Source organism: Ideonella sp. A 288 (assembly GCF_002198735.1).
In the GTDB taxonomy this organism is placed as follows: Bacteria; Pseudomonadota; Gammaproteobacteria; order Burkholderiales; family Burkholderiaceae_C; genus Pseudaquabacterium.
Window position 1 is genome coordinate 56952 of record NZ_MWLO01000145.1, and the last position, 54784, is coordinate 111735.

Sequence of the window (54784 nt, forward strand, 5' to 3'; positions counted from 1 at the left end):
CGTCTTCCACTACAACAAGGACGCCTTCAAGGCCGCGGGCCTGGACCCCAGCGCACCGCCCAAGACCTGGCCCGAGGTGGCGCTGGCCGCCGCCAAGCTGAAGGCCAGCGGCCACAAGTGCCCCTTCACCACCAGCTGGCAGAGCTGGACGCAGCTCGAGAGCTTCAGCGCCTGGCACAACGTCGAGTTCGCCACCAAGCGCAACGGCTTCAACGGCCTGGACACGCGCCTGGCCATCACCACGCCACTGCACGTGCGCCACATCGAGAACTTGGCCAACATGGCGCAGCAGGGCCTGTTCGTCTACAAGGGCCGCAACAACTCGGCCGACGCCACCTTCGTCTCGGGTGAATGCGCGATGACCACTGGCTCGTCGGCGCTGTACGGCGCGGTCAAGCGCAATGCCAAGTTCCAGGGCGGCATCGGCGCCCTACCCTTCTACCCCGACGTGGCCGGCGCGCCGCAAAACACCGTCATCGGCGGCGCCAGCCTGTGGGCCATGTCGGGCAAGAAGGCCGACGAGACCAAGGGCGTGGCGCTGTTCTTCAAGTACCTGTCCGACCCGCAGGTGCAGGCCAAGAGCCACCAGGACACCGGCTACCTGCCGATCACGACCGAGGCCTTCGGCATCACCGAGAAGGCCGGGTTCTACAAGGCCAACCCCGGCACCGACGTCAGCGTCACCCAGATGATCCGCAAGACCACCGACAAGTCGCGTGGCGTGCGGCTGGGCAACTTCCTGCAGATCCGCACCATCATCGACGAGGAGTTCGAGCAGATCTGGTCGGGCAAGAAGTCCGCCAAGCAGGGCCTGGAAGACGCCAAGCGCCGCGGCGACGCCGAACTCGAGAAGTTCCAGAAGGCCAACAAGTCCTGACGGACCCGGTGGCCACGGGCCACCGGAACGGAACCTCCCCCCGACCCCCTGCCGCCCTGCGGCACGGGGTCCTGCCAGAAGATCGAAGCGTTGACAGTCGAAAAGCGCGTCCTGTTCAAGAGCTGGTGGCTGCCCTGGGTGCTGATCGCACCGCAGATGGCCATCGTGCTGGTGTTCTTCTTCTGGCCAGCCGGCCAGGCGCTGTACCAGAGCGTGCTGCAGCAGGACGCCTTCGGCACCAGCACGCAGTTCGTCGGCCTCGAGAATTTCGAAGCCCTGTGGGCCGACGAGACCTACCTGGCGTCGTTCAAGACCACCGCGGTGTTCTCGGTGGCCGTGGCGGCACTGGGCCTGACGCTGTCGCTGCTGCTGGCCGTGATGGCCGACCGGGTGGTCAAGGGCTCGGCCTTCTACAAGACCCTGCTGATCTGGCCCTATGCGGTGGCGCCGGCCGTGGCCGGCGTGCTGTGGCTGTTCATGTTCGCGCCGTCGATCGGCGTGGTCAGCTATGCCCTGCGCTCGATGGGCCTGGACTGGAACCACCTGCTCAACGGCACGCACGCGATGATCCTGATCGTGATGGCCGCGGTGTGGAAGCAGATCTCCTACAACTTCCTGTTCTTCCTGGCCGGCCTGCAGAGCATCCCGAAGAGCCTGATCGAGGCCGCCGCCATCGACGGTGCCGGGCCCTGGCGCCGGTTCTGGACAGTGCAGTTCCCGCTGCTCACACCGACCACCTTCTTCCTGCTGGTGATCAACATCATCTACGTCTTCATCGACACCTTCGCCATCATCGATGCCGCCACCTCGGGCGGGCCGGGCAAGGACACCGCGATCCTGGTCTACAAGGTCTACTTCGACGCCTTCAAGGCCATGGACCTGGGCGGCTCGGCGGCGCAGTCGGTGGTGCTGATGGCCATCCTCGTGGCGCTGACGGTGGTGCAGTTCCGCTACGTCGAGAAGCGCGTCCACTACTGAGCCGGGTACCGCCACGATGATCGAGAACCGACCCGTTGCCACCGTGCTCGCGCACCTGACGCTGATCCTCGGCGTGCTGATCGTCGCGTTCCCGGTGTACATCACCTTCGTTGCCAGCACGCAGACGGCCGAGCAGATCGTGCAGAACGTGCCGATGTCGCTGCTGCCGGGCAACAACATGGTCGAGAGCTACCGGTTGGCGCTGTTCGGCGGCCAGACCCAGTACGGCAGCAAGCTGCCGCCGGCCGGGCCGATGCTGATGGTCAGCCTGGTCAGCGCGTTGGTCATCGCGATCGGCAAGATCGCCATCTCGCTGCTCTCGGCCTTCGCGGTGGTGTACTTCCGCTTCCCGGGGCGCGGCCTGGTGTTCTGGATGATCTTCATCACCCTGATGCTGCCGGTGGAGGTGCGCATCCTGCCCACCTACAAGGTGGTGTCCGACCTCGGCCTGCTCAACACCTATGCCGGGCTGACGGTGCCGTTGATCGCCAGCGCCACGGCCACCTTCCTGTTCCGCCAGTTCTTCCTCACCGTGCCCGACGAACTGGTCGAGGCCGCCCGCATCGACGGCGCCGGCCCGATGCGCTTCTTCAAGGACGTGCTGCTGCCGCTGTCGCGCACCTCGATCGCGGCGCTGTTCGTCATCCAGTTCATCTACGGCTGGAACCAGTACCTGTGGCCGCTGCTCGTCACCACCAACGAGGACATGTACCCGGTGGTGATGGGCATCAAGCGCATGATCTCCGGCGGCGACGCAGCCACCGAGTGGAACGCCGTGATGGCCACCGCGATGCTGGCGATGATCCCGCCCGCGCTGGTGGTGCTGCTGATGCAGAAGTGGTTCGTCAAGGGCCTGGTCGACACCGAAAAGTAGACGCACACCATGGGTTCCATTTCATTGCGCGGGGTCGAGAAGACCTACGGCCGCGGACCGAAGGCCAACAAGGTGATCCACGGCGTGGACGCCGAGATCGCCGACGGCGAGTTCGTCGTCATCGTCGGGCCCTCGGGCTGCGGCAAGAGCACGCTGCTGCGCATGGTGGCCGGGCTGGAGGACATCACCGGCGGCGAGATCGCCATCGGCGGGCGCGTGGTCAACCGGCTCGAGCCGTCCGAGCGCGACATCGCGATGGTGTTCCAGAACTACGCGCTGTACCCGCACATGAGCGTGTTCGACAACATGGCCTACGGGCTGAAGATCGCCAAGGTGCCCAAGGCCGAGATCGAGGTGCGGGTGCAGAAGGCCGCAAAGATCCTCGAACTGGGCGCGCTGCTCGACCGCACGCCGCGGCAGCTGTCGGGCGGGCAGCGGCAGCGCGTGGCGATGGGCCGTGCCATCGTGCGTCAGCCGCAGGTGTTCCTGTTCGACGAACCCTTGTCCAACCTCGACGCCAAGCTGCGCGCGCAGACGCGGCTCGAGATCCAGAAGCTGCATGCCGAGCTGGGCGTCACCTCGCTCTTCGTCACCCACGACCAGGTCGAGGCGATGACGCTGGCGCAGCGCATGATCGTGATGAACGGCGGCGTGATGGAGCAGATCGGCACGCCCGAGGCGGTGTACGCGCGGCCGGCCAGCACCTTCGTGGCCGGCTTCATCGGCTCGCCGCCGATGAACCTGCTGCCCGGCCGTGCCGAGGGCCTGCGCTTCGAGGCTGAAGGCCAGGTGCTGCAGTTGCCGGCCCCCAGCCCGCGCACCGGCGAGCTGGTGCTGGGGGTGCGGCCCGAGCACACCGCGCTGGGCCCCGATGGTGCCTGGAGCGCCACGGTCGAGATGGTCGAGATGCTCGGCGCCGAGCGCCTGGTGCACTGCCGCCTGGGCCCGGGGCTGTTCACCGTGCGCATCGAGGGCACGCGCACGCCGCCCCGCCTGGGCGACACCGTGCGGCTGCAGGCCTCGGCCGACCACCTGCACTGGTTCGACAAGGCCACCGGGCGCCGCGTGGAATGAGGCGGTCGCCCAAGCGGACGGCCCGACACGCATGGGTGCCGACATGGACACGATGACCCCCTGGCCCTACCCCCGCTGGATCGCCCACCGCGGCGCCGGCAAGCTGGCGCCTGAGAACACGCTGGCCGCCTTCCGGCTGGGTGCGTCGCTGGGCTGGCGCGCTTTCGAGTGCGACGTCAAGCTGTCCGCCGACGAGGTGCCCTTCCTGCTGCACGACAGCACGCTCGAACGCACCACCGACGGCCAGGGCAGTGCCGGCGACCTGCCCTGGGGCCAGCTGGCGCAGTACGACGCCGGCAGCTGGCACAGCCGCAGCTTTGCCGGCGAACCGCTGCCCACGCTGGCGGCGATCGCGGCCTTCGTGCGGCGCAACGGCCACGCGCTGAACATCGAGATCAAGCCCACCCCCGAGCTCGAGGAGACCACCGGGCAGGTGGTGGCCGAACACGCCGCCCGGCTGTGGGCCGGCGACCGGGTGCCGCCGCTGCTCAGCTCGTTCCGCCCCGAATCGCTGCTCGGCGCGCGCGACGCGGCGCCGGCGCTGCCGCGGGCCTTGCTGCTCGACACGCTGTGGACCGGCTGGTTCGAGATGGCGCGATCGCTCGGTTGCGTGGCCGTGGTGACGAAGCACGTGCTGATGGACGCCGCGCTGCTGGCCCAGGTGCACGGCGCCGGGATGCGCGGGCTGGTCTATACCGTGAACGACACGTCCGAGGCAGATCGACTGCTGGCGCTGGGCATCGACGGCCTCATCACCGACGCGGTGGACCGCTTCTCGCCGGCCGTGGGCTGAGAGTCTGAGAGTTTTTCGATCATGCCCGCTCACCACCCCCAAACGCACCCACTCGTCGTTGCAAATGCTCGCCATAGCCCGAGCTATGGCTGTGCTTTGCGCCTAGATCGGGCACGTCTGGGGGCGTCGCTCGGGCACGCTCGAATTCCTCTCAGCCTCTGAGGCTGCACCGGCTTGCCCCAACGGGGCGCCGAACCGTCAGGACACCTGCTGCGCCGCCTGCGGCAACTGGCGCACGCTGCGGATCACATCGCTGCGCCAGGCTGCCGCCGCGAGCAGCAAGCCGGCCACGCCCGAGAACATCAGCGTCGCTGGCAGCCCGGCCCGCTCGCCCAGCCAGCCGCCGAACAACGCGCCAGGCCCGGCAGGGATCAGGATCAGCCAGCGCATGGTGCTGGTCATGCGGCCCAGCAAGGGCTCGGGCGTGACCGCCTGGCGCAGCGACAGGAAGTTGATGAACACCAGCACCGCGCCCAGGCCGAACAGCAACAGCATGGCCGCGAAGGCAGCCACGCCCCAGGCGCCTGCCGGCAGCAGGCCCGGCGCCAGCCAACCGACGCCGCACACGGCGATGCCCAGCACCAGGGTCGGACCCGACCCGAGCCGCTGGCTGATGCGGTGGCCGAGCAGGCTGGCCGCGATCGAGCCCAGGCCGAGGCCGACGTAGCACAAGCCCACCACCTGCTCGGACAAGCCCAGCGTGCGCGTCGCGTGCAGGATCTGCACCACCAGCGCCGCGTTGTGGCAGAACTGCCAGCCGCCGACGGTGAGCGCCAGCGCCACCAGCAACCGCTGGCTGCGCACGAATTGCACGCCCTCGCGCAGGTCACGCCAGAAGTCGCGATCGGCCTGCGGCGGCCGCACCTCGTCGACGCGGATGCCACGCAGGATGGCCGCCGACAGCACCAGCATCAGGGCGTCGAGCAGCAGCGTCATCGGCGCCCCCATCAGCTTGACCAGCACGCCGGCCAGGCCGGGCCCGGCCACCTCGGACGACGAACTCGCCAGCGTGTTCTTGGCATGGGCCTCCACCAGGCGCGCCCGCGGCACCACCTGGGTCAGCACGATCTGCGCCGCGCTGCCCGAGGTGGTGTTGACCATGCCGATGCAGAAGCCCACCGCGTACAGCCAGGGCATGCTCAGCAGGTCCAGCGACCAGGCCACCGGCACGCTCATCACGGCGGCGGCCAGGCCGAGTTCGCCGGCCACGTACACCGGCAGCTTGCGCACGCGGTCGAGCCACACGCCGGACGGCAGCGAGAACAGCACGAAGGGCAGGATCTCCATCGCCGTGAGCAGGCCCATCTGCGTGGGCGAGGCCTGCAACAGCAGCGCGGCCGTCAGGGGCAGCGCCAGCATCGTGATCTGGCCGCCGAACGACGACATCAGGATCGACATGAACAGCCGCCGGTAGGCCAGATCGCGCAGCAGGTCGTCCGCAGGCAGCGCGAACCAGCCGCGCGCGGTGTCGATCCAGCCTTTGGGCGGCGCGGTCATGTGGGTCCCAGTGGTGGCAGGCGCCCCCGGCAGGCCGCTGTCGGCCGGTGCCGTCGCGCGCGAGCGGGCGTGCGCTCAGGAGGCACGCGTGCTCTGCAGGGCCGGGCGGTCAGCTGCGGTAGTCGGCGTTGATGCTGACATAGTCGTGCGACAGATCGCAGGTCCACACCGTGGCGGTGGCCGGCCCGCGGTGCAGGTCGACGCGCACGGTGATCTCGGACTGCTTCATCACGCGCTGGCCATCGGCCTCGCGGTAATCGGGGTGGCGGCCGCCCTGCCGCGCGACGTGCACGTCATCGAGGAACAGGTCGATCAGGCCCTGGTCGAGATCATCGATGCCGGCGTAGCCCACCGCCGCCAGGATGCGGCCCAGGTTGGGGTCGCTGGCGAAGAACGCGGTCTTGACCAGCGGTGAATGGGCGATGGCATAGGCCGCCAGCCGGCACTCGGCCTCGTCGCGGCCCCCGTCGATGCGCACGGTGATGAACTTGGTGGCGCCCTCGCCATCGCGCACGATGGCCTGCGCCAGTTGCTGCGCCACGGCACCGACGGCCTCGCGCAAGGCGCGGCCGTCGGCCGAGTCGAGCGAGGTGATCTCTGCATGGCCCGCCTGTCGCGTGGCGGCGAGCACGAAGGAATCGTTGGTCGAGGTGTCGCCGTCGATGGTGATGCGGTTGAAGCTGGCGTCGGCCGCCTCGCGCACCAGGGTGCCGAGCAGCGCGGGCGCGATCACCGCGTCGGTGGCCACGAAGCCCAGCATGGTCGCCATGTTCGGCCGGATCATGCCCGCGCCCTTCGCGATGCCGCTGACGGTGACCTGGCGCCCGCCGATCACCACGCGCCGCGACGCCGCCTTGGGCAAGGTGTCGGTGGTCATGATGCCCTCGGCCGCCAGCGCCCAGCCGTCGGGCCGCAGCGCAGCCAGCGCGGCGGGCAGGCCGGCCTCGATGCGCTCGACCGGCAGCGTCTCCATGATCACGCCGGTGGAAAACGGCAGCACCTGCGCCGGCTGCAGGCCCATCAGGGCGGCCAGCGCATCGCAGGTGCGGCGCGCACGGGCCAGGCCGTCGGCGCCGGTGCCGGCGTTGGCGTTGCCGGTGTTGATGACCATCGCGCGGATGCCCGCCCCAGCCTGCAGGTGCTCGCGGCAGACCTGCACCGGGGCGGCACAGAAGCGGTTCTTCGTGAAGACGCCGGCCACCGCGGTGCCTTCGGCCAGGCGGAACAGCACCAGGTCACGGCGGTTGGCCTTGCGCACGCCGGCCATCGCGACACCGATGTCGACACCCGGGACGGGCAGCAGGTCGGCGGGATCGGGGGCAACGAGGTTCACGGGCATGGCGGGCTTCCTGGAGAGGGATCGGGCGCGGGGCCGGGCACGGGGCCGGACCCCCACGCGGCGAGCGCGGGATTGTAGGCAGCGAACATCACCATGTCGCACACCCGCCCCTGCGGATCGCGCTCGTAGGCGCGCAGCAGGCCTTCGCGGGCCATGCCCAGCGCGCCGGCAAAGGCCAATGCGCGCTCGTTGCGGGCGTCGCTGAGGGCATGGATGCGGGCCAGGCCAATCGCGAAGCCCATCTCGATCACCGCCCGCACCGCCTCGCGCATCAGGCCCTGGCCGCGCAGCGTGATCTCGCCGACATAGCCCACCTCGCAGCGCGGCGCCTCGAAATCGAAGCTGTGCAGGTCGATGCGGCCCACATAGCGGCCGTCGTCGGCGCGAAAGGCGTTGAAGATCAGGCACTCGCCGGCCTCGACCATGGCCGCGCCGCCGGCGCAGAAGCGCTCGCTCCAGGCCAGGTCGCGCTCGATCTGGCCCCAGCCGATGAAGCGCAACGTGGGCAGGCTGCGCACCAGGCTGTCGACGAACGGCGCCGCGTGCGCCGGCCTGGGCGATTCGAGCCGCAAGCGCGGCGTGCCCAACTCGCGCGGCGCAGCGATCAGGTCGGAGGCGTCCATCGGGCCCCCTTTTCCTGGCGTGTCAGGCCAGCTTACCGTGGCAGTTCTTGTACTTCTTGCCGCTGCCGCAGGGGCAGGGGTCGTTGCGGCCGACGCGGGGCACTTCGGCCGCCACGGTGGTGGGGTCGGCCACCTGCGAGACGCTGCCGTCTTCGTTGGGGTGGGTGTAGGTGACGTTGCTCAGCTGGCTGGCCTGCTGCTCCAGCGCCTCTGCGGCCTGAGCGGCCTGCTCCTGGGTCTGGATGCGCACGGTCATCAACAGGCGCGTGACCTCGAGCTTGACCAGGTCGAGCAACTGCGCAAACAGCTCGAAGGCCTCGCGCTTGTACTCCTGCTTCGGGTTCTTCTGCGCATAACCGCGCAGGTGGATGCCCTGGCGCAGGTAATCCAGCGCCGCCAGGTGCTCGCGCCAGTGCGAGTCGATCGACTGCAGCAGCACCATGCGCATGAACGGGTTGAACTGCTCCATGCCCACCGCCTGCATCTTGACGTCGAAGGCGGCGTCCGCGGCCTTCACGGCCATGTCGACGATCTCGTCGTCGGTGACCGTGTCGCTCTTCTCGACCGTGTCCTTCAGCGGCACCTCGAGCTGCCATTCCTCGCGCAGCGCACTTTCCAGCGCGGGCAGGTCCCACTGCTCCTCGACGCTCTCGGCCGGCACCCAGGTGCGCACCACCTCGGTCATCGCGCTCTTGCGCAGGTTGGTGATCTGCTCCACCACCGAGTCGGCTTCGAGGATCTCGTTGCGCTGCTGGTAGATGACCTTGCGCTGGTCGTTGGAGACGTCGTCGTACTCGAGCAGCTGCTTGCGGATGTCGAAGTTGCGGGCCTCGACCTTGCGCTGCGCGCCCTCGATGCTGCGGCTGACGATGCCGGCCTCGATGGCCTCGCCCTCGGGCATCTTCAGCCGGTCCATGATGGCGCGCACGCGGTCGCCGGCGAAGATGCGCATCAGCGGATCTTCGAGCGACAGGTAGAAGCGGCTCTGGCCCGGATCGCCCTGGCGGCCGGCGCGGCCGCGCAGCTGGTTGTCGATGCGCCGGCTCTCATGGCGCTCGGTGGCGATGATGCGCAGGCCGCCGGCGGCCTTGACCTGGTCGTGCAGGCCCTGCCATTCGTCCTTCAGCTGCTGGATGCGGCGGGTCTTTTCGTCGGGCGGGATCGCATCGTCGGCCTCGATGAACTGCACCTGCTTCTCGACGTTGCCGCCTAGCACGATGTCGGTGCCGCGGCCGGCCATGTTGGTGGCGATGGTGATCACGCCCGGGCGGCCGGCCTGGGCGACGATCTCGGCCTCCTTGGCGTGCTGCTTGGCGTTGAGCACCGCGTGCGGCAGCTTGGCCTGGGTGAGCAGGCCCGAGATGAGCTCGGAGTTCTCGATCGAGGTGGTGCCCACCAGCGTGGGCTGGCCGCGCTGGTGGCAGTCGCGGATGTCCTCGATGACGGCGTTGTACTTCTCGCGCGCGGTCTTGTAGATGAGGTCGAGCTCGTCCTTGCGCACCGTGGGGCGATTCGGCGGGATCACCACGGTCTCGAGGCCGTAGATCTCCTGGAACTCGTAGGCCTCGGTGTCGGCCGTGCCGGTCATGCCGGCCAGCTTGCCGTACATGCGGAAGTAGTTCTGGAAGGTGATCGAGGCGAGCGTCTGGTTCTCGCTCTGGATCTGCACGCCTTCCTTGGCCTCGACCGCCTGGTGCAGGCCGTCGGACCAGCGGCGGCCCGTCATCAGGCGGCCGGTGAATTCGTCGACGATGATGATCTCGCCGGCCTGCACCACGTAGTGCTGGTCGCGGTGGTACAGGTGGTTGGCCCGCAGCGCCGCGTACACGTGGTGCATCAGCGTGATGTTGGCGGCGTCGTACAGGCTGGCGCCCTCGACCAGCAGACCGGCCTCGCGCAGCAGGGTTTCGGCACGCTCGTGGCCGTCTTCGGTGAGAAAGACCTGGTGCGCCTTCTCGTCCACCGTGAAGTCGCCGGGCTCGATCACGCCTTCGCCGGTGCGCGGGTCGGCCTCGCCGATCTGCTTCTTCAGTCCGGGCACGACCGAATTGATGCGCACGTACAGCTCGGTGTGGTCCTCGGCCTGGCCGCTGATGATCAGCGGTGTGCGGGCCTCGTCGATCAGGATCGAGTCGACCTCGTCGACGATGGCGTAGTTCTGGCCGCGGGCGACGCGGTCGCGCACCTCGTAGACCATGTTGTCGCGCAGGTAGTCGAAGCCGAACTCGTTGTTCGTGCCGTAGGTGACGTCGGCACCGTAGGCGATCTGCTTTTCCTCGCGGTCCATGCCGGGCACGTTGACGCCCACGGTGAGGCCCAGGAAGCCGTACAGGCGACCCATCCACTCGGCATCGCGGCGCGCCAGGTAGTCGTTGACCGTGACCACGTGCACGCCCTTGCCGGCCAGGGCATTCAGGTAGACCGGCAGCGTGGCCATCAACGTCTTGCCCTCGCCGGTGCGCATCTCGGCGATCTTGCCGTTGTGCAGCGTCATGCCGCCGATCAGCTGCACGTCGAAGTGGCGCATCTTCAGCGAGCGCTTGCCGCCCTCGCGCACCACGGCAAAGGCCTCGGGCAGCAGGTCGTCGAGCGTGCTGCCCGCGGCCAGGCGCTGGCGGAATTCGTCGGTCTTGGCGCGCAGGGCCGCGTCGTCCAGCGACTCGAACGAAGGCTCCAGGGCATTGATCTTCTCGACCACACGACGGTACTGCTTGAGCAGCCGGTCGTTGCGACTGCCAAAAATCGAGGTGAGGAGCTTGGGCAACATGCGGTGTCGTCGGTGGGGTCGACTGCCCGCAGCGGGCGGCGCGCGGTGCGCGTTGCCGGGCAATCGAAGGGATGCAAGGGAGGACGCGGCAAGGCCACCGCGCCGTCGGACCAGCACTTGGGGCCGGATCGGCCCGCCACAAGGGCGACCCGGGCCTGAGCGCCACAAAGCCGCCCAGTTTATCACCCGGGTTTTCGAGCCCCCACCGTCGCCGAGGCCCGTCCCGTGAGGAAGCGCGCAGGATCCTGCGGCACGCCATCGACCAGCACCTCGAAGTGCAGGTGTGGGCCGGTCGACCGGCCGGTGTTGCCCACGTCCGCCACGTGCTGCCCCCGTCGCACGACGTCGCCGCGCCGCACGTGCAATTTGGACACGTGGGCGTAGCGGGTCGCCAAGCCGCGGCCATGGTCGATCTCGAGCAACTGGCCGTACTGCGGATGCCATTCGTCGGCCATCACCACGCCCCCCGCGGCGGCCAGGATGGGCGTGCCCGGGTCGGCCGGGAAGTCCAGGCCGGCGTGCAACGCGGCCCGGCCGGTGATCGGGTCGGCGCGCACGCCGAAGCCCGAGCCCACGGCCACGTCGACCGGCGCGATGCTGGGCACCAGCAGTTGCTGCAGTCGGGATTCCATCAGGCGCGACTCCACCAGCGTGAACAGGTCGCCACCGCTGTCGGCGCGCTGCTCGAGCTGGGACAGCGCCGAATTCAGCTCGTCGAACCCGGCCCGACGCAGCGGCAGGTACGGCCCACCCTGGCCACCCGGGCGCCCCTGGGCCGCGCTGGGCGGCTGGGCCGGCGCGAGCAGTTCGCTCGCCTTGACCCCGGCCAGGCCGGACACCCGTTCGCCGACCACTTCGAGCTTCATCAGCCGGGCCTGCATCTCGCCCACCTTCTGGGCCATGGCGTCGAGGTTGTCGCGCATGAAACGCTCGCGCTGCGCCAGTTCGTCCTGCACGATGGGCCGCACCAATTGGCTCACCACCGGCCAGCCGTCGCGCACGGCCTTGAGGAAAACGAAGTGGTAGACGGTGCCCGACGCCAGCACCAGCAACGCGACGAGCGCGGCCCCGGCCGCCAGCAGGCGCCAGCGGCTGAACTGCAGCACGCGGGTGCGGGCCAGGGTGCCGTGGGTGATCATGATCTGCATCGCTAAACTCCTGCGCATGGCCGCGCCCGCTCCACCGTCACTGCCCATCCGCCAGGCGCTCGATCGCAGCGAGCCCCTTGCTCGGCTGGCACAGCGGCTGAAGGAATCGCGGCAGCGCTTCGAGGCGATCCTGCCGCTGCTGCCGCCGGCGCTGCAGACGATGGTGCAGCCCGGCCCGGTGGACACCGATGGCTGGGCGCTGCTGGCCCGCAATGGTGCCGTGGCCGCCAAGCTGCGGCACATGGTACCGGCGCTGGAGACCCGATTGGTTGACCTTGGTTGGCCCGCGTTGCCGATCCGGGTGCGCGTGCTGACGGCCGGATGACAATCCACCGGTCTGCCGGTTGGGTGATTTGGTGCCGACTATCCGACTCGAACGGATGACCTACCGCTTACAAGGCGGTTGCTCTACCAACTGAGCTAAGCCGGCGAACCGCAAATTGTAGGACTCGCGCCGATGCGGGCCTGCGCAAGACCCGGTCAGTCGGCCGGCGTGCTCGCGGCGGCCGGCCGGATCGACTTCATTTGACCCGCTTGAGCGTGGGCCTCGGCCCGGCGGGAGGGGTCGGCGGTGCGGGCGGCTCCGGCGGCTGCTCGTCGCGCCAGCCCGCTCGGGGCGCCGGTGCGGGCGCCGGCGCCTCGACCGTTTCATCCGCATGGGCCAGGCGCAGGACCCCTCGAGCCGCAGGCTCGGCGGTCGGGCCCGTGTCGTCGATCGCGGCCAACGTGGGCACGGGGAACGCCATGCCCTGGCCGTTCTCGCGGGCGTAGATCGCCACCACATGGTCGACCGGTACCACGATGTCGCGCGAGCTACCGCCGAAACGGGCCTTGAACTCGATGAAATCGTTGCCGAGCTTCAGGCCGCTGGTGGCCTCGAAACCGACGTTCAGCACGATCTCGTTGTTCTTCACGTACTCCATCGGCACCTGCACCGTCCGATCGACGAAGACCGCGATGTACGGGGTGAAGCCGTTGTCGGTGCACCAGTCGTGCAGTGCACGCAACAGGTACGGGCGCGTGGAACTGCCGTGCTCGTCCGGGGCGGCGGGGATCGTCATGCGCGCATCCTGCGTGTGGGTGGGATGCTTACTTGCGCATCACCTTTTCGGACGGTGTCAGCGCCTCGATGTAGGCGGGGCGCGAAAAGATGCGCTCGGCGTACTTCAGCAGCGGCGCCGCGTTCTTCGACAGGTCGATGCCGTAGTAGTCCAGGCGCCACAGCAGCGGGGCGATGGCCACGTCGAGCATCGAGAAATCGTCGCCGAGCATGTACTTGTTCTTCAGGAAGATCGGCGCCAGCTGCGTGAGGCGGTCACTGATCTGCAGGCGCGCCTTTTCGAGTTGCTTGTCGGTGGCCTTGGTGCCGCCGCGCGCCTCGAGCAGGTTGACGTGCGCGAACAGTTCCTTCTCGAAGTTGAACAGGAACAGCCGCACCCGCGCACGGGCCACGGGGTCGCCGGGCATCAACTGCGGATGGGGAAAGCGCTCGTCGATGTACTCGTTGATGATGTGCGACTCGTACAGGATGAGGTCGCGCTCGACGAGGATGGGCACCTCGTTGTACGGGTTCATCAACGCGATGTCCTCGGGCTTGGCGAAGAGGTCGACGTCGCGGATCTCGAAGTCCATGCCCTTTTCGAACAGCACGAAACGGCAACGGTGCGAATAGGGGCAGGTGGTTCCGGAGTAAAGCACCATCATGGCTGTGGGCTCCCAGTGCGGCCGATGCGGCCGATGCTCAAAACGACAAACGCAGTGGCGCCGCGAGGCGGCCACTGCGCGCTCGACCCGGCCGATCGGCCGGGCACGCGAAGGCTTACTTGACGCTCTTCCAGAACGTGGCGTTCATGCGCCAGGCGAGGACGGTGAAGAGTGCCAGGAACAACAGCACCCACACCCCCAGGCGCACGCGCTGGTTCTGGGCCGGTTCGCCCATCCACTGAAGGTAGGCCACCAGATCGGCCACGGCATTGTCGTAGTCGGCCTTGCTCATCGAGCCGGGCTTGGTCAGTTCGAAGCCCTTGAAGGTGTGGACCGTCTTCTTGGGATCGTGCGGATCCTTCTCTTCGACGTAGATGGCGCGCTGCTCGCCCTGCAGTTGCCACAACACATGGGGCATGCCCACTGCCGGGAAGACCAAGTTGTTCCAGCCGGTCGGGCGGGTCTCGTCGCGGTAGAAGCCGCGCATGTAGGTGTACAGGTAGTCGGCACCGCTGCCGTTGCCGCCGGCACGCGAACGGGCGATGACGGTGAGATCGGGCGGCACGGCACCGAACCAATCCTTCGCGTCCTTGGCCGCCAGGGCGACGGTCATCAGATCGCCCACCTTGTCGCCGGCGAAGACCAGATTCTTCTTGATCTGGTCGTTGGTCAGGCCAATGTCCTGCAGGCGGTTGTAGCGCATGAACGCGGCCGCATGGCAGTTGAGGCAGTAGTTGACGAAGAGCTTGGCCCCGTTTTGCAGCGCCGCCACGTCGGTGATGCGCTCCTTCGGGAATTTGTCCCAGGCCGGGCCGTCCGTGTTGGCCTGGACGGAGGACACCAGGGCCAGGGAAGCCAGCAGGGCAGCAAGGATTCTTTTCATGGTTGTTCTCGCTCCTGCCTCAATGCGGCTTGAAGGTGACGCGGTCGGGCACCGGCTTGAAGGTGCCGATCGTGCTCCACCAGGGCATCAGCAGGAAAAAGCCGAAGTAGAAGAGCGTGCCCACCTGGGCGACCAGCGTGCCGATGTCGGAAGGCGGTTGGATGCCCAGGTAGCCCAGCACGATGAAGAACACCACGAAGATGCCGTACATCACCTTGTGCCAGCCCGGACGGTAGCGGATGGACTTGGCCGGCGAGTTGTCGAGCCAGGGCAGGAAGAACAGGATCACGACCGCGCCGCCCATGACGACCACACCCCAGAACTTGGCGTCGAAGGTCTTGAGCAGGACGATGGTCACCAGCGCTGCGCCGACGGCGACGAACTTGATCTTGCCCTTCACGGCCATCAGTGACACCAACCCGGCCAGGCCGACGATCACGCACAGCACGTTGACCATCGGGTCGGTGGTGGCCCGCAACATCGAGTAGTAGGGCGTGAAGTACCACACCGGCGCAATGTGCGGCGGCGTCTTCAGCGGGTCGGCCGGGATGAAGTTGTTGTACTCGAGGAAATAGCCGCCCAGTTCGGGGCCGAAGAACAGGATGGCGCAGAACACCATCAGGAACAGGCCGACGCCAAAGATGTCGTGGACCGAGTAGTACGGGTGGAACGGGATGCCGTCCAGCGGGTGGCCATCGGGGCCCTTCTTGGCCTTGATCTCGACACCGTCGGGGTTGTTCGAGCCCACTTCGTGCAGCGCGATGATGTGCGCCACCACCAGGCCCAGCAGCACCAGCGGCACGGCGATGACGTGGAAGCTGAAGAAGCGGTTCAGCGTGGCGTCCCCCACCACGTAGTCACCGCGGATCAGCAGCGCCAGGTCGGGGCCGATGAAGGGCACGGCGGCAAACAGGTTGACGATCACCTGTGCGCCCCAGTAGCTCATCTGGCCCCAGGGCAGCAGGTAGCCCATGAAGGCTTCGGCCATCAAGGCCAGGAAGATCGCACAACCGAACACCCAGACCAGTTCGCGCGGCTTGCGGTAGCTGCCGTAGATGAGCCCGCGGTACATGTGCAGGTACACCACCACGAAGAACGCCGAGGCACCCGTGGAGTGCATGTAGCGGATCAGCCAGCCCCAAGGCACGTCGCGCATGATGTACTCGACCGAGGCAAAGGCCAGGGCCGCGTCCGGCTTGTAGTGCATCACCAGGAAGATGCCGGTGACGATCTGGATCACCAGCACCAGCAGCGCCAGCGAGCCGAAGATGTAGAACCAGTTGAAGTTCTTCGGAGCGTAGTACTCCGACATGTGCTCTTTGTACATCTTGGACGCCGGGAACCGGTTGTCCACCCATGTCATGAGCTTGGTGCCCAACGGCGCGTCGGCCGGTGCTACCTTGAAATCTGCCATGTCTGCCCTCTGTGCTTTCGTTGTGCGTGAGGCCTCAGGCCTTCTTGTCCTCGCCGATCAGCAGCAGCGTGTCGGACAGGAACATGTGCGGCGGAACTTCGAGGTTGTCGGGGGCAGGCTTGTTCTTGAACACGCGGCCGGCGAGATCGAAGGTGGAGCCGTGGCAGGGGCAGAGGAAGCCCCCCTGCCAGTCGTCGGGCAACGAAGGCTGCGCGCCAGGGGCCAGTTTGTCGGACGGCGAGCACCCCAGGTGCGAGCAGATGCCGACGGCCACCAGGAACTCGGGCTTGATCGAGCGGTATTCGTTGCGGGCGTAGGGCGGGGTCAGTTCGCCGGGGTTGCGCTCCGACTTGGGATCGGCCACCTGCGGCTCGGTCTTCTTGAGCGTGTCGAGCTGCTCTTTCGTGCGACGCACGATCCAGACCGGCTTGCCCCGCCATTCGACGGTCATCTTTTCACCAGGCTTCAAGGCGCTGATGTCGGCCTCGACGGCCGCGCCGGCGGCCTTGGCCCGTTCGGAAGGCGCGAAGGTGCTGACGAACGGCACCGCCGCCGCGACACCGCCGATGGCGCCGGCTCCGGCCGTGGCCGCCACCCAGGTGCGTCGACCTTGGTCGAAAGGACTGTCACTCATGGGGATCCTCGAAGATGCGTAAGGGGGACTCAGGGGCAACCCGAGATTCTAGCGGAGCGGCTGGCACCGACCTGACGTGCGGGCATCGGCCCGGCCAACGAACGAAGTGGACGATACTTCCGCCCGGCGCCACGGGGGTGCCGGATGTCCATGAGGAGCAGTAGAAATGAGTTTTGCCAGCGAGTTCAAAGAGTTTGCAATGAAGGGCAATGTCGTCGACCTGGCGGTCGGCGTCATCATCGGGGGAGCATTCGGAAAGATCGTCGACTCGGTCGTGAAGGACCTGATCATGCCGGTCGTCAACCTGATCATGGGCGGACAGGCCGACTTCACCAACAAGTACCTCGTGCTGGCCGGCAACGTGCCCGCCGGTGCGTCGTTGGCCGAAGCCCAGAAGGTGGGCAACGTCTTTGCCTATGGCAGTTTCATCACGATCACCTTCAACTTCGTCATCCTGGCCTTCGTGATCTTCATGATGATCAAGCAGATCAACCGCCTGAAGCGCGAACAACCCGCCGCCCCCCCGGNGCCCGCACCGCCGGCCGAGGATGTGCTGCTGTTGCGCGAGATCCGCGACGCCTTGAAACACAAGTAACGGGTTCTCGCCCCCTCGAACGGATGGCCCGACGCTCAAGTCGGGCCGCCATTCGGTCGATACTGAGGCAGTGACGAGGACTCCGCAGGCATCGGCGGCGGCATCGTGCCGCCCCCCTTGCCTCGCTGCGATGAACACGACCCTGCCCGCCCGCCTGCCCGCCAACCTCGAAAGCGCCGTCCAGCGCGTTCGGATGGCTGCGCGCACCGCGGCAGAGCGAACCGTCGACAGCCTCGGTCTGGCGGCACTGTCGTCCAACAACGTCTTCCACCGCGACGGCCTTCTCGGGGCGCAGTTCGAGCTCAACCGCAAGCTGGCGATCTTTGCCCTCACCTTCAACGAGACGCTGGACGGCAGGGTGGCGCGCGAGGTGGGCGCGCTCGACGGATCGTCCTCCCACGGCGGACTGACGAGCTGGGACGCGCTCAGCCTGGTCGACGACCACGAGGTCGAGATCCAGGTCTCGGCCGACCGCTTCGCGCTCGAGATCGCCCACAACTGCGAGTGGGAGATCCGGGAGCTGGATGCCTACATCGGCACGCTGCTGCGCCTGGGCCGCGCCGACCCGGAACACAATCCGCTGCGCGCCGAGGTGGTCGGGCAGGCGATGATCCGTGCCGTCGAATCGGTGTCCGATCGGCACGAGGTGCGCAAGGTGCTGAGCACCGAGATCGGCCGCTCGCTCGCCCAGGCGATGCGGGAGACCTATGTCGACATCGTCAACGACCTGCGCCAGTCCGGCATCAAGCCTGTGGGCCTGTCGGTTCGCCAACGGCCCAGCGACAGTGGCCGGGGCACCGGCGCAGGAAGCCTGCACGGCGGGCTCGACGACAGCAGCGGCCATGGCCTGACGGCCTCGGGCCGCCTGACCCAGCGCTTCGGCACGGGCGGTACGTCCGGCCGCGGCGGATTCCCGTCGTCGGGCCACGGTGGCATGGGCCACGGCCACGGCGGCGGCACTCCGATGGGCCATGTCGACGGCCAGATGATGTCGCTGATCAGGCGGCTGTCGCACTCGTCGGCGGCCATCCACGACATGGCAGGCGACGCCTACGGCGGCGACTGGAGCGACGGGGGCGAAGGCGTCGGCATGGGCGTGATGATGGCGCCCAACGTGATCATGGCGCACCGCGACGAGCTGCGCCAGGCAGCCACCGGCGCCATCGACCACATGGTGATCGACGTCATCGCCGGGCTGTTCGACCAGATCCTGTCCGACCCCAAGGTGCCGCCGCAGATGGCGCGGCAGATCGGCCGCTTGCAGTTGCCGGTGTTGCGCGCAGCACTGGGCGACACCAGCTTCTTCTCGTCGCGCCGGCACCCGGTGCGGCGCTTCGTCAACCGCATCGCCACGCTCGGGTCGGCGGTGGACGATTTCGACAGCGACGAGGGCCAGGCCCTGCTCACACGGGTGCGCGAGCTAGTGCAGGAGATCGTCGAGGGCGACTTCGAGCAGATCGAGGTCTACGAGCACAAGCTCAATGCCCTCGAGTCCTTCATCGCCGAGCAGGCCAAGGCCCAGGTGCAGGCCGACGGCGGCACCGACCAGTTGCTGGCCCGCAAGGAAGACCACCTTCGCGTGGCCCAGCGCTTCGCGCAGCAACTCGATGGCGCGCTGCAGCCGCTGCCGGTTCCTGAATTCTTGCGCCAGTTCCTGGGCCAGGTCTGGAGCCGCGCGATGGCCAGTGCCGAGCTCGAGACCGGCACCGACAGCGCCCTGACCCGCCGCATGCGCGAGATCGGCCGCGAACTCGTCATGAGCGTGCAGCCCAAGAGCCTGCCAGCCCAGCGTGCGGCCTTCCTGCGGCAGTTGCCGCAATTGATGAAGGACCTCAACGCCGGTCTCGACCGCATCCGCTGTGCCGAGACGGTGCGCCGCGACTTCTTCGCCCAGTTGCTGCCGGCCCATGCCGAGTCGCTGAAGGGCCAGTCGCTGTCCACGCTCGAACACAATCTGCTGGCCAAGCAGGTCGACGGCGTGCTGGCCACGCCGGTGCCCAAGCCGGCCGAACTGCCGCCGCTGTCCTCCACCGGGTTGCCGGTGCTGCGCGATGCGGTGCAGGCTTCCGACTTCACCGCCGAGGAAGCCAAGGCCGTCGGCCTGGTCGACGAGGCCTCGGTCGACTGGAACGGCAAGGTCGACATCGACCTGACCGCCGAGCCCGAGCTCACCTCGGCCGACATCGACATCGCCGGGCTGCCGCCGCCGGAGCCGGTGGAACCGATGCGCGGCAAGTCGCTGGCCGACCACGTGCAGATCGGCTTCGCCTACCAGATGCACGTCGAGGGCGCCTGGGAGAAGGTGCGGCTCGCGCATGTCAGCTCGGCGCGCACCTTCTTCGTCTTCAAGCACGGTGCCAAGCAGCGCAAGACCATCTCGATGACCTACCGCATGCTCGCCCGCATGTGCGAGACAGGCCGCATGCGCGCCTTCGAGAACGCCTACCTCATCGAGCGTGCCACGGCGCGGGCACGCCGCCAACTGGCGCAGGTCAGCCCGGGCGCACCGTCGGCATGAGCCGCCGCGCCATCGCGATCGCCGCCTGAAGGCTGGCCGGGTCGGCCCGGCCGGTGCCGGCGATGTCGAAGGCGGTGCCGTGGTCGGGGCTGGTGCGCACGAAGGGCAGGCCCAGCGTGACATTGACGCCCTGCTCCACCCCCAGGTACTTCACCGGGATCAGGCCGTGGTCGTGGGTCATCGCCACCACCAGGTCGAACTCGCCGGGGTGACCGGGGGCGTGGCGCGCCCGCATGAACACCGTGTCGGGCGCGAACGGCCCACGCGCATCGATGCCCTCGGCACGGGCCGCCTCGATGGCCGGGCCGATGATGCGAACTTCCTCGTCGCCAAACAGGCCGCCCTCCCCGGCGTGCGGGTTGAGCCCGGCCACGGCGATGCGGGGCGCTGCCTGGCCCCAGGCCGCCGCGGCCAGGTGGGCGATGCGCACCGTCTGCAGCACGCCGTCGACATCCAGCATCTCGATGGCCCGCCGCAGCGCCACGTGGATGGTCACCAGCACGACACGCAGCTGGTCGTTGGCCAGCATCATGCGCACCGGAGCGCCGCCGGCGGCGGCCTGCAGCATCTCGGTGTGGCCCGGGAAAGGCACGCCGGCGGCCGACAAGGCCTCCTTGTGGATCGGCGCCGTGACCAGGCCGGCCACGACGCCGTCCAGCGCCAGGCGGGCGCCAGCCTCGATGCAGCAGGCGGCCGCCGCCCCGGCCCGTGCGTCGATGCGCCCCATCGGCAGCTCGGCCAGGCCAAGGGCCAGGCCAGGCGGCTGCCAAACCGGCAGGCAGCCCGGCGGCACAGAGCTCGCCTGGGCCGGCGCGTCGATGCGCGCCATCGGCAGCGTCAGCCCGCATTGGGCCGCCGCACGGCGCAGCACCCGCACGTCGCCCAACACCAAGCAGGCGCCGCAGTCGCCTTGCGCAAACGCCCGCACCAGGATCTCGGGTCCGATGCCGGCGGGGTCGCCCATCGTCAGGGCCAGCAGGCGCGTGTCGGGGCGGTCGGTCATGCGGGGTTGTCCAGGTCGATGAAGTGGTGTTCGATGCCAAAGGCGGCGGCCAGGTGGGTGCCCAGGGCCTGTGCCCCGTAGCGCTCGGTGGCATGGTGGCCGCAGGCGAGGTAGGCCACGCCCGTCTCGCGCGCCAGGTGAGCCTGCGGCTCCGACACCTCGCCAGTGAGGAAGGCATCGGCGCCCGCGGCCATCGCCGCCTCGAAGAACCCCTGGGCGCCGCCGGTGCACCAGGCCACGCGCCGCAGCGGGCGGCCGTCGCCCGGCAGCAGCAGCGGCTGGCGCCCCAGGGCCACGGTGACGCGCGCGGCCAATGCCGTGGCTTCCAGGCCGGCCGGTGCCGGGCCGATGCAGCCGATGTCCTGGTCGCCGAAGCGACCATCGGCCGCCAGGCCCAGGCGCAGGCCGAGCTGGGCGTTGTTGCCGAGTTCGGCATGCGCGTCGAGCGGCAGGTGGTAGGCGAACAGGCTGATGTCGTGAGCAAGCAGGCGTGCCACGCGCTGGCGCAGCCAACCGGTCAGGCGACCGTCCTGTCCGCGCCAGAACAGGCCGTGGTGCACCACCAGCGCATCGGCGCCGTCGGCGATGGCCGCGTCGATCAGGGCCAGGCTGGCCGTCACGCCACTGACCAGCCGATGCACCGATGCGCGGCCCTCGACCTGCAGGCCGTTCGGCCCATAATCCTTGAAACGGTCCACCGACAGCAGCGCTGCAAGGTGCGATTCCATCTCCGAGCGCTGGGCCATGGCGGCCTCCCCTTCACTGTCCGATGCGCAGACTCTGGCTCATTTTCTCGCAGGCCGTCACCGTGGCGATGGCGATGCTGTTCGTCGTCGCCACGCTGAAGCCGCAATGGCTGTCGTTGGAAGGGCGTGGCCCGCCGATCCTGTCCGAATCGGTGTCGGTGCGCATGGCGCCGCTGCCGGCCTCGGCCGCCAGCAGTCCGCAAGCGACCACCGCCGCGGCCCCGGCCACCCTGCCGGTGGCGTTCACCGGGTACCACGCCGCCGCGCAGACCGCCTCGCCCGCCGTCGTCAGCGTCACGGCCCGCAAGTCCGGCGGCCGCCGGCCGTCGGCAGGCGATCCGGGCATGCGGCCCTTCTTCGACCGCGATCCGCACCAGCTGCAGATCGGCGTCGGCTCCGGCGTCATCGTCTCGCCCGAGGGCGTGCTGCTGACCAACAACCACGTGGTCGAAGGCGCCACCGAGATCGATGTGCGCCTGTCGGACGGGCGCGAGGCGCGCGCCACCGTGGTCGGCACCGACCCCGAGACCGACCTGGCGGTGCTGCGCATCACGCTCGACAAGCTGCCCTCGGTCACCCTGGGCCGCAGCGAGCTGTTGCGCGTGGGGGACGTGGTGCTGGCCATCGGCAATCCCTTCAACGTGGGGCAGACCGTCACCTCGGGCATCGTCAGCGCGCTCGGCCGCCAGGGCCTGGGCCTGTCGACCTTCGAGAGCTTCATCCAGACCGACGCGGCCATCAACCCCGGCAATTCGGGCGGTGCACTGGTCGACGTGAACGGCCACCTGGTGGGCATCAACACGGCCATCTTCTCGCGCTCGGGCGGCAGCCAGGGCATCGGCTTCGCGATCCCGGTGGACCTGGCGCAATCGGTGATGGAGGGCCTGCTGCGCGACGGCCAGGTGCGCCGCGGCTGGCTCGGCGTGGAGCCTCGGGAACTCACCCCCGATCTGGTCGAAAACCTCAAGCTGCCGATCCGCAGCGGCGTGCTGATCACCGCCGTGCTGCAGGACGGGCCGGCCAGCCGCGGTGGCCTGCGGCCCGGCGACGTGGTGGTCTCGGTGGCCGGCCAGTCGGTCGCGACCACGTCGGAGCTGCTCAACAGCGTGGCCGCGCTCACCCCGGGCGAGGTCGCCCGCATCGGCGTGCAACGCGGCGACCGGGCCCTCGAGCTGTCGCTCGAGGTGGTGCAGCGTCCGCGGCAACTGCGACGGCCGCGCTGAAGGGCGCGAAGCCGGTCAGGTCTTGCTGGAGTCGGCCGGCTCGGCGTCGGGCGCCTGGGTGTGCTTGACGAACACCTGGGCTGCCCAGATGCCGGCCTCGTAGAGGATGCACATGGGCACCGCCAGCGCCAATTGCGAAATCACGTCGGGCGGCGTCACCACCGCGGCGATGATGAAGGCGGCGACGATGAAGTAGCCGCGGAAGGTCTTGAGTTGCTCGACCGTGACGAAGCCGATGCGCACCAGCACGATCACCGCCACCGGCACCTCGAATGAGATGCCGAAGACCAGGAACAGCGTGAGCACGAAGCCGAAGTACTGCTCGATGTCTGGCGCCGCCGTGATGCTGGCGGGAGCGAAGGCCTGGATGAACTTCGACATGCCCGGGATGACCAGGAAGTAGCAGAACGCCACCCCGACGACGAACAGCACCGTGCTGGTGACCACCAGCGGCAGCACCATCTTCTTCTCGTGCGAATACAGGCCCGGCGCGACGAAGGCCCAGAGCTGGTACAGCACCACCGGCAGCGCCAGCATGAAGGCGGCCATCAGGGTGATCTTCAGCGGCACCAGGATGGGCGAGATGACGTTGGTGGCGATCAGAGTGGCGCCCTTGGGCAGGTGGGCCACCAGCGGCGCGGCCAACAGGTCGTACAGGCCCGACGGCCCGGGATAGACGGCCAGCGCGACAAAGGCCACCGCCACGGCGATGAGGGCGCGCACCAGGCGGTCGCGCAGTTCGACCAGGTGCGAAACGAACGGCTGCTCGGTGCCTTCGAGTTCGTCGCGCGGTTCGCCGCCAGTGCTCATTTCTTCAGCCCCGGCGGGCGAAAACGCGCGACGCGCGCGGCACCCGACTGGGTGTGCGTGCGCACGCCGGCTCGCTGCTTGTACCAGCGAGGCACGGCGCTGCGCTTGAGCCGCCAGTGCTTGTCGGGGCGCTTGTACTGCGGCGCGGTCGCGGCCAGCGGGTCGTATATCGGGCTGTCGAGCAGGTTGCCATGGAGTCCGGACGTCGCATCCTGGAAGGTCTGGTTGAAGGCCGCACTGGCCTCGTTGACTTCTCGGGTGACCGAGCTTTCGACGTCGCGCGCCGCGTCCTCGAACTGCGTCTTCATCTTCTGCAGTTCCTCGAGCTCGATCGAGCGATTGACCTCGGCCTTGACGTCGGCCACGTAGCGCCGCGCCTTGCCCAGCAGCGCACCCACCGTGCGGGCCACGCGCGGCAGCTTCTCGGGCCCGATGACGATGAGGGCCACGGCGCCGATCAGCGCAATCTTGTCGAAGCCGAAATCGATCATCGAGGCAGGTCTTGCGGCCGGGCCGGCCCGGCAGCTTTGCTCACGGTCAGGACTTGGTCTTGGCCTCGACGTCGACGGTGTTGGGGTCCGCGGCGGCCTTCTGCGCGGTGGTGACCTGCTGCGGCGCCTGCGCCGCCGCGGCGTCGGCCGACGTGGTGCCGTCCTTCACGCCATCCTTGAAGCCCTTGACAGCGGCACCGAGATCGGAGCCCACGTTCTTGAGCTTTTTGGTGCCGAAGATCAGCACCACCACCACCAGCACGATGAGCCAGTGCCAGATGCTGAATGAACCCATGTCGGTCTCCTGAAGACGAATGCCTGGATTCTAGGTGACCCGACCTGTCCGGGTCGGCGGACGGGTCAGCCCTTCGACCAGGGCCGCGGGCCACCCATCACATGCAGGTGCACGTGCGGCACTTCCTGGCGGCCGTCGGCGCCGGTGTTGATGAGGTGGCGGTAACCGTTGGTGACGCCCAGCTCCTTCATCAGCCGCGGCGACAGGGTCATCATCTTGCCCAGCAGGGCCTGGTGCTCGGGGCCGACGTCGACCATGCTGGCGATGTGCAGCTTGGGGATGACCAGGATGTGCACGGGCGCCCACGGGTGGATGTCGTGGAAGGCCAGCAGATCGTCGTCTTCATAGACCTTCTTCGACGGGATCTGCCCGGCGACGATCTTGCAGAAGATGCAGTTGGGGTCCTGGCTCATGGGCGTGATGTCTCCGTTCGAGGCACCTCAGGTGCCGTCCTTGTCGCGCTGGGCCACCTTGCGCAGCGCAAATTCTTCCAGGCCCGACAGGCCCTCGCGCCGCGCCAGTTCGGCCAGCACGTCGGCCGGCTTCAGGCCGAAGGCGGCCAGCGCGATCATCGAGTGGAACCACAGGTCGGCCACCTCGTAGACGATCTTCTCGGGCACGCCGTCCTTGGCGGCCATCACGGTCTCGGTGGCCTCCTCGCCGATCTTCTTGAGGATGGCGTCGGTGCCCTTGGCAAACAGGCGCGCCACGTAGCTGGTGGCGGGGTCGCCGCCGGCCTCGGGCTTGCGCGATTCGATGACCTCGGCCAGGCGCGCCAGCAGGTCCTGCGAGGTGATGGGGGCGGGGGTCATCGGCGGTAGATGCGTTCAGGGTCTTCGAGCACCGGCTCCACCGCCTGCCAGTCGCCGCCCTCGAGCCGGCGGAAGAAGCAGGAATGGCGGCCGGTGTGGCAGGCGATGCCGGGCTCGTGGCCGAGCTGGGTGACCTTCAGCAGCACCACGTCGGCGTCGCAGTCGATGCGCAGCTCGTGCACCTGCTGGAAGTGCCCGCTCTCCTCGCCCTTGTGCCACAGGCGCTGGCGCGATCGGCTCCAGTACACCGCCTGGCCGCGCTCGGCGGTGAGCGCCAGGGCCTCGCGGTTCATGAAGGCGAACATCAGCACGTCGCCGCTGCCGGCCTCCTGCGCGATGACGGGCACCAGGCCGTCGCGGTCCCACTTGATGCTGTCGAGCCAGTCCATGGCCAAAGTGTAGTCACTCGACATGCGTCGGCCCGGCATGGCCACGCTCGGCGGCGAACCAGCGCAGCACCGGCAGCGTGCCCGGCAGCACCGGCGCCGACCGCACCGGCAGCGATTCCCAGGCCATGCGCTGGCCCTCGCGCATCTCGAAGTTGCCCTGCCAGTCGTAGACCTTGCAGAAGTGCAGCCGCACGCGCGCATGCGGGTAGTCGAACACCTCCTGCTGCCAGGGATGCACCGCCCCGATGGTGATGCCGATCTCCTCGTGCAGTTCGCGGCGCAGCGCCTGCTCCAGCGTCTCGCCGGCCTCGAACTTGCCGCCCGGGAACTCCCAGTAGCCGGCGTAGACCTTGCCCTCGGGGCGGCTGGTGAGCAGGAAGCGGCCTTCGCGGCCCTGCGCATCGCGCTCGATCAGCACGCCGACGGCCACGTCGACCGCCTCGCGCGCGGCACGCACGACGCCGTCGACCGAGGTGACCGCGCCGGACTCAGACACGGTCCAGGCCGTCCGGTCCCGGCGTGTCCGACGCCTGCGCCAGCGCCTCGTCGGCGGCGTGGTCGCGTCCGGCCCAGTCGCGCGCAAACTGGTAGGCCACGCGGCCCGAGCGCGAGCCGCGCTCCAGCGCCCACACCAGCGACGGCTGGCGTGCCGTCTCGATGGTCGCCTCGCCGACGCCGAAATGACGCAGCCACTGCGCGACGATGGCCAGGTACTCGGGCTGGCTGAACGGGTAGAAGCTGATCCACAGGCCGAAGCGCTCGGACAGCGAGATCTTCTCTTCCACCACCTCGCCCGGGTGCACCTCGCCATCGTCGGTGTGGGTGTAGGAGAGGTTCTCCTTCATGTACTCGGGCAGCAGGTGGCGGCGGTTGCTGGTGGCGTAGATCAGCACGTTGTCGCTGGCCGCCGAGATGCTGCCGTCGAGGATGGACTTCAGCGCCTTGTAGCCGGGCTCGCCCTCGTCGAAGCTGAGGTCGTCGCAGAAGACGATGAAGCGCTCGGGCCGGTCGGACACCAGGTCCACCAGGTCGGGCAGGTCCACCAGGTCGGCCTTGTCGACCTCGATCAGGCGCAGGCCGCGCGGTGCGTACTCGTTCAGGCAGGCCTTGATCAGCGAGCTCTTGCCGGTGCCGCGTGCGCCGGTGAGCAGCACGTTGTTGGCCGGCAGGCCGGCCACGAACTGCGCGGTGTTGCGCAGCAGCCGGTCTTTCTGGCCGTCGACCTCCTTCAGGTCGGACAGCCCGATCGGCGCCACCTGCCGCACCGGCTGCAGCCAGCCCGACGCGCCGCGCTTGCGGTAGCGGAAGGCGATCGACGCGCCCCAGTCGGGCGGCGCCAGCGGATGGGGCAGCACGCCTTCGAGGCGGACCAGCAGGCGCTCGGCACGGGCGAGCAGCGATTCGAGCGATGACGACGACATGGGCGGCAGTTTACGGGGGGCCGCGCAGGCGCCGGCCACCCGGCCCCGGGCTCAGACGAGCACGACGCGGTCGTCGGCCACCGCCGCCACCCGGTCGCCCGGCTGTCGGCGCACCGCGTGCATGCCGGTGAAGGCGCCGAAGGCCGGCAGCACGCCCACGCGGTCGCCGAAGTGGAAGCACGGCAGGCGCAGCCGGCCGTGCGCCCGACCGCCCAGCGTGATGCAGGGGTGCTGGTGGCCGGCGAGCACGTAGCCGTCGTCGTGCGGCTGCGGGTGGTGGCACAGGCGCCAGGGCCCCAGGCTCAGTGGTTCGTCGACGGCGTCGATCCGCCACTCGGCCGGTGGATCGCCGGCACGGTCGTCGTGGTTGCCGCGCACCAGCACCACCGCCACGCCAGCGTGGCGGTGGCGCCAGCGGGCCACCGCCTCGAAGGTGTGCGGTGCGTTCGAGCGCGCCGAGTGCAGCAGGTCGCCGAGGAACACGAGGCGCTGCGCCCCGGTGGCCGCGATGGCCTCGTCCAGCCGCTGCAGCGTGTCGTCGGTGGTGGCCTCGGGCACCGGCACGCCCATGCGCCGGTACGACACGGCCTTGCCGACGTGCGCATCGGCCACCAGCAGGCAGCCCCGCGCGGGGTCGAAGGCCGCGCGCTGGGGCAGCAGGTGCAGCCACTCGCCGGGCCGCACCTCCAGCGGCAGGATCACGCCGTCAGGCGCGCCAGCACCGGCTCGAGCTGGTCGGTCGGGTTGCGCTTGAAGCCGCTGCGCGCATAGCGCTGCAGGCGCCCGACGATCAGCGCCGTGAGCCCCGAGGCCAGCGCCTGGGCCTCGACCGTCGGGGTGACCGACCCCGCGGCATCGAAGGCCGCACGCAGGCTGATGCGCAGCTGCGACTCGACGCGGTCGAAGAACTGGTTCATGCGGGCGATGAGCCGCTCGTGCTCGAAGACCAGCGCGTCGCCCACCATCACGCGCACCATGCCCGGGTTCTTCTCGCCGAACTGCAGCAGCACGGTGGTGATGCGCTGGGCCTGCACGGTGCCCGAGGTCTCGCGCTCGACGATCTGGTTGACCAGCGTGAACACGCTCGACTCGATGAACTCGATGAGGCCCTCGAACATCTGCGCCTTGCTGGCGAAGTGGCGATAGAGCGCGGCCTCGCTGACCTCGAGCCGGGCCGCCAGCGCGGCCGTGGTGATGCGCTCGGCGCCGGGCTGCTCGAGCATCGCGGCCAACGTCTGCAGGATCTGCACGCGCCGTTCGCCGGGCCGGGGCCGCTTGCGGCCCGGCGCCGCCGGGGCCGCGGAAGCCGGTTCATCGGCCTCGGGCGCGGCGGGCTCGGCGGTGGCGCCGGATGGCTCGGGCAGATCGGACATCACGGCGGCGAACTCATCTGGGGCGGGTTTCAAATCATTCTGGCACAGCGGTCACCGGCCCTTGGGAGCAGGTAAACACCGACTCGCCACCCATTCCACCGTCGGGTTGACCCCAGGGTGGGCGGGTTTCCGACGGTGCCTTGCGCCCGCTCAAACCCGGCGGCACAAGGGCCGCAGGCTGCGCACCACCCGGTCGACGTAGGCCGGCCGCATGGACCAGCGCGCCACCGTCGGGCCGCTGTGCGTGCCGCGGCGGGCGTAGCGCTGCATCCACACGGTCTGCATGCCGACGCGGCGGGCTGACTTCTGGTGCACCAGCGTGTCTTCCACCAGGATGCACTGGCTGGGATGCACCCGCAGCTTCACGGCCAGGCGGCGCAGCATGCGCGCGTCGGGCTTGGGCCGCAGCTGGCCGAACATGGCCATGTCCTCGATCGACAGGACCGCATCGAACAGGTGCTCGATGCGCAGCAGGCGCAGCACGCGCAGCGCGTAGTCGCGCGGCGCGTTGGTCAGCACCAGCTTGCGGCCTGGCAGCCGGCGCAGCGCCTCGACATCGTGCCGGTGCGTGCTGACCTGCTGCTCCAGGTGCGGCAGCCGGTGCGTCTCGTGCAGGAAGTGCGCCGCCTTGACGCCATGGTGGCGCACCAGGCCCAGCAGCGTCGCGCCGTATCGCTGGTAGTAGTGGCGCTGCAGCCGGCTGGCCTCCTGCGCCTCGAGCTTCAACTCGCGCTGGACAAAGGCGGCCATCGACCGGTTGAGCTCGCCGAACACATGCGCGCCGGCGTCGTGCAGCGTGTTGTCGAGGTCGAACAGCCAGGTGGGCTTCACGGGCAGGCCCGGGGACCGCAGGGTCGCGGCGTCATGATGGCCCGGCACTCAATGCGAGCGGATCATCGTGCCGTAGGCCTGATCGGTGAGGATCTCCAGCAGCATGGCGTGCGGCACGCGGCCATCGACCACGTGCACCGCATTGACCCCGCTCTTGGCCGCGTCGATCGCACCGGCCAGCTTGGGCAGCATGCCGCCGCTGATGGTGCCGTCGGCGATCAGATCGTCGATCTGGCGCGGCGTGAGTTCGGTGATCAGGTCGCCCGTCTTGTCGAGCACGCCGCGGATGTTGGTCAGCATGATCAGCTTCTCGGCCTTCAGCACCGTGGCCAGCTTGGCGGCGACCAGGTCGGCGTTGATGTTGTAGCTCTCGTTGTGCTCGCCGAAGCCGATCGGGCTGATGACCGGGATGAACTGGTCGTCCTGCAGCGCCTTGACCACGCTCGGGTCGATGGCGGTGATCTCGCCCACCTGGCCGATGTCGTGTTCCTTGCTCGGGTCGTCCTTGTCGGCGAGCTTCATCTTGCGGGCGCGGATCAGCCCGCCATCGCGGCCGGTCAGGCCCACGGCCTTGCCGCCGGCTGCGTTGATCAGGCCGACGATGTCCTGCTGCACCTCGCCGGCCAGCACCCACTCGACGACTTCCATCGTCTCTTCGTCGGTGACGCGCATGCCCTGGATGAAGGTGCCCTTCTTGCCCAGCTTGTTCAGCGCATCGTCGATCTGCGGGCCGCCGCCGTGCACCACGATCGGGTTCATGCCCACCAGCTTGAGCAGCACGATGTCCTCGGCGAAATCCTGCTGCAGCGCCGGATCGGTCATCGCGTTGCCGCCGTACTTGATGACCAGCGTCTTGCCATGGAAGCGGCGGATGTAGGGCAGCGCCTGCGCCAGGATCTCGGCCTGGTCGCGCGGGGTGATGTGGTCGAGGCTGTGCTCGGGGGCGGTGGAGGGGTTGGGCATGCGCGCGCCGTGGGTAGTGGGCAGACCGCGCAGATTGTAGGCACCGGCCTGCGCGCGCCGGCGGCCAGAGGCCACGGCGGCGCTCACCCGCCGGCGCGGCGGCTCTCGAAGCAGTGTGGCTCTGCCGCCTTCAGTGATCCCCACGGGGGGCGCCGCGAGGCGGCGCCCCCGGGTCCGCTCAGAAGTGGATGCCGCGCATCATCTGCGCCATGGCGATGGCCTCGGGCGAGAGCTTGGCCTTCTCACCCTTCTCGCCCTTGGCCGCCGCGCTGTCGGGGAACATGCGGAACGTGGTGTTCATGATGATCTGCGTGACGCGCGGCGCGGCGGTGTGCAGAAGCGCGCCGAAGATGCCCAGGCGCGTGGCCACGCGCACCGGCTTGTCGATGCAGGCCTGGATGATCAGGTCGGCGGCCTCCTCGGGCTGCAGCAGCGGCATGCTGTCGTAGATCTTGGTCGGCGCGGTCATCGGCGTGCGCACCAGCGGCATGTTCACCGTGGTGAAGGTGATGCCCTGGTCGGCGAACTCGCTGGACGCGCAGCGCGTCCAGGCATCGAGCGCCGCCTTGCTGGCCACGTAGGCCGAGAAGCGCGGCGCATTGACCAGCACGCTGATCGAGCTGATGTTGACGACGTGGCCGCGCTTCTTGGCCACCATGCCCGGCAGCAGGCCCATCGTGACGCGCAGGCTGCCGAAGTAGTTCAGCTGCATGGTGCGCTCGAAATCGTGGAAACGGTCGTAGCTGGCCTCGATGGCGCGGCGAATCGAACGGCCGGCGTTGTTGATCAGGAAGTCGACGCCGCCGTGCTCCTCCTGCAGCTTCCTGACGAACTCGGCACAGCCGGCCTCGTCGGCGATGTCCACCGAGTAGCTGAAGACCTGGGCGTCCTTGCCGCCGGCTTCCTTGATCTCCTTCACGGCCGCGGCCAGCTTGTCCTCGCCGCGACCGCAGATGATGGTGATGGCGCCGGCCTCGGCAAAGCGGCAGGCCACCGACAGCCCGATGCCCGACGAGCCGCCGGTGACCAGCACCACCTTGCCGCCGACGGTGCCGCGCAGGCTGCGGTCGATGAACAGCGCCGGGTCGAGGTGGCGCTCCCAGTAGTCCCACAGCCGCCAGGCGTAGTCGTGCAGGTTGGGGCAGGCGATGCCGCTGCCCTTCAGCGCGTCCAGCGTCTCGCGGCAATCGAAGCGCGTGGGGTAGTTGACGAAGGTGAGCATGTCCTCGGGCAGGCCCAGGTCCTTCATCACCGCGTGGTAGACCCGGCGCACCGGGGCCAGCGCCATCAGCCCCTTGCGCACGCTCTTCGGGATGAAGCCCAGCAGCGCCGCGTTGACGAACACGTTCATCTTGGGCGCGTGCGCGGCCTTGCTGAAGATGTCGAGCACGTCGCCGACGCGGTAGCCCACCGGGTCGACCAGGTGGAAGCACTTGCCCTTGATGGCGTGGCGCGAATGCGAGATGTGGTCGAGCGCGGACACGACGAAGTCCACCGGCACGATGTTGATGCGCCCGCCCTCCAGGCCGATGGCCGGCATCCACGGCGGCAGCATCTGCCGCATGCGCTGGATCAGCTTGAAGAAGTAGTAGGGGCCGTCGATCTTGTCCATCTCGCCGGTGGACGAGTCGCCCACCACCATGGCCGGGCGGTACACCGTCCAGGGCACCTTGCACTCCTTGCGCACGATCTTCTCGCTCTCGTGCTTGGTCATGAAGTAAGGGTGGTCCAGGCCCTCGGCCTCGTCGAACATGTCCTCGCGGAACACGCCCTCGTACAGGCCCGCCGCGGCGATGCTGCTGACGTGGTGCACGTGCTTGGCATCGACGGCCTTGGCGAACTCCACCATGTTGCGCGTGCCCTCCACGTTGACGCGCACCTGGCTCTCCTCGTCGGCCTGGAGGTCGTACACCGCCGCCAGGTGGTACACGCCGGCGATCTGGCCCTTCAGCGCCTTGAGGTCCTCTGCGCTCACGCCCAGCTTGCGCGAGGTGAGGTCGCCGGTCACAGGCACGGCACGGGCCTTGGACACGCCCCAGAACTCGTACAGGTCGGCCAGCTTGCCCTCGCTGCCCGGGCGCACCAGGAAGTGGACCGTCGTGCCGCGGCGGGCCAGCAGGGCCTTGACCAGTCGCTTGCCGATGAAGCCGGTGGCGCCGGTGACGAAGTAATGCATGCGGGATCTCCTCAGGGGGAATCGGATGGCCGCGCACGAGACCCGACGCCGCCTGGCAGCTCGGGCGACGCCCGACGCGTCGGCCCGGCGGGCGCTCGTTCGCTGGAAAGGCGGATTCTTGACGATGCGCGCCGGGCGCCCCTTGCGCGCTAACCCCAAGCCCGGCACCCCCCCGGGGCGCGGGGGTAGACGCCGAAACCACGGGAGAAAACCCTCGGACCACGTATTTACGCGCGGCCAGCCTGCTCTTGCAGCCTCGTCCCCCCAGAAAGCGCCCATGAAGTCCGCCTCCACGCTCGTCCCCCTGGCCGCCCTGCTGGCCCTGGCCGCCGCCGGCCCCGGCCATGCCCAGGTGTTCGGCAGCCTGGCCAACTTCGACGTCGTCAACAACACGCCGCACCCGGCCTATGGCTTCGAGATCGAGATCGAGGATTCCCACACCTACAAGGATTCCTCCAGCGCCTATGCCCACGGCAGCAGCAACTACGTCAACAGCATCTTCGGCTACGACCGCTCGTTCGGCGGCATCGCCGGCGGCGACCCGTTCGGCGTGGTGCGCTTCGGCACGGTCAACGTGGTCGACTACAACGACGCCAACGGCCAGCACGCCGGCGTGCGCATCCAGTACGGCTTCGCGCCCGGCGCGGCCACGCCGGTAGGCGTGCCAGCCAGCAAGATCACCCCGTCCTCGGCAGGCGGCTTCAGCACCCCGGGCGAGAGCTGCTGGCCGGGCGCCAACATCAACTGGACGCAGAACCCGTGCGACCACTTCGGGGTCACCACCACCGGCAGCCCGGCGCTCACGCGCTACCACTGGGTGCTCGACACCGGCGGCACGCTGGCCCGGCAGCCCATCGGCATCCCGGCGGTCAACCTGAACCCGATCCAGATCGTGGCGCAGCCCGGCCTGCCCGCCCAGCCGGCCCTGCGCGCCGAGATCCGCGCCGTGGCCGAGCCCGAGAACGGCGCCGCCAACCAGTGGGGCGAGGCGATGTGGATCAAGACCTACATCACCCGCGTCAAGGACAAGGGCCGCGGCGGCGACGAAGGCAACATCGACCTGGGCAACCTGCTGCTCGACAACGGCCAGATCGAAGGCCGCGTCGAGGACATCAAGACCGACCTGCGCATCTTCCAGAAGGCCCCGGCCAACCGGGCGCCGGATGCGGCGCCCGACCCGTTCGAGCTCGAGGTCGACGAGGTGGCGCTGGCCGACGACGACAAGTCGGTGATCATCCGCTACGAGTTCTTCAAGTTCGTCGCCGTCGACGGCAAGGATTTCGGCAACGACGGCAAGGTCAGCTGCGGCAACTGCGAGCGCGAGGCCGAGCGCAGCGGCCTGCGCGTGGGCGAGTTCGTCGGCCGCCAGATCGCCGGCTTCAATGCGGTGCAGCCGCTGGCCGCGCCGATCCCCGAGCCGCAGACCTGGGCCATGATGCTGGCCGGCCTGATGGGCATGGGCTTCGTCGTGCGCCGCAAAAAGCCGATGGCCTGATCGACCGTTTTTTGGGAGGGCGCGCAGCCCCGGTGGCCAGCGGCCGCCGGGGCTCCGCCGCTTGGTCGGTACAAACCCCGTGCTCCGGCCTCGCCGATTAGGCTGACGGCTCGACTGCCGCTGCCTACACTTCCGGTCGCACGGCGCGAAGCGCGTGGCCGGTGCACCGTCCCCCTCATTCCCCAGGAGTCGCTCCCCATGGTCAAGAAGCTTCAGAAGATGGCCGAGAAGAAGGCCGCGTCACCGGCCGGGTTGCTGGACAGCCAGCTCGCCCAGACCGTCAAGGATTCGGCGCAGCAGATCTGGCTGGCCGGCCTGGGCGCGTTCTCCAAGGCCCAGGGCGAGGGCACCAAGGTCTTCGAGACCCTGATGAAAGAGGGCGCCAGCCTGCACCGCAAGACCCAGGCGGCGGCCGAAGAGAAGCTGGGCGACGTGGCCGGCAAGATGTCGGCGATGGCCGGCGGCGTCGGCCAGAAGGCCAACGTGCAGTGGGACAAGCTCGAATCGATCTTCGAGGAGCGCACCGCCCGCGCGATGAGCAAACTGGGCGTGCCCACCGCCAAGGACGTCGCGGCGCTGGCCGACCGCGTGGACGCGCTGGCCGCCGCGGTGGCCGCGCTGGGCAAGGGCGCGGCGGCCGACAAGCCGGTGGCCAAGGCCAGGCCGGCCGCCCGCAAGACCGCAAAGCCAGCCAAAGCTGCCGAGCCGATCGCCGCGGCGGTCGACGCGCCGGTCGAGGCCAAGCCCGCCGCCAAACCCGCCGCGAAGCGCGCCGCCAAGTCGGCTGCCCAGCCCGCGGCCAAGGCCCGCACCCCTCGCAAGGCCGCCACCGCCGGCTGATCGATGGCCACCAGCCATGTCACAAGGGGCGCTGCGGCGCCCCTTTTGCCGGGCGCAGGGCCGCGGGCGCCGCGCCGCCGCCAGGCCCGTGTCGGGCTGGCGCTGGCCGGCGGCGGCCCGCTGGGCGCCACCTGGGAGATCGGTGCGCTGTGCGCGCTCGGCGAGGCCCTGCCCGGGCTCGACTTCACCGCGCTCGACGGCTACGTGGGCGTGTCGGCCGGCGGCTTCGTGGCCGCGGCGCTGGCCAACGGCATGCGCCCGCGCCAGCTCTTCGACGCCTTCATCGACAGCGGCAGGGCCGCCGCGGCCGACCGCATCAGCCCGCTGCTGTTCGTGCGGCCGGCGCTGGCCGCGGGCCTCGGCCGGCTGTTGTCCCTGCCGGTGCTGGCCGGCCAGGCGGCGGCCGACCTGCTGCTGCGGCGGCGCAGCGTGCTGTCTGCCGTCGAGCGGCTCGGCCGCGCCCTGCCCGCCAGCGTGTTCGACAACCGGGCCTTCGAGGCGCGCATGCACAAGGTGTTCGAGGCGCCTGGCCGCACCGATGATTTCCGCCGCCTCGGCCACCGCCTGGTGCTGGTGGCCACCGACCTGGACAGCGGCGAGGCCGCGCCCTTCGGCATGCCCGGCTGGGACCACGTGCCGATCTCGCGCGCGGTGGCCGCCAGTGCGGCGCTGCCGGGGCTGTTCCCGCCGGTGACGATCGGCGGGCGCTCGTACGTGGACGGCGCGCTCAAGAAGACGCTGCACGCCAGCGTGCTGCTCGACCAGGGCCTCGACCTGCTGCTGTGCCTGAACCCGCTGGTGCCCTTCGACGCCACGCACGCGCAGCGCCACCGGGTGATGGCCGACGGCGCACCGCGCATCCACCGCATCGTCGAGGGCGGGCTGCCGCTGGTGCTGAGCCAGACCTTCCGCTCGCTGATCCACTCGCGGCTCGAGCTCGGCCTGAAGGGCTACGAGCGCTCGCACCCTGGCACCGACATCGAGCTGTTCGAGCCCGACCAGCGCGACCCGCAGATGTTCCTGGCCAACATCTTCAGCTACTCGCAGCGCCGGGCGCTGGCCGAGCACGCCTACCAGAAGACCCGCGCCGATCTGCGCTCGCGCCGCAGCACGCTGGCCGCACGGCTGGCCACGCACGGCCTTGCGCTGGACGACGCGGTGCTGGACGACCCGCGCCGCCGGCTCGTCTCACGCCGCCCGCCCGCACCGCAGCGCGCGCTGGCCCGGCCGATGACGCGGCTGGAGGAGGTGCTGGACGACCTGGAACTGGCGCTGGCTCAGGCCGCCTGAGGTGAGCCGACGCACGCCGACCGACGGCCAGGCCGGCGGTCAGCCGGGTCAGCTCGGTCAGCCGAGGTAACGCGACTCCAGGTGCGCCTTGAAGTGCGCCGGGTTCAACGTCTCGCCGGTGGCCTGCACCGACAGTTCGTCGGTGGTCCAGCGGCTGGCCTTGCGCCAGATGTTCTCGCGCAGCCAGTCGAACAGCGGCGCCAGTTCGCCACGCGCGATGTCGGTGTCGAGCGTCGGGTGCTGGCGGCGCATCGTGGCGAACCACTGCGCCGCGTACATCGCGCCCAGCGAATAGCTGGGGAAGTAGCCGAACAGCGCCGCGGGCCAGTGCACGTCCTGCATCGGGCCGTCCTTGAAGTTGCCGCGCGTGTCCAGGCCCAGCAGCTCCTTCATCTTCTCGTCCCAAAGGGCGGGTACGTCGTCGAGCTGCAGCTCGCCTTCGATCAGCGGCCGCTCGATCTCGTAGCGCAGGATCACGTGGGCGGGGTAGGTCACCTCGTCGGCATCGACGCGGATCAGGCCGCGCCGGACGCGGGTGAACAGCCGATGCAGGTTGGCCGGCTCGAAGGCCGGCTGGTCGCCGAAGGCGCGGCGCACCAGCGGCGCCAGCAGCGTCGCGAAGCCGACGTGGCTGCCCAGCTGCATCTCGAAGGCCAGACTCTGGCTCTCGTGGATGGCCATCGAGCGGGCCGAGGCCACCGGCTGGCCCAGCCAGTCGCGCGGCAGGTTCTGCTCGTAGCGGCCATGGCCGGTCTCGTGCACCGTGCCCAGCAGGCTGGTGACGAAGTCGTCGTCGCGGAAGCGGGTGGTCAGCCGCACGTCCTCGGGCACGCCGCCCGAGAATGGGTGGGCGCTCACGTCCAGCCGGCCGGCCTCGAAATCGAAGCCGAGCAGGCGCATCACCTGCTCGCACAGCACATGCTGCGCCGCCTGCGGGAACGGCCCCACCGGCTCGATCACCGGCTGGTTGGCCTGGTGGTCGATCACGCGCTGGATCAGGCCGGGCAGCCATTGCCGCACCTCGCCGAACACGCGGTCGAGCTGGGCGCAGGTCATGCCGGGCTCGTAGCGGTCGATCATCGCGTCGTAGGGGCGCAGGCCGGCCGGCTGCGACAGCAGCGCGGCCTCCTCGCGCGACACCGCCAGCACGTCGCGCAGGTTGCCGACGAAGCCTTTCCAATCATTGGCCGGGCGCTGCTGGCGCCAGGCGTGCTCGCAGCGGGCCACCGCCAGTTCGCGGCGCTGCACCAGCGACTCGGGCAGCGCGTTGCTGCGCGACCACTCGCGGTGCATCTCGCGCAGGTTGGCGCGCTGCAGGTCGTCCAGCGGCTCCTGCTCGGCGCGCTGCAGGCCGTCGCGCAGCGCGGGGTCGGTGCGCAGGCGGTGCATCAACGCGGCCATCTCGGCCATCGCGGCGGCGCGCGCGTCGTTGCCGCGCGGTGGCATCTTGGCCGACTGGTCCCAGCCGACGATGGCCTGCAGGTGGTCGAAGCGGTAAAGGCGCTGGAAGGCTTCGGCCAGCGCGTTGTACGCCGGGGTGGCCGGAGACGTCGTGGCCACGGGCTGCACGGTGGTCATGTCGAGGTTCGGGGTGGAAGGTGGGTGATTCTCGCGCCGCCGCGGGCGACGTGCTCAGCCCGGCGTGAACTGCCCGGGAAACCACCACAGCAGCGCCGCCGTCATCGTGACGTAGCGCGCGAACTTGCCGATGGCCATGTAGAACAGGCTGGGCCAGAACGGCATCTTCAGCCAGCCGGCCAGCGCGCAAAGCGGGTCGCCCACCAGCGGCAGCCACGACAGCAGGCAGGCCTTGGGACCGAAGCGCTCGAGCCAGCGCAGCGCATGCGCCTCGGCGCGGCGATGCGTCACCCGCTCGTAGGCGCGCTCGGCACCATAGCCCATCCACCAGCTGATGCCGCCGCCGAGCGTGTTGCCCAGCGTGGCCACCAGCACCGCCGGCCAGAACATCGACGGGTTGAGCTTGACCAGGCCGAACACCGCCGGCTCCGACCCCAGCGGCACCAGGGTGGCCGACACCAGCGAGACGACGAACACCGTGCTCAGGCCGAACTTCGGCAGGGCCAGCGCAGTCAGCAGCGATTCGAACCAGGCGTCCATGGCGGCGCATCATAGGCAGCCCGCAGGGGCCCGGGCGGCGTGGGGCCGGCCGCTATACTGCTGCCTCCTTTTTAAGCACCCCCGCCCGCCCGCCATGCGCCTCGGCCCCTTCGAGCTGCCGAACACCCTGTTCGTCGCCCCCATGGCGGGCGTCACCGACCGGCCTTTCCGGCAGCTCTGCCGCCGCCTGGGCGCGGGCCATGCGGTCAGCGAGATGATCACCTCGCGGCGCGACCTGTGGAACTCGCTGAAGACCTCGCGCCGGGCCGACCACGCCGGCGAGCCCGGCCCGATCGCGGTGCAGATCGCCGGCACCGACGCCGCGATGATGGCCGAGGCCGCCGCCTACAACATCGACCGTGGCGCGCAGATCATCGACATCAACATGGGCTGCCCGGCCAAGAAGGTGTGCACCAAGTGGGCCGGCTCGGCGCTGATGCGCGACGAGCCGCTGGCGCTGGCCATCGTCGAAGCGGTGGTGGCCACCTGCGCACCGCGCGGCGTGCCGGTGACGCTGAAGATGCGCACCGGCTGGTGCGCCGCCGAGCGCAACGCGGTGGCCCTGGCGCGCGCGGCCGAATCCGCCGGCGTGGCCATGCTGACCGTGCACGGCCGCACGCGCGAGCAGGGCTACCGCGGCGAGGCCGAGTACGACACCATCGCCGCCGTGAAGGCCGCGGTGCGCGTGCCGGTGGTGGCCAACGGCGACATCGATTCGCCCGAGAAGGCCCGCGAGGTGCTGCGCCGCACCGGCGCCGATGCGCTGATGATCGGCCGCGCGGCCCAGGGCCGGCCCTGGATCTTCCGCGAGGTGGGCCACTTCCTGGCCACCGGCGAGCGGCTGGCGCCACCGGCCACCCGCGAGGTGCAGCAGTGGCTGGTCGAGCACCTGCACGAGCACTATGCGCTTTATGGCGAGTACGCCGGCGTGCGCACCGCCCGCAAGCACATCGGCTGGGCCGTGCGCGCCCTGCCCGGCGGCGAGGCCTTCCGCGCCGCGATGAACACGCTCGACAGCGTCGACGCCCAGGTGGCCGCGGTCGGCACCTTCTTCGACGAGCTGGCCCAGGCCCACCCGCTGCTGCCGGTGGATGCGGCCAACGACGACCAGCTGGCAAGATCGGCATGAACACGGTGCCTGGCCGCCAAAGGACGCGACCGTCCGCGACGGGCCGCGCCGCGCGCCGCACGAGGGCGCCGCGATGAGCCGCCCCGGCATCGAGGACTGCATCCGCGACAGCCTGGAGCAGTACTTCCGCGACCTCGACGGCAGCGAGCCGCATTCGGTGCACGCGATGATCGTCGACGCGGTGGAGAAACCGATGCTCGAGGTGGTGATGCGTCACGCCGACGGCAACCAGAGCAAGGCCGCCGACTGGCTGGGCATCAACCGCAACACGTTGCGCCGCAAGCTGCTCGACCACAAGCTGATCTCGTGACCGCGCGCCGCCGGCCGGTCGCCCAACCCCGAATCCTTTTCCACTGGCCCCGCCCATGACCACTGCCCTGCTCTCGGTCTCCGACAAGACCGGCATCGTCGACTTCGCCCGCGCCCTGCACCAGCGCGGCGTCAAACTGCTGTCCACCGGCGGCACCGCCAAGCTGCTGGCCGGCAGCGGCCTGCCGGTCACCGAGGTGGCCGAGGTGACCGGCTTCCCCGAGATGCTGGACGGCCGCGTCAAGACGCTGCACCCGCGCATCCACGGCGGCCTGCTGGCCCGTCGCGACCTGCCCGAGCACATGGCCGCGCTGAAGGAACACGGCATCGGCACCATCGACCTGCTGGTGATCAACCTCTACCCGTTCGAGCAAGCCACGTCGCGCGCCGACTGCACGCTGGAAGACGCCATCGAGAACATCGACATCGGCGGCCCGGCCATGCTGCGCGCGGCAGCCAAGAACTGGCAGGACGTCGGCGTGGTGATCGACCCGGCCGACTACCCCGCGGTGCTGGCCGAGCTGGACGCCGGCGGCCTGACGCGCAAGACCAAGTTCGGCCTGGCGCGCAAGGTGTACGCTCACACGGCGGCATATGACGGCATGATCACCAACTACCTAAGCGCCATCGAGGACGGTGCCGAAGACCGCCCGGCCGAGGTGCCGCCCCGCGCCGAGTACCCGGCCGTCTACACGCTGCAGCTGCACCGCACGCAAGGCATGCGCTACGGCGAGAACCCGCACCAGAGCGCCGCCTTCTACCGCGAGGCCCGCCCCGCGCCCGGCACGCTGGCCCAGTGGCGCCAGCTGCAGGGCAAGGAGCTGTCGTACAACAACATCGCCGACACCGACGCGGCCTGGGAATGCGTCAAGGCCTTCGACGTGCCGGCCTGCGTCATCGTCAAGCACGCCAACCCCTGCGGCGTGGCCGTGGGCGCCACCGCGCTCGAGGCCTACCTCAAAGCGCTGAAGACCGACCCCACCAGCGCCTTCGGCGGCATCATCGCCTTCAACCGGCCACTCGACGCGTCGGTGGTGGAGGCCATCAACGCCGCCAAGCAGTTCGTCGAGGTGGCCATCGCACCGTCGATCACGCCCGAGGCGCTGGCGCTCTACGCCGCCAAGCAGAACGTGCGCCTGCTCGAGGTGCCGCTGGAATCCGCCCGATCCAACGCGCTCGACTTCAAGCGCGTCGGTGGCGGCATGCTGCTGCAGTCGGCCGACACGCTGGACATGGTCGAGGGCGGCCTCAAGGTGGTCACCCGCCGCCAACCCACCGAGGCGCAGATGGCCGACCTGCTGTTCGCCTGGAAGGTGGCGCGCTTCGTCAAGAGCAACGCCATCGTCTTCTGCGGCGGGGGCATGACGCTGGGCGTGGGGGCCGGGCAGATGAGCCGGGTCGACTCGGCGCGCATCGCCGGCATCAAGGCCACGAACGCGGGCCTGTCGCTGGCCGGCAGCGCGGTGGCCAGCGACGCCTTCTTCCCGTTCCGCGACGGCCTCGATGTGGTGATCGACGCCGGTGCCGGCTGCGTCATCCAGCCGGGGGGCTCGATGCGCGACGCCGAGGTCATCGCCGCCGCCGACGAGCGCGACATCGCGATGGTCTTCACCGGCACGCGGCACTTCCGCCACTGAACGTCGGCCGGTGCGGCCCACGGGCCGCACCGCCACGATCGGTCGTCACAACCCGCCGTTACCATGGCCGCATGACCCGCGCCGACGCCATGGGCATGCTGCTCGCCTTCATCGCCCGGTTGATCACCGGCGCGCAGGGCCACTGGAAGGGCTGCCCGCCGAAGGCCGAGCAGCGCATCTACTTCGCCAACCACCAGAGCCACCTCGACTGGGTGCTGATCTGGGCCGCGCTGCCCAGCGAGCTGCGCGCCTCCACGCGCCCGATCGCCGCGCGCGACTACTGGACGGCCGGCCGCTTCAAGCACTGGCTCACGCGCGAGGTGTTCCATGCCGTCTACGTGAGCCGCACGCGCACCGACGACCAGGACCCGCTCGAACCGCTGGCCGAGGCCCTGGGCCATGGCGACTCGCTGGTGATCTTTCCAGAGGGCACGCGCAGCAACAAGGGCCTGCCGCAGGCCTTCAAGAGCGGCCTGTACCACCTGGCCGAGCAGTTTCCGCAGGTGCAGCTGATCCCGGCCTGGATCGACAACGTGCAGCGCGTGATGCCCAAGGGCGAGGTGGTGCCGGTGCCGATCCTGTGCACCGTCACCTTCGGCGCGCCGCTCACCCTGGCCGAGGGCGAGGACAAGCGCGCCTTCCTCGAGCGCGCCCGCGACGCCGTCGTGGCCCTGAAGCCCACGGTGAACTGAGGGGCACGCACGATGGGCGCACTCAGAGACCTCGACGCCGGCCAGCAGGTGGCCCTGCTCTTCGTCATCCTGTTCGGCGTGCTCGGGCTGGTGACGGCCGTGGCGGCCCTGCTGGCGGTGCGCGAGCGCGACGCCGCCGGCGGCGACCGGCACACCCGCTTCAAGCGCGACCTGCGCGCGGTGTGGATCGGCACCGTGGCCTTCTGGGTGGCCTGGATGTCGGGGCCGGTGGGCGCCACGCTGCTGAGCGGGCTGGTGTCCTTCCTGGCGCTGCGCGAGTACATCACGCTGCTGCGCACGCGCCGCAGCGACCACCGCAGCCTGATCCTGGCCTTCTTCGTGGTGCTGCCGCTGCAGTACGTGCTGGTGGGCAACCGGAACTTCGACCTGTTCTCGGTGTTCATCCCGGTGTACGTGTTCCTGGCCATCCCGGTGGTCAGCGCACTGGCCGGAGACCCCGAGCGCTTCCTCGAGCGCAACGCCAAGATCCAGTGGGGCATCATGGTCTGCGTGTTCGGCCTGTCGCATGCCCCGGCGCTGCTGCTGCTGGAGTTCCCGCGCTACGCCGGGCGCGGCGCGTTCCTGCTGTTCTTCCTGGTGATGGTGGCCGCCGCGGCGCAGATCGCGCAGGAGGCCGCCAGCCGCCACCTGCGCCAGCGGCCGGTGGCGCGGCACATCGACCGCTCGTTCTCGTACCGCGCCTTCGGCCTGGGCGTGCTGGCCGGCGGGCTGCTGGGCGCGGCGCTGTACTGGATCACGCCGTTCAAGCCGCCGCAGGCGCTGGCCATGGGGATGATCGCCAGTGCCTCGGGCGCGCTGGGCGACTTCGTCATGCGCGCGCTGAAGAAGGACGCCGGCGTGTCCAACTGGGGCAATGCGCCGGCCGTCACCGGCGCGGTGGGCCTGCTCGACCGCGTGGCCGCGCTGTGCTTCGCCGCACCGGTGTTCTTCCACTCGGTGCGCTGGTACTTCCAGCTGCGCGTCTGAGCGGGTTCGGTGCCATGGAGGGCGCACGCGCCGGCCAACGATGACCGAGCCCCTGGCCCTGCTCGTCGTGATCGCCGGGGCGATGGTGGCGGGCTTCGTGCAGGGCCTGTCGGGCTTCGCCTTCGGCATGGTGGCCATGTCGATCTGGGTCTGGACCATCGACCCGCGCACCGCCGCCGTGCTGACCATCTTCGGCTCGCTCACCGGCCAGGTGGTGGCCGCCGTGTCGGTGCGCCGGGTGTGGCGCTGGCCGGTGCTGCTGCCCTTCCTGGCCGGCGGCCTGCTCGGCATCCCGGTGGGCGGCTGGCTGCTGCCGCGCATCGACCCGACCCTGTTCAAGGCGCTGTTCGGGCTGATGCTGGTCACCTGGTGCCCGGTGATGCTGTTCTCCGACCGCGTGCCGCGCATCAGCCATGGCGGCCGCCTCGCCGACGCCGTGGTCGGCTGGATCGGCGGCGTGATGGGCGGGCTGGGCGGCTTCACCGGCGTGGCGCCCACGCTGTGGTGCACGCTGCGCGGCATGGACCGCGACCTGCAGCGCAGCGTGGTGCAGAACTTCAACCTCGCCACGCTGGCCGTCACGATGGCCATGGTGGTGGCCCGCGGCGGCGTGACGCGCCCGCTGCTGCCGCTGCTGGCCGTGATGGTGCCTGCCGTGCTGCTGCCCAGCCTGCTGGGCGCGAGGGTGTACACCGGTCTCAGCGATACTGCCTTCCGGCGCCTCGTGCTCGGCCTGCTCACCGCGTCCGGCGTGGCGATGCTGGCCTCGTCGCTGCCGAGCCTGCTGGCCCGCTGAGCCACAGCGGCCCTCCCCTGCCACCCCTCGCGAAAGAGCCCCGGCGCCCCCATGCGCATCCTCGGCATCGACCCCGGCCTGCAACGCACCGGCTTCGGCGTCATCGACGCCGAGGGCCCGCGCCTGCGCTACGTGGCCAGCGGCACGATCAGCACGCTCGAGGTGGCGCGCGGCAACCTGCCGGCACGGCTGAAGGTCATCTTCGACGGGGTGCGCGAGGTGACGCAGCGCTACCAGCCGCAGTCGGCCTCGGTGGAGATCGTCTTCGTCAACGTCAACCCGCAGAGCACGCTGCTGCTGGGCCAGGCCCGTGGCGCCGCACTGGCGGCACTGGTCTCGGGCGATCTGGCGGTGGCCGAATACACCGCGCTGCAGATGAAGAAGGCCATCGTCGGCCAGGGCCTGGCCAGCAAGTCGCAGGTGCAGGAGATGGTGATGCGCCTGCTGGCCCTGCCCGGCCTGCCCGGCAAGGACGCCGCCGACGCGCTGGGCCTGGCCATCACCCATGCGCACGCCGCCGGCAGCTTCGCCGCGCTGGCCAACGCCACCTCGCTGGCCCCGCGCAGCCACGCGCAGTACCGGCGTGGACGCACCTATTGAACGCTATGCATCATGCGGCCAGTTCTGTCTGTCGCGATACCGGCACACAACGAGGAGCGCTTCATTGGCCGATGCATCGACAGCATTCACGAGTCTGCCCGCCAAGCATCGGTACCCGTCGAAGTCGTCGTTGCTCTGAATCGATGCTCCGACCAAACGAGGTCGGTCGCCGAGTCACTTGGCGCCCGGTGCGTTGTGGAAGACCGCAGGTGCATTGCCGCAGTCAGGAACGCAGCCGTCAGGGCGGCTTCTTCACTGGCCATTGCCACGCTCGATGCGGACAGTTGGATGGGTTCCCGCACGGTGGCCGCGATCCTGGACCACGTTCGAGACGCGCGCTACATCGGCGGCGGAACCGCCATCTGGCCCGAGAGAGTTTCGGTTGGCATAGTCTTCAGCCTCCTGGCGGTGGCGCCGTACGTCGTCAAACGAGGCGTTTCCGCCGGAATGTTCTGGTTCTCTCGTGAGGCATTCGATGCGGTCGGCGGGTTCGACGAAGGTCTCGTGAGCGCGGAAGACATCGACTTTGGGCAGCGCCTGAAGGCCTTCGGCCGTACCAGGGGGCAGCGGTACGGCACCATTCGACGCAACGGCATCACCACGTCGTGCCGAAAATTCGACCGGTTCGGAGATTGGTATCTCTTTCGAAATCCTCGTCTGGTCAAAGCCATCTTCACCGGCACGGACCGGCAGGCGACAGATCACTTCTACTACGACGCGGAGCGCTGATGGTCCGTTGCGGCGCTGAACCGCTGCGGCACGGACGCTCGCCAATGACGATAGGCTCACGGGCCTTGTGGTCAGACGCTGCGCTGCAGCTCGGCGCGCAACCGCGGGCTGATGCCCGGCGCCGAGGCCAGGTCGGCCCAGTACAGGCTGTTGCGCTGGCGCATCAGGTGGTTCAGCTGCAGCAGCATCGGCATGCCGGCGGTGGGCCGCCGCACCGGTGACACCTTGCCGTCCTTGGGCTCGATGCGGAAGGTGAACTGCAGCCGGTAGACCCAGAAGGCCAGGGTCTGGTCGAATTCCCCGTTCAGCACCAGCGGCGGGTTGTCTTCGTAGCCATCGCCCTGTTGTCCGCCGCCGCGGCCGAACTCCAGTGCCGACTTGACCAGCAGTTTCATCAGTTCGACATCGGTGGGCCGGTTCTCCCTGCTCTGGTCGCCGACATGCGCGTCGACATTCCACACAAAAGGCAGGCCAAGGGGCTGGTGGGGCAGCATCAGGCGGTGGGCCATGGGTCGAATCCTCGATCGTGGGTCTTGCCTGGGAACACGCAATGCGGCGCCTGCATCCGCCACGGCGCCGTTGGGAGCGCTCAGGGCGCGCCCTTGAGCAAGGCCTGCAGTTGGGCCAGCGCGGCGCCGTCGACCGCGCCTTTGGCACCGGGCGGCTTGACGGCGTCGCCGTACAGGTAGGCATGGGTGCCGATCACACGCTTGCCGTTGGGCCGTTCCGTGACTTCGAACCTGGAGGCGCTCCCCTTGCCCGGCTTGGTGAAGCCTGTGCTCACGTCCACGTCGGGCTCGTCGCTGACGGCGCGCACCGGCAGGCCGCTGGCGCTGTCGACCCAGACCTTGATGCGCGCCTCGCCGCGGCCCAGGTCGACGCTGAAGGACCACACCTGCGTGGCGCGACCGGCCAGGCGCTCGCCGCCCTTCAGCGTGCACCTGGCCTCGGCCTCGAACGCGGCCAGGTCGGTGGCCAGGTCGCGCTCGGCGGGCGAGTTCAGCGCCACGCGTCGAAAGGTCGGCGAGAAGGCATTGCTGTGCTGCACCGAGCCGATGACGATGCTGTGCACCAGCGTCGGCGCCAGGCCCGCCTTCAGCGCGGCGGCGTCCAGCGGCAGGTCGATCGCGGCGTGCACGCGCGGCTGCGCCAGCCCGGCGCGCACGGCCTTGGCCAAGCCCGCACAGGACGTGTCGGCCGCGTGGCCGTGGCCCGTTGCTGCGGCGAGCGCGACGGCCACCAGCAGGTGACTCAGCCGCCGCGGATCGGCGACGCGACAGGGGCGGGAAGAGATCGAGGCCATGGCGCACTCCTGGAGATGGGCACGGGGACGATTCCCCTGGTCCCGGCTCACGCAGTCCCGGCGCCCGATCCGCCATCGGCCCCGCAAAACCCCGCGCGAAGCGATGCTGCGCGCCCGTGCTCGGCCCTTGCCGCCCTGCCTGCCTGGCAGGGCCATCCCGCGTCAGCGGGCCGCTTGCCAGAAACCGATGTGCAACGCGGTGATCTCGTCCTCGAGCGCGGGGACGGGGCCGACGACCGCGATGGCCTTCTGCCCTGCGGCGAAGACGCTGCGGCACGGCAGGTCGAGCGTGGGGTTCTCGGCATGGTTGCCGGTGAGTTGCAGCAGGCGCTGCTCGCTCATGCCATAGACCAACGCGCCGATGTGCGCCCAATACTGCGTGCCGGCGCACATGGCACAGGGCTCGACCGTGGTCACCAGGGTACAGTGCCATAAGGTCGCGGCATCGAAACGCCGGGCCGCCTCGCGCGCCAACACCGCCTCGGCATGGTTGACGGCGTCCACGTTGCCCTGCTCCAGCAGCACGGTCTGGCCATCGGCCGCCACCAGCACGGCACCGAAGGGGTGGTGGCCCTGCGCCATCGCGGCGCGCGCCACGGCATTGGCGCGGCGCAGGTGGGCTGCTTGCTGGGCGGGCGTGAGGCTGGCCATGACGATCGGATCTGGTTCGGCCCGAGTGTGCCAGCCCTCGCGCCGCCATGTCGACGGCGGCGCGCCGATCGCGGACGGGGCGCTACAGCCCTGACTGCCTGATGCGCGCGGCGTCGGGGCCGGCCATCACCACCGAGCCCGTCACCTGGAAACCCCGGTCGGGCCGCGATTGCATGGCCAGGTGCCCACCCACGGCGGCAATGCGTTCGCGCATGTTGGCCAATCCCTGCCCGCCGGTGGCACGCGCGGTGCCTGCAGACACGACACCGTCGTCCTCGACGCTGAAGTGCAGCGTGTCGGCAATGCGCTGCAGCGTGACCTGCGCCGTCGCCGCCGGGCCGCCATGCTTGGCGGCGTTCTGCAGGGCCTCCAGGCAGCAGAAGTAGACGGCGCGCTCGATCGCGGGATCGCAGCGGCCGATGTCGCCGAACGACGTTCGCGTCGGTATCGGCGAGCGCTGCGCCACTTCGGCCAGCGCGAAGGCCAGACCACGTTCCAGCAGCAATGGCGGCACCACGCCGTGGGCATAGGCCCGCAGATCGGCGATCGCGGCCTCGACGTCGCCGCCCATCTCGTCGACCAGCGCGGCCACGCGCCGGGGGTCCTGCTGAAGCAGGCGGGAGGTCACGCTGAGCTTCATGCGCAGCGCGATGAGGCGTTGCTGCGCGCCGTCGTGAAGGTCTCGTTCGATGCGGTGGCGCTCAGCCTCGACGGCCGACGCGGTGCGGGCACTCGAGGCCTTCAGTTCGGCCTCGAGCCGGTGGCTCTCCAGCGCCACCAGCATGGTGCTGGCGACCGATTCCACCAGGGTCGGCTCTTCGAGCAACGCGACGTCGTGCACCAACGCGGCCACGGGTTGCCCCGCGCTGTCGCGCACCAACGTCGCCGCGCGACCTTGCTCCGAGGACGGGTACGGCAGGGCGAGCGGCAGGCCTTCGGCGTCGACCCACTGGTCGCGGTCCTTGATCCAGTAGGCGATCTTCAAGGAATCGTCGCCCAGCGCGTCGGCCATGACGCGCCGCAGTTCGTGCATGTCGGGCCGTTCGCGCAGCCCGCTCACCAGTCTCTGCAACGCACGCGCGGTGTAGAGGCGCCCGCGCAGCAAGCCCAGTGCAATGGCCAGCGGAACGGCGAAGAAGGTTGCCGTGAAGGCGAGCCGGCTGCCGGCGCCGCTGCCGACGAGGAAGATGGCCGTCACCGAGGCGCGGGCAATGGAGGCCAGAAGCAAGGGCGCAAGCGCACGGCGCATCAGGGGCGTGGCCCGTCGCAGGCGGTTGAACAGCACGGCCGCCGTGGCCATCAGCACCGCGGCGCCGACGACCCGCAACGACAGGCTCAGGGCGCGTGCGAGCTCGGGCATCTCGGCCACGAACAGCACGTTGCGCGGGCAATCGTCGCGGCACAACAGCATGGGCCCCGCAATGGGGAACTGCGCCGACAGCATCGCGCTGGGCACCCACAACAGCAGCACGGCCAGCGCCGCCGAGATGACCAGCGTGCGCTCCAACCGTCCCGACAGGCGGCCACTCGGAAACGACAGCATGATCCACACCAGAAGCACCTCTGCCGCCGGACGTGACGCTCGCGCCAGGGTGAACAACACGGGGTTGCGCGAGGCCTGGAACGCCAGCAGCACGTAGATCGTGGCCAGAGCGAACAGCAGCCGGCCCATCGGTCGGTCGGGATAGCGCACCTGCACGGCCACGGCCACACCCCACACGATCAGCAACCCGAGACCCGCCTGCGCGGCGTTGAGCAAGCGCTCGGCGTCGTGTCCCTCCAGGATCACGGTCACGACAACGGTCGCGAGCGCCAGACCTGGCAGGCCCAGCAGCAGCCGATCGCGCAGGTTCGATGTCACCGGTCCATCCTCCTGCGGCGCACCTCGGAGCTCTCCGTCCAAGGGTCACCGACGCCAAGTCGTCGGCGCCTCGGCTGCCTCACCGGACTGACGTCCGCGCTGCGAGCTTCGAGAGCCGCGCCCGGCGCGCCGAGGCCGCTCATGCCTCGCGCTGCGCGAGGAACAGCAGCGTGGCGTGCACACGGCGGCTGATGGTCTCGTCGTTCGCCAGCCCGAGCCGGCCGAAGATCTCGCTGACGTGCTTCTCCACCGCCCGCAGCGTGAGCTGGCGATCGAGGGAGATCGCCAGGTTGCTCTTGCCCTGCGCGACGTCGGCCAGGATCTCGCGCTGACGCGGGGTCAGGTCCTGCAGCGGCGAATGCTGTCGCTGTCGGCGGCGTGACACCAGTTCGTCGATCAGGCGCGTGTCGATGCGGCATTCGCCGGCGGCCACGGCAGTGATCGTCGAGACGATGTGATCGAGGTCGTGGATGCGGTCCTTGAGCAGGTAGCCTCGGCCGGCGGCGCCGCTGGCGAGCAGTTCGGCGGCGTACTGCGCACTTTCGTGCTGGCTGAGCACGACCACCCCCAGGCGCGGGTGCGTGCGGCGCAATCGCTCGGCGATCTGCATGCCTTCGTCGGTCTGCGTCGGCGGCATGCGGATGTCGGTGACCACGACATCGGGCGGGTCGGCATCCACGGCCGCCAGCAGCGACGGGGCGTCGGCATGCGCCCCCACCACATGGACGGCAGGTGCCAGCGCAAGCACCTGCTGCAGGCCTTCCCGGATGAGGAAGCTGTCGTCGGCGATGAGCACGCGAACCCGATTCCCGGCTGCGCTTGCTGCGGCGGCCGGCGTGGGGCCGGTGGATCGTGCGTGGTTCAAGCGATGGCCTCCGATCATGGCGCGCCGCCGCACCGGCGAAGGGCCCATGCACGGCACCTTCGAGGCCAGTCTACCCGGCGACGGCGCAGCCCGATTGACCTGATTCATGGCCTCCGCCACGCGACCAGGCCGGACAAGTCGAGGCGGGGCGCCTCACCGGGTCAGATGGGCCAGCACGCGATCGGCCAGCCTGCGGTACGGTGGCCACAGGACCTGCAGCGGGCTGAATCGCGCCTGGTAGAAGACGGGACGCATCTTGGAGAAGGTCTCGAACCCTTCGCGACCGTGGTAGTGCCCCATGCCGGAGGCACCCACCCCGCCAAAAGGCAGGTCGTGCTGCCCGACGTGGAACAGCGCGTCGTTGACGGACACGCCGCCGGACATCACCCGATCCAGCAGCATCTGCACGGTGTGGCGATCGTGGCTGAACGGGTACAGCGCCAGCGGGCGCGGACCGGCGTTGATGCTGGCCGCCACCTCGTCGAGCCGGGCATAGCCACGCAGCGGCAGGATCGGACCGAAGATCTCCTGCTGCATCAGCGCGCAATCCTCGGGCGCGTGCAGCACCACGTGCGGCGCGATCTTGCGCGTGTCAGCGTCCCAGGCCGGGCCGGGCAGCAGCGGCACCAGCGTGGCGCCACGCGAGCGGGCTTCCTCCAGCGCGGCGACGAGTCGGTCGAAGGCGCTGCGATCGATGATCGACGTGTAGTCCGGACTGTCGAGCCGCGGGTAGCGCCGGGCCACGATCTCGCGCGCCAGCTGCACGAACTCGTCGATGCGCCCGTGGGGCAGCCACGCGTGATCGACCGTGGTGCAGATCTGGCCGGCATTCAGGCACTTCACGAACAGGATGCGTTCGGCCGCCACCTTCAGAGGGAAGCCCTCGCAGACGATGGCCGGGGACTTGCCGCCGAGTTCCAATGTCACCGGACACAGGTTCCGGGCGGCGGCAGCCATCACGGCACGCCCGGTGCGGCCCGAACCGGTGAGCAGCAGGTGGTCGAACAGCAGCTTGGAGAACTCGACGCCGACGCCGCCGCTTTCGTCGAAGAAGCGAAGCTTCTCGGGTGGAAAGTAGCCCGGCATGCGCTCGATCAGCAGCGCGGCAAGGTGGCGCGAGTGCTCGCTCATCTTGACCATCGCGCGGTTGCCGGCGGCGAAGATGCTGGACAGCGGGACCAGGCTCAGGTTGACCGGGAGGTTCCACGGCACGATGACCCCCACGACGCCCAGCGGCTGCGGGATCACGCGGTTGCACGCACCGAAGAAGTGGCGCCAGTCGACACTTCGGCGCTGCGGCGTCATCCATCCACGCAGGTGCCCGATGGCATGGTCGATGCCGTCGATGGCCGGAGCGATCTCGGCCAGCAGGGTCTCGTGGCGCGAGCGATGGCCGTAGTCGGCACTGACGGCGTCGCACAGCGCGGCCTTGTTCTCGCGGATGAACCGCTGCAAGGTGCGCAGGTCCGTCGTGCGCTCGCGCAGGCCGGGCACGGGTGCGCCAAGGCAAGCCTGGCGCTGCGCGGCGAGTGCGGCGTGCAGGGGGCCCGCCAGGCGAAGGTCGGTCAGGTCCATGGCGTGTCCCGAGGGGTGCCCGGTACCCGTGTCGCGACACGCGCCACCGGGGTGGTCAACGCTTCTCCAACTGGCAGGGCACGGCGATCTCGAAGGCCGAAGGGCTGATGTAGCGGCCCTGCGGAAAGTAAGCCCCCATGTCCTTCGCCTCATCGCCCACCTGCCGGATGTTCTGCACGGCGTGCTTGAACTCGCCGATCCCCCCCCCAGCATGTGGCGCAGCTGCAGCACGGTCACGTCCGCGTCCACGGCCCCGTCGCCGTCGTCGGCCATCGGCAGCCAGGCGATGCCGCACTGGGGGATGGCGTTGCGCGGGCGATCGGCGGCACGGCTCACCACGATGGTGTAGAAGCCGTCGGGGCCGACCGGCACGTGCTCGTCGTGCGCGCACTGGTTGACGCGTGTGTTGGCGAAGCCCTGGTTCGAGCAGAACGACCAGTAGCGCAGGTCGCCGCTGCCCATCGTCGGCTCGCCGTTGACGGTCCTGGGTGTGGTCGGTGCCTTGCCGCGCACCACGAACACCTTGCCCAGCTTGCGGTTCAGGATGGCGCGGATGTACTGGTTGTCCAGGTTCGGGTAGAAGCCGCCTTCGCTGCGGCGCGCGCCGGCCTTGGGTGGCGTCCCGGTGTAGATGCCGTACAGCGCGTCGCGATCGAGCTGCTGGTGCCAGGTGGGCGGGTTCGTCGCCGGATGGACCGGCGAGAACCTGGCCGCCGCGGCCAGCAGTTCGTGGTACTTGTTCATCGGCACGGCCATCGCCGCCGGGTCGAGCTGCAGGGGCTGGCGCGTGCGCAGCGCGGTGCACGTCTCGGCCCCCCTCAGCACCTTGCCATCGGGCATCGTCAACACCGGCACGGGCAGGCCGGCGCCAGCGGTCTCGTCGGTGCCCTTGTCGGCCACGTAGATGCGGTACAGGATGACCTGCTGCCCCGGGGCAGTACCGTACCGTGGGGTGTGGAGTCGGTCGCGCGTCTGGCCGACGAGGTTCATGCCCGTGGTCTGCTTAGGGTCGGGACGGCCGTCGACGACGTCGAGGCTGTAGTCCCGCCGGGCCGCACTGCGGTCGGCCCCCGGGCAGGAAGGGATTCACCGAGCCGGCCAGCGGCTTGATCAGGTAGTCGGCCACGGACTCGATCGGGCGGCCCGCTTCGTCGTAGCTGATGAACGACATGTAGCGCGAGTGCGCGAACCGGCCCTCGATGCTGAGCCTGGCACCCTGCGGCACGGTGAAGGTGGCCGCCCAGTAGAACGTGGCGGTGTCGGGGTAGGCGATGTTGAGGTAGGGGTCGCCACTGGCCGGGCCGCGCGACCAGAAGCAGCTGCGCGGACCGGGGATCGGGTCCTTGCCGGCGGAGACGGCCTGCACGGCGTCTGCCGCCAGCCGATCCGGCGCGATGATCTGGGCCGAGACCGGCGGCGCGAGCGTCGCCACGCAGGCCGCCAGGGTGCCCGCCAGCCGGGCGATCGGGGACGAGGTCATGGGTGTTTCCTTGTTGCGGGGATGGTGTGCATGGGTCCGGCGGGAGTCGCGCGGCGCCGCTACGGTCTGGCCATCGCTGCCAGCCGCTCGGTGTCCACGGGACACCCCAGGGCCTCGAAGCGCGCCCTGTCGCGCAGGTTGATGACATGCGGCAAGTAGGGCCCCATGGCCTCGGCTTCGCCATGTCCCTGCCTGACGTCGAACCAGCTGTGGCTGAACCCCGGGTTCACTTGGGTGTGGCGGTTGATGACGACGCCGAAATCCTGCGAACCGCCCGGGATGCCGTCACCGTTGCCGTACTCCATCCACACCACGCCACAGTGCTCGGTGGCATTGGCCGGACGGTCGGGGGCACGCGAGACGACCACGTTGAAGGCGCCACGCCGGTCGATGACGGGCCGAACGTTCTCGTCGGTGACGCAGTCCACCGTGTTGCCCACGGGCGGCGCCGTCGACGTGCACAGCGACCAGTAGCGCATGTCGGCGTCGTGCGCCATCGGTGCGCCGTCACCATGCCACGTGCTCGGGGTGCTGGGCATCCTGCCGTGCACCACGTACACCTTGCCGTAGGCCTGGCTCAGGTAGGTGAACCCGTAGCGGGTCGCCGGGTTGCTCCAGAAGCCCCCTTTCTCCACGGCCAGGGCGTCGCTGGGCAGGGCCGGAAAGAAGGTCTGCAGGATGAGGTGCTCGCGGTTGTAGAACTTCACCATCGGCGCCACGTCGAAATCACGCGCCGGTGTGCGATCGGCCGGCCGCCAGGGCAGCCTGTTCAGCGCCATCCACAGGCCCTTGGACACCGTCAGCGGCACCTGCTTGCCGCGCAGCGGTGCATGGGTGGCGGCACAGGCCTGCGCGTCCTTCAGCACCGTGCCGTCGGCCAGGTGAAGCTCGACCTCGGGCACGCCGACGCCCCCGGTCCAGTCGATGCTGCGGTCGGGCACGTAGTTGCGCATGTGCATGCCGATGGCGTCGCCGGGCTCGGCCAGCGTGTAGATCGTGTTCCGCGGCCTGCGGTCAGGGGGATTCCCGTTGACGATCGACAGGGTGTAGCGGCGCAGGTCGACGTCGCGCCGCACGCCGCGTCGGTAGGGGTTGGACGAGCCCGGGTCGGGATGGATCTCGACGTCGGCCAGGCCGTCGCGCGGCACGCCGTCTGCCGTGTAGGTGACGAAGCTCCAGTGCCGCAGGTGCGGGAACTCGCCCTTCATCACGATCCTGCCGCCCGCCGGAATCCGGAACCAGGCCGTGCTGAAGGTGTTGCCGATGTCCGGGAACTGGTTCTCCAGCCCGTAGTCGTCCGGGTCGGTCGTGTAGTAGCCGGTGCGCAGCTTGGGTCCGGGCCAGAAGCAGTTCCTGATGGCGTTGTTGGCGAACACGTTGTCGCGGCGCGCGATGTCGGTCGATCGCTCGGGCGGCATCGGCGGCAGGATGAAATCGTTGCCCAGGCTGCCCATCACGTAGCCGTCGGCACGTGGCACGGGCCCGCCGCGCGGGGTTTGCGGCAGCGCGCGTGCGCGGGGATCGTCGTCGGACCGCTCGCCGATGGCACCGCCGGCGCCCGGTTCGCCGGACGCCGGCGCAGGCCAGGTGTAGGCGCCATGGGTCGGGCGGCCGACGCCGCCGTCGTCGCGCGCCAGGCGCTCGACCCACAGGCTGAGTGCCAGGCCCAAGGCGAGGCCCAGGCCCGCGACCCAGGCCAGGGCTCGCATGGTGGTGCTCATGTGCAGGTGTCCCGGCGCGTGCTCGGTGGTGGCATGGGTCCGTCGACCGCCTGGCGCCCTCAGAACCGGTAGCCCAGGCACAGCGACGCCGTGCTGCGGTCCTTGGTGTTGTTGTAGGCGCCGCCCCAGGTGGGCTGCCAGGCCAACTCGGCAACGAAGGCCTTGCGGTACTCGGCCTTCAACGACAGCACCGCGAACTGGCGGCCTTCGTTGATCGACCCGTCCTCGGACCAGCCACTGAGGTCGTGCCCGAAGCTCAGGCTCGGCGTGACGTCGAGCCCGGCCAGCGTCCCGGGATAGCGGAGTCCGGCGCGCAGGCGGTAGGCAACGGCGTTGGCCGACACGTAGCCGTCGAGGGCGCAAGTCTTGGCGCCAGCCGTGGCCGGGCATGCCGACGCGCCCACCGGCGCCTGCCCGTAGACGTCGGACCGGCGAAAGCGCATGACCGCTGGGTC

General features: G+C 69.6%; 56 protein-coding genes, 1 tRNA gene and 1 pseudogene (2 of these 58 only partly in view). 21 read left to right on the top strand and 37 right to left on the bottom strand.

Annotated elements, in window-relative coordinates; all coding sequences use genetic code 11:
• The 5 genes from ugpB to ugpQ all read left to right on the top strand — a co-directional run.
• Positions 1-877 carry the 3' portion of a sn-glycerol-3-phosphate ABC transporter substrate-binding protein UgpB gene (gene ugpB, locus EOINJALH_RS23975; protein ID WP_088284896.1) on the top strand. It extends 434 nt beyond the left edge of the window, so 877 of the gene's 1311 nt are visible here — the last part of the coding sequence; the start codon falls outside the window, past its left edge; it ends in the stop codon at positions 875-877.
• Positions 878-967: 90 nt separating this feature from the next.
• Entirely contained in the window at positions 968-1855 is an 888-nt protein-coding gene (gene ugpA, locus EOINJALH_RS23980; RefSeq protein WP_088284898.1) for a sn-glycerol-3-phosphate ABC transporter permease UgpA, read from the top strand.
• Positions 1856-1871: 16 nt separating this feature from the next.
• Positions 1872-2729 (top strand): sn-glycerol-3-phosphate ABC transporter permease UgpE, encoded by an 858-nt coding sequence (gene ugpE / locus EOINJALH_RS23985; protein WP_088284900.1) that lies wholly within the window; start codon positions 1872-1874, stop codon positions 2727-2729.
• A gap of 9 nt (positions 2730-2738) precedes the next feature.
• Positions 2739-3803, top strand: a complete 1065-nt coding sequence (locus EOINJALH_RS23990) for a sn-glycerol-3-phosphate import ATP-binding protein UgpC (RefSeq protein ID WP_088284902.1) — start codon at positions 2739-2741, stop codon at positions 3801-3803.
• Positions 3804-3846: 43 nt separating this feature from the next.
• Entirely contained in the window at positions 3847-4596 is a 750-nt protein-coding gene (gene ugpQ, locus EOINJALH_RS23995) for a glycerophosphodiester phosphodiesterase (RefSeq protein WP_088285132.1), read from the top strand.
• A 198-nt stretch (positions 4597-4794) separates the two neighbouring features.
• Here the strand turns inward: ugpQ and EOINJALH_RS24000 are convergent, their stop codons facing one another.
• The 5 genes from EOINJALH_RS24000 to EOINJALH_RS24020 form a co-directional block, all read right to left on the bottom strand.
• A complete protein-coding gene (locus tag EOINJALH_RS24000) occupies positions 4795-6093 on the bottom strand; it encodes an MFS transporter (RefSeq protein WP_088284904.1) in 1299 nt (432 codons plus the stop codon).
• 109 nt (positions 6094-6202) lie between these two features.
• Positions 6203-7432, bottom strand: a complete 1230-nt coding sequence (argJ, locus tag EOINJALH_RS24005; RefSeq protein ID WP_088284906.1) for a bifunctional glutamate N-acetyltransferase/amino-acid acetyltransferase ArgJ — start codon at positions 7430-7432, stop codon at positions 6203-6205.
• Positions 7423-8055, bottom strand: a complete 633-nt coding sequence (locus EOINJALH_RS24010) for a GNAT family N-acetyltransferase (protein WP_088284908.1) — start codon at positions 8053-8055, stop codon at positions 7423-7425. The genes argJ and EOINJALH_RS24010 overlap by 10 nt, the downstream gene beginning before the upstream one ends.
• 22 nt (positions 8056-8077) lie before the next feature.
• Entirely contained in the window at positions 8078-10822 is a 2745-nt protein-coding gene (gene secA, locus EOINJALH_RS24015; RefSeq protein WP_088284909.1) for a preprotein translocase subunit SecA, read from the bottom strand.
• Positions 10823-11004: 182 nt separating this feature from the next.
• Positions 11005-11970, bottom strand: coding sequence for a M23 family metallopeptidase (locus tag EOINJALH_RS24020; protein WP_088284911.1), 966 nt, complete (start codon positions 11968-11970; stop codon positions 11005-11007).
• A 16-nt stretch (positions 11971-11986) separates the two neighbouring features.
• Here EOINJALH_RS24020 and EOINJALH_RS24025 point away from each other — a divergent pair, with 16 nt between their 5' ends.
• Positions 11987-12295, top strand: coding sequence for a hypothetical protein (locus EOINJALH_RS24025; protein WP_088284913.1), 309 nt, complete (start codon positions 11987-11989; stop codon positions 12293-12295).
• Positions 12296-12324: 29 nt separating this feature from the next.
• Here EOINJALH_RS24025 and EOINJALH_RS24030 read toward each other — a convergent pair.
• The 6 genes from EOINJALH_RS24030 to petA form a co-directional block, all read right to left on the bottom strand.
• A tRNA-Thr gene (locus EOINJALH_RS24030) sits at positions 12325-12400 on the bottom strand.
• Between the two features lie 91 nt (positions 12401-12491).
• Positions 12492-13031: a ClpXP protease specificity-enhancing factor gene (locus EOINJALH_RS24035; RefSeq protein WP_088284915.1), complete on the bottom strand. Its 540-nt coding sequence runs from the start codon at positions 13029-13031 to the stop codon at positions 12492-12494.
• Positions 13032-13059: 28 nt separating this feature from the next.
• Positions 13060-13674, bottom strand: a complete 615-nt coding sequence (locus tag EOINJALH_RS24040; protein WP_088284917.1) for a glutathione S-transferase N-terminal domain-containing protein — start codon at positions 13672-13674, stop codon at positions 13060-13062.
• A 115-nt stretch (positions 13675-13789) separates the two neighbouring features.
• Positions 13790-14557 (bottom strand): cytochrome c1, encoded by a 768-nt coding sequence (locus EOINJALH_RS24045; RefSeq protein WP_088284919.1) that lies wholly within the window; start codon positions 14555-14557, stop codon positions 13790-13792.
• A gap of 19 nt (positions 14558-14576) precedes the next feature.
• Entirely contained in the window at positions 14577-15971 is a 1395-nt protein-coding gene (locus tag EOINJALH_RS24050) for a cytochrome bc complex cytochrome b subunit (RefSeq protein ID WP_088284921.1), read from the bottom strand.
• Positions 15972-16005: 34 nt separating this feature from the next.
• The gene (petA, locus tag EOINJALH_RS24055) at positions 16006-16605 is read right to left on the bottom strand and encodes a ubiquinol-cytochrome c reductase iron-sulfur subunit (protein WP_088284923.1); all 600 of its coding nucleotides are present in this window, start codon (positions 16603-16605) and stop codon (positions 16006-16008) included.
• 166 nt (positions 16606-16771) lie between these two features.
• On the opposite strand from petA, the gene mscL (EOINJALH_RS24060) reads away from it, so the two are divergent.
• The 3 genes and pseudogenes from mscL (EOINJALH_RS24060) to EOINJALH_RS24065 all read left to right on the top strand — a co-directional run.
• A partial coding sequence (gene mscL, locus EOINJALH_RS24060; RefSeq protein ID WP_234414008.1) for a large conductance mechanosensitive channel protein MscL occupies positions 16772-17132 on the top strand: 361 nt, incomplete at its 3' end.
• A gap of 1 nt (position 17133) precedes the next feature.
• Positions 17134-17200: pseudogene (mscL, locus tag EOINJALH_RS32910) on the top strand (large conductance mechanosensitive channel protein MscL); the annotation flags it as partial.
• Between the two features lie 130 nt (positions 17201-17330).
• Positions 17331-19718 (top strand): DUF1631 family protein, encoded by a 2388-nt coding sequence (locus tag EOINJALH_RS24065; RefSeq protein ID WP_088284927.1) that lies wholly within the window; start codon positions 17331-17333, stop codon positions 19716-19718.
• Here the strand turns inward: EOINJALH_RS24065 and pdxA are convergent.
• Both pdxA and EOINJALH_RS24075 read right to left on the bottom strand, forming a co-directional pair.
• Entirely contained in the window at positions 19693-20721 is a 1029-nt protein-coding gene (gene pdxA, locus EOINJALH_RS24070; protein ID WP_234414009.1) for a 4-hydroxythreonine-4-phosphate dehydrogenase PdxA, read from the bottom strand. The genes EOINJALH_RS24065 and pdxA overlap by 26 nt on opposite strands.
• Positions 20718-21467, bottom strand: coding sequence for a Nif3-like dinuclear metal center hexameric protein (locus EOINJALH_RS24075; RefSeq protein ID WP_088284929.1), 750 nt, complete (start codon positions 21465-21467; stop codon positions 20718-20720). Before EOINJALH_RS24075 ends, pdxA begins: the two co-directional genes overlap by 4 nt.
• A 23-nt stretch (positions 21468-21490) precedes the next feature.
• On the opposite strand from EOINJALH_RS24075, the gene EOINJALH_RS24080 reads away from it, so the two are divergent.
• Positions 21491-22690: a S1C family serine protease gene (locus tag EOINJALH_RS24080; protein ID WP_088284931.1), complete on the top strand. Its 1200-nt coding sequence runs from the start codon at positions 21491-21493 to the stop codon at positions 22688-22690.
• Between the two features lie 15 nt (positions 22691-22705).
• On the opposite strand, the gene tatC is transcribed toward EOINJALH_RS24080, so the two are convergent.
• The 13 genes from tatC to EOINJALH_RS24145 form a co-directional block, all read right to left on the bottom strand.
• Positions 22706-23500 (bottom strand): twin-arginine translocase subunit TatC, encoded by a 795-nt coding sequence (tatC, locus tag EOINJALH_RS24085; protein ID WP_088284933.1) that lies wholly within the window; start codon positions 23498-23500, stop codon positions 22706-22708.
• On the bottom strand, positions 23497-23991 hold the full coding sequence (tatB, locus tag EOINJALH_RS24090) for a Sec-independent protein translocase protein TatB (protein ID WP_088284935.1): 495 nt from the start codon (positions 23989-23991) through the stop codon (positions 23497-23499). The genes tatC and tatB overlap by 4 nt, the downstream gene beginning before the upstream one ends.
• 46 nt (positions 23992-24037) lie before the next feature.
• Positions 24038-24286: a Sec-independent protein translocase subunit TatA gene (gene tatA / locus EOINJALH_RS24095; RefSeq protein ID WP_088284937.1), complete on the bottom strand. Its 249-nt coding sequence runs from the start codon at positions 24284-24286 to the stop codon at positions 24038-24040.
• Between the two features lie 65 nt (positions 24287-24351).
• On the bottom strand, positions 24352-24699 hold the full coding sequence (locus EOINJALH_RS24100) for a histidine triad nucleotide-binding protein (RefSeq protein ID WP_088284939.1): 348 nt from the start codon (positions 24697-24699) through the stop codon (positions 24352-24354).
• A 27-nt stretch (positions 24700-24726) separates the two neighbouring features.
• Positions 24727-25098, bottom strand: a complete 372-nt coding sequence (locus tag EOINJALH_RS24105; RefSeq protein ID WP_088284941.1) for a phosphoribosyl-ATP diphosphatase — start codon at positions 25096-25098, stop codon at positions 24727-24729.
• Complete coding sequence (hisI, locus tag EOINJALH_RS24110; protein ID WP_088284943.1) at positions 25095-25487, bottom strand: phosphoribosyl-AMP cyclohydrolase; 393 nt, start codon at positions 25485-25487, stop codon at positions 25095-25097. Before hisI ends, EOINJALH_RS24105 begins: the two co-directional genes overlap by 4 nt.
• Positions 25488-25500: 13 nt before the next feature.
• The gene (locus EOINJALH_RS24115) at positions 25501-25983 is read right to left on the bottom strand and encodes an NUDIX domain-containing protein (RefSeq protein WP_088284945.1); all 483 of its coding nucleotides are present in this window, start codon (positions 25981-25983) and stop codon (positions 25501-25503) included.
• Positions 25976-26908 carry an ATP-binding protein gene (locus tag EOINJALH_RS24120; protein ID WP_088284947.1) on the bottom strand — a complete coding sequence of 311 codons (933 nt, stop codon included), beginning with the start codon at positions 26906-26908 and terminating at the stop codon, positions 25976-25978. The genes EOINJALH_RS24115 and EOINJALH_RS24120 overlap by 8 nt, the downstream gene beginning before the upstream one ends.
• 51 nt (positions 26909-26959) lie before the next feature.
• Positions 26960-27607 (bottom strand): ligase-associated DNA damage response endonuclease PdeM, encoded by a 648-nt coding sequence (gene pdeM / locus EOINJALH_RS24125; protein WP_088285136.1) that lies wholly within the window; start codon positions 27605-27607, stop codon positions 26960-26962.
• The gene (gene slmA, locus EOINJALH_RS24130) at positions 27607-28281 is read right to left on the bottom strand and encodes a nucleoid occlusion factor SlmA (RefSeq protein ID WP_088284949.1); all 675 of its coding nucleotides are present in this window, start codon (positions 28279-28281) and stop codon (positions 27607-27609) included. The genes pdeM and slmA overlap by 1 nt, the downstream gene beginning before the upstream one ends.
• Before the next feature lie 150 nt (positions 28282-28431).
• A complete protein-coding gene (locus EOINJALH_RS24135; protein ID WP_234414010.1) occupies positions 28432-29112 on the bottom strand; it encodes a pyrimidine 5'-nucleotidase in 681 nt (226 codons plus the stop codon).
• A 48-nt stretch (positions 29113-29160) separates the two neighbouring features.
• Complete coding sequence (gene argB, locus EOINJALH_RS24140) at positions 29161-30075, bottom strand: acetylglutamate kinase (protein ID WP_088285140.1); 915 nt, start codon at positions 30073-30075, stop codon at positions 29161-29163.
• Positions 30076-30253: 178 nt separating this feature from the next.
• The gene (locus tag EOINJALH_RS24145; RefSeq protein ID WP_088284951.1) at positions 30254-32251 is read right to left on the bottom strand and encodes an SDR family oxidoreductase; all 1998 of its coding nucleotides are present in this window, start codon (positions 32249-32251) and stop codon (positions 30254-30256) included.
• Positions 32252-32528: 277 nt separating this feature from the next.
• Between EOINJALH_RS24145 and EOINJALH_RS24150 the strand changes: the two genes are divergently transcribed.
• The 3 genes from EOINJALH_RS24150 to EOINJALH_RS24160 all read left to right on the top strand — a co-directional run bounded on the left by EOINJALH_RS24150 (position 32529) and on the right by EOINJALH_RS24160 (position 35876).
• On the top strand, positions 32529-33746 hold the full coding sequence (locus EOINJALH_RS24150) for a PEP-CTERM sorting domain-containing protein (RefSeq protein ID WP_158219878.1): 1218 nt from the start codon (positions 32529-32531) through the stop codon (positions 33744-33746).
• A gap of 198 nt (positions 33747-33944) precedes the next feature.
• Positions 33945-34586 (top strand): phasin family protein, encoded by a 642-nt coding sequence (locus EOINJALH_RS24155; RefSeq protein ID WP_088284955.1) that lies wholly within the window; start codon positions 33945-33947, stop codon positions 34584-34586.
• 3 nt (positions 34587-34589) lie between these two features.
• Positions 34590-35876 (top strand): patatin-like phospholipase family protein, encoded by a 1287-nt coding sequence (locus tag EOINJALH_RS24160; RefSeq protein WP_088284957.1) that lies wholly within the window; start codon positions 34590-34592, stop codon positions 35874-35876.
• Positions 35877-35933: 57 nt separating this feature from the next.
• On the opposite strand, the gene EOINJALH_RS24165 is transcribed toward EOINJALH_RS24160, so the two are convergent.
• Entirely contained in the window at positions 35934-37454 is a 1521-nt protein-coding gene (locus tag EOINJALH_RS24165) for a carboxypeptidase M32 (protein WP_088284959.1), read from the bottom strand.
• A 54-nt stretch (positions 37455-37508) separates the two neighbouring features.
• Positions 37509-37994, bottom strand: a complete 486-nt coding sequence (locus EOINJALH_RS24170) for a YqaA family protein (protein WP_088284961.1) — start codon at positions 37992-37994, stop codon at positions 37509-37511.
• 94 nt (positions 37995-38088) lie between these two features.
• On the opposite strand from EOINJALH_RS24170, the gene dusB reads away from it, so the two are divergent.
• The 8 genes from dusB (at position 38089) to EOINJALH_RS33205 (ending at position 44873) form a co-directional block, all read left to right on the top strand.
• A complete protein-coding gene (gene dusB / locus EOINJALH_RS24175; RefSeq protein WP_088284963.1) occupies positions 38089-39123 on the top strand; it encodes a tRNA dihydrouridine synthase DusB in 1035 nt (344 codons plus the stop codon).
• A gap of 73 nt (positions 39124-39196) precedes the next feature.
• Positions 39197-39433 carry a Fis family transcriptional regulator gene (locus EOINJALH_RS24180; RefSeq protein WP_088284965.1) on the top strand — a complete coding sequence of 79 codons (237 nt, stop codon included), beginning with the start codon at positions 39197-39199 and terminating at the stop codon, positions 39431-39433.
• A gap of 55 nt (positions 39434-39488) precedes the next feature.
• On the top strand, positions 39489-41069 hold the full coding sequence (gene purH, locus EOINJALH_RS24185; protein WP_088284967.1) for a bifunctional phosphoribosylaminoimidazolecarboxamide formyltransferase/IMP cyclohydrolase: 1581 nt from the start codon (positions 39489-39491) through the stop codon (positions 41067-41069).
• Positions 41070-41140: 71 nt separating this feature from the next.
• The gene (locus tag EOINJALH_RS24190; protein WP_088284969.1) at positions 41141-41761 is read left to right on the top strand and encodes a 1-acyl-sn-glycerol-3-phosphate acyltransferase; all 621 of its coding nucleotides are present in this window, start codon (positions 41141-41143) and stop codon (positions 41759-41761) included.
• Between the two features lie 12 nt (positions 41762-41773).
• A complete protein-coding gene (locus tag EOINJALH_RS24195) occupies positions 41774-42748 on the top strand; it encodes a phosphatidate cytidylyltransferase (protein ID WP_088284971.1) in 975 nt (324 codons plus the stop codon).
• Positions 42749-42788: 40 nt separating this feature from the next.
• Entirely contained in the window at positions 42789-43544 is a 756-nt protein-coding gene (locus EOINJALH_RS24200) for a sulfite exporter TauE/SafE family protein (protein WP_088284973.1), read from the top strand.
• Positions 43545-43595: 51 nt separating this feature from the next.
• A complete protein-coding gene (ruvC, locus tag EOINJALH_RS24205) occupies positions 43596-44144 on the top strand; it encodes a crossover junction endodeoxyribonuclease RuvC (RefSeq protein WP_088284975.1) in 549 nt (182 codons plus the stop codon).
• 12 nt (positions 44145-44156) lie between these two features.
• Complete coding sequence (locus EOINJALH_RS33205) at positions 44157-44873, top strand: glycosyltransferase family 2 protein (protein ID WP_088284978.1); 717 nt, start codon at positions 44157-44159, stop codon at positions 44871-44873.
• A gap of 71 nt (positions 44874-44944) precedes the next feature.
• Here EOINJALH_RS33205 and EOINJALH_RS24215 read toward each other — a convergent pair whose 3' ends face one another.
• From EOINJALH_RS24215 to EOINJALH_RS24255, 9 genes are all read right to left on the bottom strand, one after another.
• Entirely contained in the window at positions 44945-45382 is a 438-nt protein-coding gene (locus EOINJALH_RS24215; protein ID WP_088284980.1) for a hypothetical protein, read from the bottom strand.
• Between the two features lie 80 nt (positions 45383-45462).
• The gene (locus tag EOINJALH_RS24220) at positions 45463-46176 is read right to left on the bottom strand and encodes a hypothetical protein (RefSeq protein ID WP_088284982.1); all 714 of its coding nucleotides are present in this window, start codon (positions 46174-46176) and stop codon (positions 45463-45465) included.
• A 162-nt stretch (positions 46177-46338) separates the two neighbouring features.
• Positions 46339-46827 (bottom strand): nucleoside deaminase, encoded by a 489-nt coding sequence (locus EOINJALH_RS24225; RefSeq protein WP_088284984.1) that lies wholly within the window; start codon positions 46825-46827, stop codon positions 46339-46341.
• An 82-nt stretch (positions 46828-46909) separates the two neighbouring features.
• Positions 46910-48688, bottom strand: coding sequence for a sensor histidine kinase (locus tag EOINJALH_RS24230; protein ID WP_088284986.1), 1779 nt, complete (start codon positions 48686-48688; stop codon positions 46910-46912).
• A gap of 139 nt (positions 48689-48827) precedes the next feature.
• The gene (locus EOINJALH_RS24235; RefSeq protein WP_199873471.1) at positions 48828-49661 is read right to left on the bottom strand and encodes a response regulator transcription factor; all 834 of its coding nucleotides are present in this window, start codon (positions 49659-49661) and stop codon (positions 48828-48830) included.
• 45 nt (positions 49662-49706) lie between these two features.
• Positions 49707-52118: a coniferyl aldehyde dehydrogenase gene (locus EOINJALH_RS32920; RefSeq protein WP_234414012.1), complete on the bottom strand. Its 2412-nt coding sequence runs from the start codon at positions 52116-52118 to the stop codon at positions 49707-49709.
• 13 nt (positions 52119-52131) lie between these two features.
• Positions 52132-52608, bottom strand: coding sequence for a hypothetical protein (locus EOINJALH_RS24245; protein ID WP_088284988.1), 477 nt, complete (start codon positions 52606-52608; stop codon positions 52132-52134).
• Between the two features lie 59 nt (positions 52609-52667).
• Entirely contained in the window at positions 52668-54329 is a 1662-nt protein-coding gene (locus EOINJALH_RS24250; RefSeq protein WP_088284990.1) for a hypothetical protein, read from the bottom strand.
• A gap of 59 nt (positions 54330-54388) precedes the next feature.
• A protein-coding gene (locus EOINJALH_RS24255; protein WP_088284992.1) for a DUF1302 family protein crosses the window boundary here: on the bottom strand, positions 54389-54784 show its 3' portion. The gene runs 1485 nt beyond the window's last position; 396 of the gene's 1881 nt are visible here — the last part of the coding sequence; its start codon lies beyond the right edge, outside the window — the gene reads right to left on this strand; its stop codon occupies positions 54389-54391.

Excerpts from the sequence above, each read along its gene's own strand:
- ugpE (WP_088284900.1), top strand. The coding sequence starts at position 1,872 with ATGATCGAGAACCGACCCGTTGCCACCGTGCTCGCGCACCTGACGCTG.
- EOINJALH_RS23990 (WP_088284902.1), top strand. The coding sequence starts at position 2,739 with ATGGGTTCCATTTCATTGCGCGGGGTCGAGAAGACCTACGGCCGCGGA.
- ugpQ (WP_088285132.1), top strand. The coding sequence starts at position 3,847 with ATGGACACGATGACCCCCTGGCCCTACCCCCGCTGGATCGCCCACCGC.
- EOINJALH_RS24000 (WP_088284904.1), bottom strand. The coding sequence starts at position 6,093 with ATGACCGCGCCGCCCAAAGGCTGGATCGACACCGCGCGCGGCTGGTTC.
- argJ (WP_088284906.1), bottom strand. The coding sequence starts at position 7,432 with ATGCCCGTGAACCTCGTTGCCCCCGATCCCGCCGACCTGCTGCCCGTC.
- EOINJALH_RS24010 (WP_088284908.1), bottom strand. The coding sequence starts at position 8,055 with ATGGACGCCTCCGACCTGATCGCTGCGCCGCGCGAGTTGGGCACGCCG.
- secA (WP_088284909.1), bottom strand. The coding sequence starts at position 10,822 with ATGTTGCCCAAGCTCCTCACCTCGATTTTTGGCAGTCGCAACGACCGG.
- EOINJALH_RS24020 (WP_088284911.1), bottom strand. The coding sequence starts at position 11,970 with ATGCAGATCATGATCACCCACGGCACCCTGGCCCGCACCCGCGTGCTG.
- EOINJALH_RS24025 (WP_088284913.1), top strand. The coding sequence starts at position 11,987 with ATGGCCGCGCCCGCTCCACCGTCACTGCCCATCCGCCAGGCGCTCGAT.
- EOINJALH_RS24035 (WP_088284915.1), bottom strand. The coding sequence starts at position 13,031 with ATGACGATCCCCGCCGCCCCGGACGAGCACGGCAGTTCCACGCGCCCG.
- EOINJALH_RS24040 (WP_088284917.1), bottom strand. The coding sequence starts at position 13,674 with ATGATGGTGCTTTACTCCGGAACCACCTGCCCCTATTCGCACCGTTGC.
- EOINJALH_RS24045 (WP_088284919.1), bottom strand. The coding sequence starts at position 14,557 with ATGAAAAGAATCCTTGCTGCCCTGCTGGCTTCCCTGGCCCTGGTGTCC.
- EOINJALH_RS24050 (WP_088284921.1), bottom strand. The coding sequence starts at position 15,971 with ATGGCAGATTTCAAGGTAGCACCGGCCGACGCGCCGTTGGGCACCAAG.
- petA (WP_088284923.1), bottom strand. The coding sequence starts at position 16,605 with ATGAGTGACAGTCCTTTCGACCAAGGTCGACGCACCTGGGTGGCGGCC.
- EOINJALH_RS24065 (WP_088284927.1), top strand. The coding sequence starts at position 17,331 with ATGAACACGACCCTGCCCGCCCGCCTGCCCGCCAACCTCGAAAGCGCC.
- pdxA (WP_234414009.1), bottom strand. The coding sequence starts at position 20,721 with ATGACCGACCGCCCCGACACGCGCCTGCTGGCCCTGACGATGGGCGAC.
- EOINJALH_RS24075 (WP_088284929.1), bottom strand. The coding sequence starts at position 21,467 with ATGGCCCAGCGCTCGGAGATGGAATCGCACCTTGCAGCGCTGCTGTCG.
- EOINJALH_RS24080 (WP_088284931.1), top strand. The coding sequence starts at position 21,491 with ATGCGCAGACTCTGGCTCATTTTCTCGCAGGCCGTCACCGTGGCGATG.
- tatC (WP_088284933.1), bottom strand. The coding sequence starts at position 23,500 with ATGAGCACTGGCGGCGAACCGCGCGACGAACTCGAAGGCACCGAGCAG.
- tatB (WP_088284935.1), bottom strand. The coding sequence starts at position 23,991 with ATGATCGATTTCGGCTTCGACAAGATTGCGCTGATCGGCGCCGTGGCC.
- tatA (WP_088284937.1), bottom strand. The coding sequence starts at position 24,286 with ATGGGTTCATTCAGCATCTGGCACTGGCTCATCGTGCTGGTGGTGGTG.
- EOINJALH_RS24100 (WP_088284939.1), bottom strand. The coding sequence starts at position 24,699 with ATGAGCCAGGACCCCAACTGCATCTTCTGCAAGATCGTCGCCGGGCAG.
- EOINJALH_RS24105 (WP_088284941.1), bottom strand. The coding sequence starts at position 25,098 with ATGACCCCCGCCCCCATCACCTCGCAGGACCTGCTGGCGCGCCTGGCC.
- hisI (WP_088284943.1), bottom strand. The coding sequence starts at position 25,487 with ATGGACTGGCTCGACAGCATCAAGTGGGACCGCGACGGCCTGGTGCCC.
- EOINJALH_RS24120 (WP_088284947.1), bottom strand. The coding sequence starts at position 26,908 with ATGTCGTCGTCATCGCTCGAATCGCTGCTCGCCCGTGCCGAGCGCCTG.
- slmA (WP_088284949.1), bottom strand. The coding sequence starts at position 28,281 with ATGTCCGATCTGCCCGAGCCATCCGGCGCCACCGCCGAGCCCGCCGCG.
- argB (WP_088285140.1), bottom strand. The coding sequence starts at position 30,075 with ATGCCCAACCCCTCCACCGCCCCCGAGCACAGCCTCGACCACATCACC.
- EOINJALH_RS24145 (WP_088284951.1), bottom strand. The coding sequence starts at position 32,251 with ATGCATTACTTCGTCACCGGCGCCACCGGCTTCATCGGCAAGCGACTG.
- EOINJALH_RS24150 (WP_158219878.1), top strand. The coding sequence starts at position 32,529 with ATGAAGTCCGCCTCCACGCTCGTCCCCCTGGCCGCCCTGCTGGCCCTG.
- EOINJALH_RS24155 (WP_088284955.1), top strand. The coding sequence starts at position 33,945 with ATGGTCAAGAAGCTTCAGAAGATGGCCGAGAAGAAGGCCGCGTCACCG.
- EOINJALH_RS24160 (WP_088284957.1), top strand. The coding sequence starts at position 34,590 with ATGGCCACCAGCCATGTCACAAGGGGCGCTGCGGCGCCCCTTTTGCCG.
- EOINJALH_RS24165 (WP_088284959.1), bottom strand. The coding sequence starts at position 37,454 with ATGACCACCGTGCAGCCCGTGGCCACGACGTCTCCGGCCACCCCGGCG.
- EOINJALH_RS24170 (WP_088284961.1), bottom strand. The coding sequence starts at position 37,994 with ATGGACGCCTGGTTCGAATCGCTGCTGACTGCGCTGGCCCTGCCGAAG.
- dusB (WP_088284963.1), top strand. The coding sequence starts at position 38,089 with ATGCGCCTCGGCCCCTTCGAGCTGCCGAACACCCTGTTCGTCGCCCCC.
- EOINJALH_RS24180 (WP_088284965.1), top strand. The coding sequence starts at position 39,197 with ATGAGCCGCCCCGGCATCGAGGACTGCATCCGCGACAGCCTGGAGCAG.
- purH (WP_088284967.1), top strand. The coding sequence starts at position 39,489 with ATGACCACTGCCCTGCTCTCGGTCTCCGACAAGACCGGCATCGTCGAC.
- EOINJALH_RS24190 (WP_088284969.1), top strand. The coding sequence starts at position 41,141 with ATGACCCGCGCCGACGCCATGGGCATGCTGCTCGCCTTCATCGCCCGG.
- EOINJALH_RS24195 (WP_088284971.1), top strand. The coding sequence starts at position 41,774 with ATGGGCGCACTCAGAGACCTCGACGCCGGCCAGCAGGTGGCCCTGCTC.
- EOINJALH_RS24200 (WP_088284973.1), top strand. The coding sequence starts at position 42,789 with ATGACCGAGCCCCTGGCCCTGCTCGTCGTGATCGCCGGGGCGATGGTG.
- ruvC (WP_088284975.1), top strand. The coding sequence starts at position 43,596 with ATGCGCATCCTCGGCATCGACCCCGGCCTGCAACGCACCGGCTTCGGC.
- EOINJALH_RS33205 (WP_088284978.1), top strand. The coding sequence starts at position 44,157 with ATGCGGCCAGTTCTGTCTGTCGCGATACCGGCACACAACGAGGAGCGC.
- EOINJALH_RS24215 (WP_088284980.1), bottom strand. The coding sequence starts at position 45,382 with ATGGCCCACCGCCTGATGCTGCCCCACCAGCCCCTTGGCCTGCCTTTT.
- EOINJALH_RS24220 (WP_088284982.1), bottom strand. The coding sequence starts at position 46,176 with ATGGCCTCGATCTCTTCCCGCCCCTGTCGCGTCGCCGATCCGCGGCGG.
- EOINJALH_RS24225 (WP_088284984.1), bottom strand. The coding sequence starts at position 46,827 with ATGGCCAGCCTCACGCCCGCCCAGCAAGCAGCCCACCTGCGCCGCGCC.
- EOINJALH_RS24235 (WP_199873471.1), bottom strand. The coding sequence starts at position 49,661 with ATGAATCAGGTCAATCGGGCTGCGCCGTCGCCGGGTAGACTGGCCTCG.
- EOINJALH_RS32920 (WP_234414012.1), bottom strand. The coding sequence starts at position 52,118 with ATGAACCTCGTCGGCCAGACGCGCGACCGACTCCACACCCCACGGTAC.
- EOINJALH_RS24245 (WP_088284988.1), bottom strand. The coding sequence starts at position 52,608 with ATGACCTCGTCCCCGATCGCCCGGCTGGCGGGCACCCTGGCGGCCTGC.
- EOINJALH_RS24250 (WP_088284990.1), bottom strand. The coding sequence starts at position 54,329 with ATGAGCACCACCATGCGAGCCCTGGCCTGGGTCGCGGGCCTGGGCCTC.